Genomic DNA, 46284 nt, shown 5'->3' with positions numbered 1-46284 from the left:
GGGGCGCTCGACTTGCATGTGTTAAGCCTGCCGCCAGCGTTCGTTCTGAGCCAGGATCAAACTCTCAAGTTGAGAATTCAATCTAGACTAATCACTGTATGTTCTGAATCGACGAGAACCAACTTCGCTTCCAACCTAAGCCAGAAGCGGCTGTTCTCATATCAAAACGTGACCGTCTGCGTATCATTCGTAGAAAAGCCCTAAAGCTCTTCCCGCGACGCCGCCGTCCACGTTTCTCTTTCTTCTCATCTTCAATTGTCAAAAAACAGACGACAATCAGCCGTCACAAAAACTCAACACCAAACCATCCGGTCCGGCAATCCATCAGCATCTCAGCCAATTTCTAGAGGTTTTAGTCTGAACCAGAGTGCCGCTCGCCTCGTCGGCGCCGCCCTCTCGTTCGGTGAAGCGGCTTATACGGCCACTCCCTTTTCCCGTCAACAGCCAATTGTCAAAAAACTGTCGTTTTTGATAAGTCACGGAAAAAGCAGGGTAAATTCTGACCGCACATTCGCCATGGATCCGGTTCGCCGCAAAGGGCTTCGCCAGCGCCGTAGCAATTGCTGGACTTCAAATGGGAGCCGCAACCCTCGATTTCAATACCGGCCATCCAATCGCGCGAGCGGTGCGCAGCCAGCGAGACACATACCCCGCTGGCCGCTTTTTGCCCGATCCTCAGAACGGATAGTGCTGCTGCGCGTCCTCGATGGTCACCCAGCGCAGCGTGGTGAACTCGGCGATCGCCGCCTTGCCGCCGAAGCGACCATAGCCGCTGCCCTTCACGCCGCCGAACGGCATCTGCGCCTCGTCATGCAGGGTAGGCCCGTTGATGTGGCATATCCCGGTCTCGAGTTGCTCGGCCACTCGCATGGCCCGCTGGATATCGCGGCTGAAGACCGCCGAGGACAGACCGTACTCGCTGTCATTGGCCACGCGGATCGCTTCCTCTTCGCCGGAAACGCGGATCACCGGCTTCACCGGACCGAAGGATTCCTCGGTAAAGACGCGCATGCCGTCTTGGACGGCGTCGATCACGGTCGCCTCAAACACCGAACCGTGGCGCTTGCCGCCTGCCACGACCTTGGCCCCCTTCTCCACCGCATCGGCCACCATGGCCTCCATCCTGGCTGCCGCCTCCGGGCTCACCAGCGAGCCGAGCACCACATGGCCGCGCGGATCGCCGGCCGGCAGTTGCGCCGCACGCGCTGCAAGCTTGGCGACGAAGTCGTCGGCGACCTTCTCGTCAACGATGAACCGCTCGGTCGACATGCAGATCTGCCCCTGGTTCATGAAGGCGCCGAACACCGCCGCATTGACGGCCCCGTCGATATCGGCGTCATCGAGCACGATCAGCGGGGCCTTGCCGCCGAGTTCGAGCAGAGCCGGCTTCAGGTGCCGGCCGCAGAGTTCGCCGATGATCCGCCCGACGCGGGTCGAGCCGGTGAAGTTGACGCGCTTGACTTCCGGCGCGGCAATCAGCGCCTCGACCACCTGCGCCGCATCTTCAGGTGCATTGGTGATGACGTTGACGACGCCGGCAGGAAGGCCGGCCTCGACCATCACCTGGCCGATCATCACATGCAGGCCCGGGCATTGCTCCGAGGCCTTGAGGATGACGGTATTGCCACAGGCAAGCGCCGTGGCGATGGCGCGGGTCCCGAGGATCACCGGCGCGTTCCAGGGCGCGATCCCGACGCAGACGCCGGCTGCCTGGCGCATGCCCATCGACAGCGAACCCGGCTTGTCGGAGGGAATGATCTCGCCGTGGATCTGCGTGGTCATCGCTGCGGCCTCGCGCAGCATGTTGGCGGCCAGCATCACATTGAACCCGGCCCAGGGTGCCGTGCCGCCTGTCTCGGCGGTCAGAAGGGCGATGAAATCCGGCGCCTTGGCGTCCATGACGTCGGCCGCCTTGGAGAGAAGCGCGCGCCGAGCGCCGGGTCCCGTCTTCGACCAGGCAGGAAAGGCGGCCGAGGCCGCCGCAACCGCCGCCTTGACGTCTTCTATACCGGAGGCCGGCGCGGTGCTGGCGACGGCACCGGTAAAGGGATCGTGGCGCACGAAGGTCCGCCCGGAAATCGCGGCGACCGCCTGACCGTTGATGATCTGCTTTATATCCATGATATGGTGCCCTCTTCTTTGTTGATGAAAATGTCTGGCTGAAAACGCCTGTGATCTGGAGTGAAATACGTTCACGCGAACGGATGGTGTTCAACGCAGTCAGGTGGAGGCCCCGGCCGTAACCGCGTATGCGGATCCTCCCAGACCGTTGCGCCGTCGATATGGCAAATGGCGCATGTCGGCCACGTCTTCAAGCCGGAGCAGCCGCCTCCTGGCTCCCTATAGAGAAGTGGCGTGTTACACCGCGAAGAGCAGCGCCCGACCTCCAAACGACCTATGCCGACTGGCCCTGACGGACGCTTGCAGATATATCAGCCTTGCCAAATTGCCGCCGTGCTGACAATTTGCACGCAGAACCCCAGTCATCCGCAAGCGGACCCGCGGCCTTGCGCCGACCCCATTCCATCGGAAGGAACACCCCATGACATTCAACAATCTCATCGCCGGCGAATGGGTCGGCGGCAACGCGACCGAAAACCGCAATCCTTCAGACACCAATGACGTGGTCGGCCTCTATGCGCAGGGCACGCCGGACGACATGCGGGCAGCGATTTCGGCGGCAAAGGCCGCCTTTCCGGCATGGTCGCGCTCCGGCATCCTCGAGCGTCATGCAATCCTGAGGAAGACGAGCGACGAGATTCTTAGCCGCAAGGAAGAACTCGGCACGCTGCTCGCCCGCGAGGAGGGCAAGACCCTGCCCGAGGCGATCGGCGAAACGATCCGCGCCGCCCAGATCTTCGACTTCTTCGCCGGCGAATGCCTGCGGCTCGCCGGCGAGAGCCTGCCGTCGGTCCGTCCGGGCATCGGCGTCGAGATCACGCGCGAGCCGATCGGCCCGATCGGCCTCATCACCCCATGGAACTTCCCGATCGCCATTCCGGCCTGGAAGATCGCTCCGGCCCTTTGCTACGGCAATACGGTCGTCTTGAAGCCGGCCGAACTGGTTCCCGGCTGCGCCTGGGCGCTCGCCGACATCCTGCATCGCGCCGGCCTGCCGAAGGGCGTCTTCAATCTCGTCATGGGCAAGGGCTCGGTCATCGGCCAGGTCATGCTCGACAGCCCGGACCTCGCCGGCATCAGCTTCACCGGCTCGGTCGGAACCGGCAAGCGCGTGGCGCTCGCCTCGATCGAACACGGCCGCAAGTACCAGCTGGAAATGGGCGGCAAGAACCCCTTCGTCATCCTCGACGACGCAGACCTCTCGATTGCCGTCGAAGCCTCGCTCAATTCCTGCTTCTTCTCGACCGGCCAGCGCTGCACCGCATCCTCCCGCCTGATCGTCACCGAGGGCATCCACGACCGCTTCGTCGCCGCGCTGATCGAGCGCCTGAAGACCGTCACCGTGGACAATGCGCTGAAGGCCGGCACCCATATCGGCCCGGTGGTCGACGAGCGCCAGTTGATGCAGGACATCGACTATATTGACATCGGTCGTTCGGAAGGGGCCAAGCTGGCCTTCGGCGGCGAACGCCTCAACCGCGAGACGCCCGGCTTCTATCTGCAGCCGGCGTTGTTTACCGAAGCCACCAACCAGATGCGCATTTCGCGTGAGGAAATCTTCGGCCCGGTCGCCTCGCTCATTCGCGTCAAGGACTATGAGGAAGCCCTCACTGTCGCCAACGACACACCGTTCGGCCTGTCGTCGGGCATTGCCACCACCAGCCTGAAGCACGCGACGCATTTCCGCCGCAACGCGGAAGCCGGCATGGTGATGGTCAACCTTCCGACCGCCGGTGTCGACTTCCATGTGCCGTTCGGCGGGCGCAAGGGCTCGTCCTTCGGTCCGCGGGAACAGGGCCGCTACGCCGCCGAGTTCTTCACCACAGTCAAGACCCAGTACACGCTGGCTTGACGCCGACTGAAGTCCGCCTCCGCTCTCGGGGGAGGCTCACACCTTCAAATGCGACACGGGCCGGCTTGCCGGCCCGTGTCGTTTCATCCCTTGGTGATCAGGATGAGGACGACGAACATCAGCGGCACGGCCGTCAAGGCCGGAATGATGATCGCCGGATAACCAAAGGCGAGGATGGCGAGCAGCCAGACGAGCAGCAGATTGACAATGAAGAGGACCTTAGCCGTGGTCGAGCCGCTGACGGCCTCCTTCAGCATCCAGCCGAACACCGGCACGTGATAGATCATTCGCGCAATCATCGCTTCATCCTTTCCGGGCCCGGCCCATTCTTGATATTTGTCACACCTATCGACCGCCGGCAGCCGCCACAATGCGGCAAAATGACGTTTGCCAAGCCGCGGCCCCGGGCACGGACCGATCTCTCCCGAGGCTTGGCTGGAAAAACGCGCCTCCGGCACCGCTCCAACCAGCAAAGCGAATGGCGCTTCTGGACAGGCACCGCGCATTGATCCTATTAGTTTTGGTGTGATGGTTCCGCCGAACCGAACGGAGAGGCGGACGAAGAGGGAATACGGTGAGGACTACCCATCAGGGGCCGAAACCGTGGCTGCCCCCGCAACTGTAAGCGGCGAGCGACGTCCACAATGCCATTGGCCGGAAACGGCTGATAAGGCGGACCGAGCCAAGACCCGCAAGCCAGGAGACCTGCCATCGCATACGCCGCGAAAGCGGCATCCACTTGAAGAACCGCGCGGTGGGCGCGGACGAAAGGAATGACACATGCATATTGAAGTTGGAATCATCGATCCGGCGCGTATCGCACTCGCCAACGCCGCCGCTCTCGCCCTCGTCGCCGCACAGCTCCCGGCGATCGTCAAGAACCCGCTGGTCGTGCCGAAGGCAATCCTGGCCGCCGTCGGATTCTCGGCCATGATGCAGATCTGGCACCTGCCCGTCGGCCCCTCGGAGCTGCATCTGATCGGCGCCACGACCATCTACATGCTGTTCGGCTTTGCGCCCGCCATGCTCGGCTTTGCCCTTGGCCTCGTGCTGCAGGCCTTCCTGTTCGAGCCGGGCGACATCCCGCATCTCGGCGTCAACGCGCTGTCCCTGATGATTCCGATGGTCGCGGCGCACTACAGCTTCGGCCGCCGCCTGTTCGACGCGAACCTTGGCGACCGCTTCAGCCTCGGCAAGGTCCTGCGCATTGACGCCGTCTACTATGCCGGCGTTTCCGCCATGGTCGGTTTCTGGCTGATGATCTCGAACGACAGCTTTGCCGTCACCGACTGGGCCACCTGGGTCGCCGCCTACTTCCCGGTCTTCGTCGCCGAAGCGGTCATCACCTTCTCGGTGGTCTCGCTGATCAAGGGTCTTCGCGCGAACGGTCTCGTCTCGCGCATGACCGAAGTGAACCGCCTGACCTTCGCCTGATGGCGCCGGAGCCGGTGCCGCATAATTGAAGACATGAAGCGCGTGGCCCGGGTCACGCGCTTTTTTCTTTGAAAAATCGGCCGGCTTGCGATACCGGCCTTACAGAAGCCGCCCGGGCTCGATTTCCGGCCGGCTGGAAACCACGGTCCGGCTGGCACATCCGCCGTTTCGACCCGCTGATCAAAGGGTAACGCCGTTGCGCATTCTCTCCGAAGCACACTTCCCCGAACTGCCGAACTACTATCGCGGCAAAGTGCGCGAGAACTACGATCTGCCCGACGGCAGCCGCATCATCGTCTCGACCGACCGCCTGAGCGCCTTCGACCGGATCCTCACCTGCATTCCCTACAAGGGACAGGTGCTGACCCAGACCGCGCGCTACTGGTTCGAGCAAACCGCGGACATCTGCCCCAACCACGTGATCGCCTATCCGGACCCGAACGTCGTGGTCGGCAAGCGGCTCGACATCCTGCCGGTCGAGATCGTCGTACGCGGCTATCTCGCCGGCACGACCGGAACCTCGGTGCTTACGCTCTACAAGAAGGGCGAGCGCGCCATGTACGGCATCACCCTGCCGGACGGCCTGCGCGACAACCAGGTCCTGCCGCAGCCGATCATCACGCCGACGAGCAAGGCCTTCGATGGCGGCCATGACGAGCCGCTGAGCGCCGAGCAGATCGTATCGGAAGGCCTGCTGACGCAGAAGCAGTGGGATACGGTCTCCGCCTATGCCCTGGCGCTGTTCGCCCGCGGCCAGGAAATCGCAGCGCGGCGCGGCCTGATCCTGGTCGACACCAAATACGAGTTCGGCACCGATGCCGACGGCAACATCCTGCTCGCCGACGAGATCCACACCCCGGACAGCAGCCGCTACTGGATCGCCGACAGCTATCAACAGAGCTTCGAGAAGGGCGAGCGTCCGGCAAGCTTCGACAAGGATTTCGTCCGGTCCTGGGTCGCCGAGCGCTGCGACCCCTACAAAGATGAGATCCCGGAAATCCCGGTCGAACTGGTCGAGGAAACCTCCAAGGTCTATATAAAGGCCTACGAGACCATCACCGGGCTTCAGTTTGTGCCGGATGACGGTTGCGAGACCCCGCGCGATCGCGTCCGCATGAACCTTGCCCCATATTTCCCAGGGAGTTGAGCCCCGTGCCAACCGCGCGTGAAACGGCAAGACCGGCCAATGCCGAGGCCACCTGCGGCGGCACCGCCGCTTTACCGGCGCGCCGCACCCGCCGGCCGGCCGAGGAAACGCGCGAGGACATCCTCAACACCGCTGAGCATCTTTTCCGCACCCGCGGTTATGGCAGCGTCGCGATCGCCGACATTGCTACGGCACTCGGCATGTCGCCGGCGAATGTGTTCAAGCACTTCCATACCAAGACCAGCCTGGTCGACGCCATCTCCTCGCGCCACATCGAAAACATGATCGCCCGCCTGGGCTACCTCGATACGGAGAAAAGGGCGCCCGGACGTCTGCTGGATTTCGTCAAGCAGCTGATGGAAAGCCACCTCGGCGACCTCGAAAGAAACCCTCACCTGTTCGAAATGGTCCTGCTGACCGCCAAAGACGACCTCCAGTGTGGCCATCGCTATCGCGACATGCTCGTGGACGAGCTGTCGTCCATTGTCGAAGATGGCATCGCCGAGGGCGTATACACAGTCACGGACAGCCGCAAGGCGGCAAATTCGGCCTTCCTGGCCCTTGCCTGCGTTCTGCATCCCGTCATGATCGCGAACGAAAAGGCTGACATATTGGCAACACGCTGCGAAGATGTTGTCTCGCTCATCAATGCTGCATTGCAAAGCCCCCTTGCAAAGTGACGATCGTTTGAATACGTCACTTGGCAATTGATACCAGTCCTTATTCCATTGCCCGCGCGTGTGCTCGGTCGGCCGGTTAACAAAAGTTAATTTCCATGACGGGCCGTCATGCTTTAGCGCTACACTGCCCTGCCTCAATGATGACCCGGAAAACACCATGAAAAGACACCTCAAGCTGACCACGGCCCTTTTGGCTCTTTCCGCTGCACTGGCAGGCTGCAACGATGCAGCCACCGACGGCAAGGCACCCGCCGCGGCCGGCGCCGAACGGCCGCCGTCACCCGTCAGCGTCGTCATCATGAAGAAGGCGGAACAGCCTCTCACCACCCTGCTTCCGGGGCGCGCCGCAGCCTTCCAGGTCGCCGAGATCCGCCCGCGCGTCAGCGGCATCATCAAGGAAATCGCCTTCAGGGAAGGCGGCGAGGTGAAGGCAGGCGACCTGCTTTACAAGATCGAGGACGACACCTACCGCGCCCAGGTGGCGCAGGCGGAAGCCAGCCTCTCCAAGGCCGAGGCCGGGGTTCCGAGCGCCGAGGCAAATCTTGCGCGCTACGAGCGGCTGGTCGGCAGCGGTGCGACCCAGATCGAGTTCGAGAACGCCAAGGTCACGCTGCTCCAGGCAAAGGCCGACGTGGCGGAAGCCAAGGCGTCGCTGAACTCCGCGCAGATCAACCTCGACCTCACCAGCATCGAAGCACCGTTCGACGGCGTCACCAGCACTTCGAATTTCTCGATCGGCAATGTCGTGACGGCCAACCAGACGGATGCACTGACCACGCTGCGCCGCCTCGATCCGATCTATATCGAACTGACGGAATCGAGCGCCAACCTGCTGCGCCTGAAGCAATCGATCGCCGCCGGCCGGCTGGACGAGGGCGGCAACGACGACACGGCCGACATCCACCTGACGCTGGAAGACGGCATTGAATACCCGCATGTCGGCAAGCTCGACATGTCGGATATGGCGGTCAGCGAGACGACCGGCACTTATTCGATCCGGGCCGTGTTCGACAACCCGGACGACATGATCCTGCCGGGCATGTATGTCCGCGCCACCGTCACCGTCGGCAAGGAGAACGGCTATCTGATCCCGCAGCGCGCCGCCATGCGCGACGCCCGCGGGGAACTGACCGCCAAGTTCGTCAATGCGCAGAACGTCGTCGAGACCCGCTCCTTCGCCGAAAGCGCTGTTTCGGGCAATAACTGGCTGGTCACCGAAGGCATCAACGACGGCGACAAGCTGATCGTCGACGGCTTCCAGTGGATCGGCGACGGCGCTCCGGTAGCCCCGGTGGAAGCCACTGTCGATGCCAAGGGCCTGGTCGTCGAAACGCCCAAGGCGCCGGAAGCAACCCCGGCCGCAAAGCCGTGATTTTGCGGTTCAGCAGGCAGTATACAGGCGCTAAGGGGTAACCAATGGCCAAGTTTTTTATTCGCCGTCCAATCTTTGCATGGGTGATCGCGATCGTGATCATGCTGGGCGGGGCGCTGGCGATCTCGTCGCTCTCCATTTCGCAATATCCGGAGATCGCGCCGACCACCGTGCGCATTTCCGCAAGCTATAACGGCGCCAGCGCCGAGACCGTCGAAAAGTCGGTCACATCGATCATCGAGGACGGCATGACCGGCCTCGACGACCTGACCTACATGACGTCGTCGTCCAGCACCGGCCAGGCGTCGGTCACGTTGACCTTCGGCAACAATATCGAGCCGGACATTGCCCAGGTGCAGGTGCAGAACAAGCTGCAGCTGGTTCAGTCGCAGCTGCCCGACGTCGTGCAGTCGGCCGGCATCTCGGTGACCCGGTCCACCTCGAGCATCCTGCTCGTCGGCGCGCTGGTATCGACGGATTCGGAACGCAGCCCCGTAGAGCTCGGCGACATCTTCTCGACGAAGATCGAGGACCAGATCAAGCGCCTGGAAGGCGTCGGCAGCATCGAGGTCTTCGGCACGGGCTACGCCATGCGGGTGTGGCTCGATCCCTTCAAGCTCAACAAGTTCCAGTTGACCCCGACCGACGTAACCACCGCCATCCAGGCCCAGAACACCCAGGTGTCCGTCGGCTCGATCGGCGGGCAGCCGGTGGCCGCGGGACAGCAGATCAACGTCACCGTGACGGCCCAGAGCCAGCTCAGGAGCGTTTCGGATTTCGAATCCATCATCCTCAAGGTCGAGACCGATGGTGCGACGGTTCGTCTGAGCGACGTCGCCCGCATTGAAATCGGCCAGGAAAGCTATTCCACCAACACCCGCGCCAACCGCAAGCCCGCAACCGGCTTCGCGGTGAACCTCGCAACCGGCGCAAATGCGCTGGATACGGCTGACCGGGTCAAGGTCGCGCTTTCGGCCATCGCTCCGACGCTGCCCGAAAACGTCATCATCACCTATCCTTACGACACCACCCCCTTCGTGCAGCTGTCGATCGAGAAGGTGGTCCACACGCTGATCGAAGCCATCGTGCTGGTCTTCTTCGTGCTGCTGATCTTCCTGCAGAACCTGCGCGCCACCTTCATTCCGATGATCGCCGTTCCCGTCGTGCTGCTCGGAACCTTCGGCATCCTCGCGGTGACCGGCTACTCGATCAACACCCTCACCATGTTCGCCATGGTTCTCGCCATCGGCCTGCTCGTCGACGACGCCATCGTCGTGGTCGAGAACGTCGAGCGAATCATGTCGGAGGAAGGCCTCTCGCCGCTCGAGGCGACAGAGAAGTCGATGGGCGAGATCACCGGCGCCATCGTCGGCATCGCGCTGGTCCTCACGGCCGTGTTCATTCCGATGGCCTTCTTCGGCGGCTCGACCGGGATCATCTATCGCCAGTTCTCGATCACCATCGTGTCGGCAATGCTGCTCTCCGCGGTGGTCGCCATCGTGCTCACTCCGGCGCTCTGCGCCACGATGCTGAAACCGATCGACCACACCAAGGAGCGTCGCGGACCGGGCGCCTGGTTCAACCGCAATTTCGACCGGACGACGGGCGGCTATGTCTTGAGCATCGGCTATCTTCTGAAGCGTCCGCTGCGCGTCATGCTGATGTTCGTCATCGTTCTTGGCGGCTGCGCCTGGATCTTCTCGCGCTTGCCGAGCTCCTTCCTGCCCCAGGAAGACCAGGGCGTGCTGATGACTATCGTCCAGCTGCCGAACGGCGCGACCACGGCCCGCACCGAGGAAGTCATCCACAAGATCGAGGATTACTATCTCGAGAAGGAAAAGGACGCCATTCAGGACGTCTTCGCCGTGTCCGGTTTCAGCTTCGTCGGCCAGGGCCAGAACTACGCGCTGGTCTTCGCCAAGCTCAAGGACTTCGAGGAGCGCACGACGCCGGAACTCGCCGCCTCTGCCATCGTCCAGCGCGCCATGGGCTACTTCTTTACCCTGCGCGACGCCATGGCCTTCCCGCTCCAGCCGCCGGCCATTCCGGGTCTGGGCACGTCCAGCGGCTTCTCCATGTACCTCGTTGACAGCGGCAACACCGGCACGGATGCGCTGACGGCAGCATCGAAGAAGCTCATCGGCATGGGCAGCGCCAACGCAAAGATCAGCTCGCTCAGGTCCAACAGCCCGGACGCAGAAAGCCAGCTGAAGATCCTGCTCGACCAGGAAAAGATGGGTGCCATGGGGCTCGATCTCGCATCGGTCAACTCCATGCTCTCGACGATCTTTGCCGGCCGCGATGTCAACGACTTCACGCTCAACAACGAACTGAAACCCGTCTACGTACAGGGCGACGCACCATATCGCATGCAGCCAGACGACCTCGGTCACTGGTATGCCCGCAATACGGCTGGCGAAATGGTGCCCTTCTCCGCCTTCAGCCAGGTGTCCTGGGTCGGTGGTCCGCCCACTCTGGCGCGCTTCAACGGCATCGGCGCCATTTCGCTGGATGGCGCCGCAGGCCCCGGGGTCAGCTCCGGCGACTCGATGGACGAGATGGAACGGCTGACGGCAAGCCTCGACGGCGGCTATTCCGTCGCATGGCAGGGCATCTCCTATCAGGAGCGCCTGTCGGGTTCGCAGGCTCCCCTGCTCTACGGCCTCTCCGTGCTGATCGTCTTTCTCTGCCTGGCTGCGCTCTATGAGAGCTGGTCGATCCCGTTCTCGGTCATCATGGCGGTACCGGTCGGCGTGCTTGGTGCGCTTGCCGCCGCCTATTTCTTCGACCAGGCGAACGACGTCTACTTCAAGGTCGGCCTGCTGACCACGATCGGCCTCGCCGCGAAAAACGCCATCCTGATCGTGGAATTCGCCAGAGACCGCATGGATCGCGGCGTGGGCCTGATGGATGCGACGCTGGAAGCAGCACGCCTGCGCCTGCGGCCGATCGTCATGACCTCGCTCGCCTTCATCCTCGGCGTCGTTCCCTTGGCGATTGCCACCGGCGCCGGCTCGGCGGCACAGAACTCGATCGGCATTGGCGTGCTTGGCGGTATGCTGGCAGCGACCTTGCTCGGTATTTTCTTCGTTCCGTCCTTCTTTGTGATTGTGCGCAAGCTTACAACCCGTGCAAAAGCGAAAGAGGCCCTGTCATGACATTCAACGACTTGGTAGGTTAACAAATTATCTGCGCCGCGATCGACGAATCACGGCGCAGTTGAGGCACGGGGCGCGCGGCGACAGGTCATGAGGACCTTGAACCTTGCGTTCGACACCCTGAATGCAATCTAGGATAAGACGATGGTATCCATTCGCGTAGCCGCCCCCCTCGTATTGCTGCTGCTGTCCGGCTGTGTAACCGGCCCGGACCACACGCAGCCACAGACCCCGCTGCCGGAAAAATTCGCCGAAGGCGGTAAGAAGAGCAATGGCGAAGTCGCCATGGCTGCCTGGTGGACCGCATTCAACGACAAGCGCCTCAACGGCCTGGTCGAGCAGGGCCTCGACCAGAACCTCGACGTCCTGCAGGCGCTTGAGCGCATCACGGCTGCGGAAGCCAATGTCGTCGTTGCCGGCGCTGGCGCGCTTCCCTCGCTGGGTGTTTCCGCCGACGAGTCTCTCGGCAAGTCCAAGGGCACCGGCGACTACAGCGCCCGAACCACGGACACGACCTCCACGGCGAGTGGCGGCGTGAGCGTTTCCTGGCTCCTCGACCTCTTCGGCCAGTATCGCCGCGCCAAGGAAGGCGCAACGGCCTCGCTCGATGCGGCCTATGCCAGCGCCGATGTCGCCAAGCTCTCCTATCTTTCTGACCTGGTGACCTCCTACATCAATGCGCGCTACTATCAGGAGCGCATCGCGATCGCCCGCAAGAATCTCGCTTCGCGGCGCGAGACCCTGGACCTCACCAAGCTGCAGCTCGAAGCCGGTGCGGCTTCGCGCCTCGACGTGGTGCAGTCCGAAGGTCTGGTCAACTCGACGCTCGCCGACCTGCCGGGCCTCGAAACGAGCTTCCGCCAGTCGGCCCACCACATCGCCACGCTGCTCGGTCTGCCGGCCTCGTCGCTGATCGCCGACTTGCAGAAGGGCGCGCCTCAGCCCCTCGCACGGCGCAGCATCAATGCTGGCGTTCCCGCCGACCTCATCCGCAACCGCCCGGACATTCGCAAGGCCGAGCGCGAACTCGCGGCAGCCGTCGCCGAGATCGGTGTTGCCGAGGCGCAGCTCTATCCGTCGATCACGCTGGGTGGTTCGATCTCGCCCTCGTGGATCTCGACCAAGTCGCTCGCCGGCAGCCTGACCTCCTGGTCGTTCGGCCCGAGCCTGACCCTGCCGATCCTCGATGGCGGCCGACTGAAGGCCAATGTCGACATCGCCGAGTCCTCGGCCCGTGGCGCGTATCTCGCCTGGAAGGCTTCCGTCCTCAACGCTGTCGAAGAGGTCGAGAATGCCTTGGCGGCAGTCAACCGCGACAGCCAGACGGTCAGCGCGCTGACCGCGACCGTCCGCTCCTACGAGGAAGCCCTTTCGCTCTCGACGGCGAGCTACAAGGACGGCGCATCCTCGCTGCTCGACGTGCTCGACGCCCAGCGTTCGGTCTCCACGGCCCAGGCAAGCCTCGCCCAGGCCGTCCAGCAGATGGCTGCCGACTACGTCGCGCTCAACGTCGCCATCGGCGGCGGCTATGCCTTCGACAAGAAGGCCGGCCTGTAACCGCGACCGATCTGAGAGACACAAAAACCCGGCGACCGGAGACGGTCGCCGGGTTTTTCTTTTCCAGCTGACAGACCGCGAAGGGTGCGATCACCCAGCCCGATCAGAACGTGGCGGGTGTGTTGATCCACAGCAGCACCGTCTCGCCGTCGAAGCTGTTGTGCCAGGAATGCGGTCTGCGGCTTTCGAAATAGAAGCTGTCGCCGGCATGCAGCTCGAAGAAACGGTCGCCATCGAGAATGATCTCCAGGCTGCCCGACAGCACATGGATGAACTCTTCGCCTTCGTGCTGGTAGGCCCCTTCGCTGGAAGCACCCGGTGCCAGCTGGAAGCGGTTGCACTCCATCTGGTTGCGGCCTTCGGCCAGCACCTGGACCTTCACCCCGGAGGTGGTGGTCGGCCAGGTCGGCCATTTGCCGTCGCGGATCAGTGATTCCCCGCCCTGCCCCTGCTCCTGACCGCTGAGCGACGCGAGCGTCGTGCCGAGAAAGGCCGCAACGCCATGCAGCGCGGTGAAGGAAAGGCCCTGCGAGGTCCGCTCGAAGGTGGAGAGCTGCGACACCGAGGCGCCGGTCGCCTGGGCGACAGCATCAAGCGTCTTGCCTGCATCTCGCCGCAGGCGGCGGATCTTGAGTCCGACCGGTATTTCCGCCGGCTCGGAACCACCGTCGGCTTCGCCCTCGGGAAAGCCTGCCTCGTCTGCCGCATCCTCGTCACGAAGGCTTTGACGGATCGCTGCCGGATTGAGTCCCTTCTCGCTGCGCAGCCAGGCAATCGTCTTCAGTCGCTCGACGAGCGCACGATCATAAAGCCGCTGGCCGGATGGTGTCCGGATCGGCTCGATCAGATCCTGGGTCTCCCACAGCCTGAGCGTGGAGGGGGAAACACCCGCCATCCGGGCGGCTTCGGCAATCTTGAAACGGATATCATCCATGCGGATCGAACCCTGTCAGCGCGATGTCATTGCCATGCGTGATAATTGCGACAAACCATATTGCAAGTCTACAGAAAAAATGTAGGAAATATTGCAGCCTTGCGATCGCACACGAATGGCCGACGCCGAGGGTCAACCGCTCACCAGAGGAAATTTCGAAATGAAGAACTCCGAAATCGCAGTTCGCAAGAACGACGCCATCTCGCGCGGCGTCGGCATGACCACTCAGATCTATGCCGCCAAGGCCGAAAACGCCGAGGTCTGGGATGTCGAGGGTCGTCGCTACATCGACTTCGCCGGCGGTATCGCGGTTCTCAACACCGGCCATCGTCACCCGAAGGTCATCGAGGCGGTGAAGAAGCAGCTCGATTGTTTCACCCATACCTGCCACCAGGTCCTGCCCTACGAAAACTATGTCGCGCTGGCCGAGCGCCTGAACAAGCTGGTTCCGATCGCCGGCCCGAAGAAGACAATTTTCGCCACGACCGGCGCCGAAGCCGTCGAGAACGCCGTCAAGATCGCCCGTTGCGCGACCGGCCGTTCGGCCGTCATCGCCTTTACCGGCGCCTTCCACGGCCGCACCTTCATGGGCATGGCTTTGACCGGCAAGGTCGTTCCCTACAAGGTCGGGTTCGGCCAGATGATGGGCGACGTCTTCCACGTGCCCTTCCCGATCGAACTGCACGGCATCAGCGTTGAGGAATCGCTCGACGTTCTCGACAAGCTGTTCAAGGCCGACGTCGACCCGAAGCGCGTCGCCGCGATCATTCTCGAGCCGGTTCAGGGCGAAGGCGGCTTCTACGAAGTGCCGCGCGCGCTGATGAAGGCCGTTCGCCAGATCTGCGACGAGCACGGCATCCTGCTGATCGCCGACGAAGTCCAGACCGGCTTTGCCCGTACCGGCAAGCTGTTCGGCATGGAAAACTACGACGTCCAGCCTGACCTGATGACCATGGCGAAGAGCCTCGCCGGCGGTTTCCCGCTGTCCGCCGTCACCGGCCGCGCCGAGCTGATGGATGCCCCCGGCCCCGGCGGCCTCGGCGGCACCTATGCCGGTAACCCGCTGGCGATCGCCGCGTCCCATGCCGTGCTCGACGTCATCGAGGAAGAAAAGCTCTGCGATCGCGCCAACCAGCTGGGCGGCCGTCTGAAGCAGCGCCTCGAAGCCCTGCGCGCCGACATTCCGCAGATCTCCGACATCCGCGGCCCAGGCTTCATGGTCGCCGTGGAGTTTGGTCAGGCCGGTTCGACCAAGCCGGATGCCGACCTCACCAACGCCATCCGCCTGAGGGCGCTGGAAAAGGGTCTTATCCTTCTGACCTGCGGCGTCTATGGTAACGTCATCCGTTTCCTGTCGCCGATCACCATCCAGGACGAGGTCTTCAACGAAGCGCTCGACATCATCGAAGCCTCGATCCGCGAAGTTGTGGGAGAAAAGAAGTAATGACCATTTCCAACATCCTGGCCTCGAAGCTGAAGGATGCCTCCCTCGCCACCGACAAGGCTCTTGTCGGCGACGAGTGGGTTTCGGCAGCCGCCAGCGGCAAGACCTTTGAAGTGACCAACCCGGCGACCGGCGACGTGATCGCCGTCCTTCCGGATCTCGGCAAGGCGGAGGTCGCCCGCGCGATCGCCGTCGCCGACAAGGCGCAGAAGACCTGGGCAAAGAAGACCGGCAAGGAACGCGCCGGTATTTTGCGCAAGCTCTTCGATCTGATGGTCGCCAATGCCGACGACCTGGCCACCATCCTGACGATGGAGATGGGCAAGCCCTGGCCGGAAGCGCGTGGGGAAATCCTGTACGGCGCTTCTTACGTCGAATGGTTCGGCGAGGAAGCCAAGCGGGTCTATGGCGACACCATCCCGGGTCACCAGGCCGACAAGCGGATCATGGTCATCCGCCAGCCGGTCGGCGTGGTCGGCGCCATCACGCCGTGGAACTTCCCCAACGCCATGCTGGCCCGCAAGATGGCCCCCGCCGTCGCTGTCGGCTGCGCCATGGTGTCGAAGCCCGCCGCCCAGACCCCGCTTTCGGCGCTGGCACTTGCCATCCTCGCCGAACGCGCCGGCCTGCCGCTCGGCGTCTTCTCCGTCGTCACCTCGACCGATGCCGCCATGGTCGGGAAGGAGTTCTGCGAGAACGACAAGGTTCGCAAGCTGACCTTCACCGGCTCGACCAATGTCGGTCGCATCCTGATGCGCCAGGGTGCCGACCAGATCATGAAGCTCGGCCTTGAACTCGGCGGCAACGCCCCGTTCATCGTCTTCGACGATGCGGACCTCGACGCCGCTGTCGAAGGCGCGATGATCTCCAAGTACCGCAATGCCGGCCAGACCTGCGTCTGCGCAAACCGTCTCTACATCCAGTCCGGCGTCTATGACGCCTTCGCCGCCAAGCTCGCCGAGCGCGTCGGCAAGATGAAGGTGGGTGACGGCTTTGCCGAAGGCGTGACGACCGGCCCGCTGATCGACACCAATGCCCTGAAGAAGGTCGAGGAGCACGTTGCCGACGCCGTCTCCAAGGGCGCCAAGGTGGCTCTCGGCGGCAAGCCGGCCGATCAGGGCGGCCTGTTCTTCCAGCCGACGATCCTCACCGGCGTCACCTCCGACATGAAGGTCGCCGTTGAAGAAACCTTCGGCCCGGTCGCGCCGCTCTTCAAGTTCGAGACCGAAGAGGAAGTCATCGAGCTCGCCAACAACACCGAGTTCGGCCTTGCCTCCTACTTCTACTCGAAGGACGTGGCCAAGATCTTCCGCGTCGCCGAAGCGCTCGAATATGGCATGGTCGGCATCAACACCGGCCTGATCTCCACCGAGGTCGCTCCGTTCGGCGGCATCAAGCAGTCCGGCCTCGGCCGCGAGGGCTCGAAGTACGGCATCGATGACTATACCGAGCTGAAATACATGTGCCTGGGCGGCATCGAATAAGCCTCAGACATTCAGAGCGATCCATCCCCGGCGCGAGCGCCGGGGATTTGTTTTGCCCTGTTGCGCAACTGAAAAGGCCCGGCGCCAATGGCGGCCGGGCCTTTTCACGAGATGGAAATGGACGCGAAAATCAGTTCTTCGCACGCTCGACGTAGGAATTGTCTTCGGTCGCGATGACGACGCGCGTGCCGGCTTCGACATGCGGCGGAACCAGCGTGCGCAGGCCGTTCGACAGGATGGCCGGCTTGTAGGAAGACGACGCCGTCTGGCCCTTGGTGACCGGTTCCGTCTCGACGATCTCGAGCGTCACGTGACGCGGCAGCTGGATGGCAAGCGCGATGCCTTCATGCATGGACAGGATGCAGGTCATGCCTTCCTGCAGATAGGCCTTCTGGTCACCCATGGTCTCGGTATCGACCACGACCTGGTCGTAGGATTCCGGGTTCATGAAGTGGAAGCCTTCGCCGTCCTCATAGAGGAACTGGAAGTTCACGTCTTCGACGAAGGCGCGCTCGACCTGCTCGGTGGTGCGCCAGCGTTCCGACACTTTCACGCCGTCGACAATGCGGCGCATGTTCACCTGGGTGACAGGCGTACCCTTGCCGGGATGGAAGTTTTCGGCGGTGAGAACGACATAGAGCTTGCCGTCCACATCGATAACGTTGCCCTTGCGAACCGAAGAGGCGATGACCTTGACCATTGGAATTCCTTGTAACTGCGAGGGTCCCGTCGTAAAGGACGACCCGCCGTCCCTGCTGACGTCTTTTTTGAAATTTTCCTGGGCGCAACTAACCCAAAATCGGCCAAATAGCCAGCCCGCGTTGCAACAAGGACCGAGAAAGCCGGAATGAACGATCGCCGCCGCTCTTCTGCCGCCTGGTGGACGCCTTCGGCCCATGCCGACCGGCGCCCTTTCCTGCTCGGCCGCAATGCCATCCAGTCGGCATTCCGTGGCTATTTCGCCGATCGCGACTTCATCGAGGTGGATACGGCGACCCTGCAGGTTTCACCCGGCAACGAGGCCCATCTGCACGCCTTTGCCACCGAAGCGATCGGCAATGACGGCGTAGCGTCTCCGCTCTACCTGCACACTTCGCCCGAATTCGCCTGCAAGAAGTTGTTGGCGGCAGGGGAGCCCCGCATATCCTGCTTTGCCCACGTCTACCGCAATCGCGAGCGCGGGCCGCTGCACCACCCCGAATTCACCATGCTCGAATGGTACCGGGTCGGAGAAGGCTACGAGGTCCTGATGCAGGACTGCAAAGCCCTTCTCGCCCTGTCCGCTGAAACGACGAAGACGCGCAGCTTCGCCTATCGCGGCCGGACCTGCGATCCCTTCCTGGAGCCGGAACGCCTGTCGGTGGCCGAAGCCTTCGAGCGCCATGCCGCGATCGACCTGCTGGCCTCGGTGGAGGCCGACGGTTCCACCGATCGGGACCATCTGGCAGCCGAACTGGGCAAGGCCGGCATGCGGGTCGCCGATGACGACACCTGGGCGGACCTGTTCAGCCGCGTCATCGTCGAGAAGGTCGAACCGCATCTCGGCTTCGGTCGTGTCACGATCCTCGACGAATACCCTGTCTGCGAGGCGGCGCTGGCACGCCCCTCCGCCAGGGACCGGCGCGTTGCGGAGCGGTTCGAGCTCTATGCATGCGGCGTCGAACTCGCCAATGCCTTCGGTGAACTGACCGACGCCGGCGAACAGCGCCGTCGCTTCGAGGCCGAGATGGCGGAAAAACAGCGCGTCTATGGCGAGACCTATCCGCTCGACGAGGATTTCCTCGGCGCCCTTTCGATCATGCCGGACGCCTCAGGCATCGCCCTTGGCTTCGACCGGCTGGTCATGCTGGCAACGGGTGCCCTGCGAATCGATCAGGTGATGTGGGCACCGGTGGCGGAGACGTCGTTGTGAGCACCATGGGCCTCCGCAATGTCGAAGACCTGATCGCCGCCGGCCTTGTCACGCCGGATGAACGTGTTGCGCTCGAGCGCGTGGCTTCGAAATATGCGATCGGCCTCACCCCGACCGTGGAGTCTCTAATCGACAGGTCGGACCCGGCCGACCCGATCGCCCTGCAGTATCTGCCGACGGCGGCGGAACTGATCGAAACGCCCGACGAACGGGCCGATCCGATCGGCGATCACGTCCACAGCCCGGTCGAGGGCATCGTTCACCGTTATCCCGACCGCGTACTGCTGAAGGTCGTGCATGTCTGCCCGGTCTATTGCCGTTTCTGCTTCCGCCGCGAAATGGTCGGGCCGCAGGGCGACGGCAACCTGCCGCCGGCAGAGCTGGAAACGGCCCTCGCCTATATTCGTTCCCATACCGAAATCTGGGAAGTCATCCTGACGGGCGGCGATCCGCTGATCCTGTCGCCCCGCCGCCTGCGGGAGATCATGACAGCGCTGGCGACGATCCCGCATGTGAAGATCGTGCGCATCCACAGCCGCGTCCCCGCCGTCGATCCGGCGCGGATCAATGGCGAGCTGATCGATGCCCTCAAGGCCAGCGGCAAGACGACATATGTCGCGCTGCACGCCAACCATCCGCGCGAAATGTCTAAAACCGTCCGGGATGCCTGCACCCGGCTCGTCGATGCCGGCATCGCCATGGTCAGCCAGAGCGTGCTCTTGAAGGGCATCAATGACGATCCGGACGTGCTCGCCGAACTGATGCGCGCCTTCGTCGAGGCAAGGGTTAAGCCATATTACCTGCATCACCCGGACATGGCGCCGGGAACTGGCCATTTCCGCCTGTCGATCGCCGAGGGCCAGGCGATCATGCAGGCCTTGCGCAGCAAGGTCTCCGGCCTCTGCATTCCCACCTATATCCTCGATCTGCCGGGCGGCCACGGAAAGGTGTCCATAGGCGACGGCATGCTGAGCGAAATCGAGCCTGGACGCTATGCTGTCACGGATCGCAATGGCGATATTCACCACTACCCCTAAACCCGAAAATTTTCCCGATTTCGCGCTTTTTGCCGCGCCGCGGAACTCATATGCCCTTCGTTCCGGCATCCGTTGACAATCATCAGCGTCGCTCAGTTTTCCTTAACTACGGCATTTAGCGGAATCTTATGCTTTCGCGCATAAGAAATTACCCAACATTTTGGAAGAATAGCATCCGGGAAGGGTAAGTAGATGAACGAAACAATTCGGACTTTGCTGGCGAAACTCGGTGGCCTGCCCGTCTCCGTCGACACCGTCGCCGACGACGCCGATCTCTATGCGGCTGGCCTCTCCTCGTTCGCCTCGGTGCAACTGATGCTCGGTCTCGAGGAAGCCTTCGACATCGAGTTCCCGGACCACCTGCTGAATCGCAAGTCGTTCGCCAGCATTGGCGCGATCGAAGCCACCGTCAAATCCATTCTCGAGGATAGAAAGGTCGCCTGATGGACCTCTCCACTAAACCCCAGGAAGCGCACCTGAAGGCCCGCGCCATTCGGGTCGCCACGGTCGCTGCGGCCTATGCCGACGACGTCGACAAGGTGGGACGTTTTCCCCGCGAAGCGATCGAGGAAATGAAGGCCGTCAAACTGATGGGCATCATGATCCCCGAGGAACTGGGCGGCGAAGGCCTGTCCACCTCCGAGATCGCGGAGGTCTGCACCATAATCGGCCAGGCCTGCGCTTCGAGCGCGATGATCTTCGCCATGCACCAGATCAAGGTCTCGAGCCTCGTGTCGCACGGGCATGAAGCCGAGTGGCACCGCGAATTCATGCGCCGGGTGGCAGCGGAACAGCTGCTCCTCGGCTCGGCGACGACCGAAGCCGGCATCGGCGGCAACATGCGCAACAGCATCTGCGCGATCGAAGTGAAGGAAGGCCGCTGCACCCTGGAGAAGGACGCGACCGTCATCTCCTACGGCATCGACTGCGACGCCATCCTGATCACCTCGCGCAGCCACAAGGACGCGGCCTCGTCCGACCAGGTGATGACCGTCTTCCTCAAAGACCAGTACACGCTCGAGCACACCCAGACCTGGGACACGCTCGGCATGCGCGGCACTTGTTCCGACGGCTTCATCTTCAAGGGCGAAGCACCGGCCGAACAGATCCTTCCGCAACCCTTCGCCGAGATCGCCGCCCAGTCCATGCTGGCGAGTGCCCACCTGCTGTGGAGCTCGCTCTGGTACGGCATCGCGGTCGATGCCTTCGCGCGTGCCCAGAACTTCGTGCGCGCCGCTGCCCGCAAGGCACCCGGCACACAGCCGCCCGGCCTCGTTCAGCTTGCCGAGATGTCGAGCCAGCTGCAGGCGATCCGTGCCAATATCGTCAACGGCCTCCAGTCCTTCGAGGCGGCCCGCAAGGATCAGGACCGCCTTTCGTCGATGGGCTTCGCCGTGGCGATGAACAACGTGAAGATCGCATCCTCGGAAATGATCCTGCCGGTCATCAACCAGGCCATGCGGATCTGCGGCATTCTCGGTTACAAGAACGGGACGCCCTACAGTCTCGGCCGGCATCTCCGCGATGCCCATTCCGCGCAGCTCATGATCTCGAACGATCGCATCCTGGCGAACACCTCGAACATGCTGCTGGTTCATAAACAGGAAACAGGTTTGCTGGGGTGAAGCCAATGGATATGCAGACGAGCTTTCTGGACCGCCTCTTCGAGAGCGGCCTGCTGATCGAGACCGGCGTCGACGGCCTTTATGGACGCGGTGGCCGCTTCGAGGATGTGATTGCCGCCTTCGAGCGGCTGATCGACCGCTACGGCGCGGCCGACGGTGCCGAAGCGATTCGTTTCCCGCCGGGCATGAACCGCGCCTATTTTGAAAAAAGCGGCTACATGAAGAGCTTCCCGCAGCTGGCCGGCACCGTGCACAGCTTCTGCGGCAACGAACTCGACCATGTCAGCCTGCTGAAATGCATGGACGCAGACGAGGACTGGACGGCCGAGCAGAAGGCGACCGACATCGTGTTGACGCCGGCGGCTTGTTATCCGCTCTATCCGACGATCGCCAAGCGCGGCAACCTGCCGGAAAAGGGCGGGCTCTACGACCTGCAGTCCTACTGCTTCCGTCATGAGCCTTCCAACGACCCGGCCCGCCAGCAACTGTTCCGCATGCGCGAATATGTCTGTATGGGCAGCCAGGACCACGTTACCGACTTCCGCCAGATATGGATGGATCGCGGCGTGAAGATCATGGCCGAGGTCGGCCTGCCGGTCGAGATCGACGTCGCCAACGACCCGTTCTTCGGCCGCGCCGGCAAGATGCTCGCCAACAACCAGCGCGACCAGAACCTCAAGTTCGAGCTGTTGATCCCGATCACCTCGGTCTCCAATCCGACGGCCTGCATGAGCTTCAACTATCATCAGGACGCCTTCGGGTCGAAATGGGGTCTGAACCTCGCCGATGGTTCGGTGGCACACACCGCCTGCGTCGGCTTCGGCCTGGAACGCATCGCGCTCGCGCTCTTCCATCACCACGGGCTCGACGTCGACCAGTGGCCTGCATCGGTTCGCGCCGCACTCTGGGGCTGATCCGGTGACGCCTGCGGTCTTTCCCGGACTGGATCCGGCCACCTACAAGCCCCATGCGCTGCATGCGAGCGAACGCATGTGGCCGGAAACCAACTGCTATGTCGACCTGTGGATCGAGGTGCTGGCGACGCTCGGCCTCGCGCCCGAAGCCATGCTCGGCTTCACGCTGACCCAGGACTTCGAGGGCGACCAGCTGACCTTCTTCAAGGTGCCGCTGGAAGACCTCGAAGATCTGTACGGTATCCGCGTCACGGAACTGGCGATCTTCGACACCGTCGAGGCCCATGTCGCCCAGCAGATCGCGCGTGGCCGGCTATGCCTCGTCGAGATGGACAGCTATTTCTTGCCGGACACCCGCGGCGTCGGCTATCGCCAGGAGCATGGAAAGACGACGGTCGCCATCAACCGCCTCGACCTTGAAGGCCGGACGATGGACTACTTCCACAATGGCGGCTTCTTCCGCGTCGAAGGAGAAGACTTCGACGGGCTTTTGCAGCACCATTTGCCGGAAGGCGCCCTGCCCTTCCTGCCCTACACCGAGTTCGCCAAATTTCCAGCCACAAGGCCCTCGGGCGAGCACCAGCGCGAAACCGCCCGGCGCCTGCTGAAGCGGCATTTTGCCCGCCGTCCCGACGCCAATCCGATTGCCGCCTTTGCCGAAGTCTTCCCGACCCAGGTCGAGGCGATCGCGGAACGGCCCTTCGGTTATTTCCACACATATGCCTTCAACACGCTGCGCCAGTTCGGCGCCAACTTCGAGCTTCTCGCCAGCCATCTGGCCTGGCTTTCGCCGTCGCAATTCGAAGAAGCCGCCGCGCACGCCCTGAAGATCTCGGAGACGGCCAAGACCGTTCAGTTCCAGCTGGCCCGTGCGGTGACGCGGAAAAAGTTCGATCCGTTGCGATCCGCTCTGGACCCGGCGGCCGAGGCTTGGGACAAGCTCGTCGGAGAACTTGGCAAAAACCTCGCCTGAGGAGGCATGATGACGGGCCTGACCACTTACCTCGCAGCGGACGAACGCCCGCTGGAGCACGGCTGGACGCTGCTCGTCACCGAAGCGGGTCGTTATGCCGGCCCGAACGAGGTCCATCGCCCCGCCGCCCGCATCTCGGCACCGGTTCCCGGCACGGTGGCTTCTGCGCTGGCAGCCGCCGGCCTCTTCGACCGGGAAAGACCGCAGCCGCTGCACGACAAGGACGCCTGGTATTTCCGCTCGCTCGAAGGCGAAGCGGAAGGCCCGGCGATCCTGCGTTTCGCCGGCCTTGCGACCATTGCCGAAATCTACGTCAACGGCGAGCTGCGCCTCACCTCGGACAGCATGTTCGAGGCCCATGATCTGGATCTCGTCCTCACCGGCCGCGACGAGATCGCCATCTGCTTTAGAGCCCTTGCACCCCATCTCGACAAGCGCGGGCCCCGGGCACGTTGGCGCCCCCAGATGATGGACCACCAGGGCCTGCGGCTGATCCGCACGACGCCGCTCGGCCACATGCCCGGCTGGTGCCCCGAAATCCATCCCGTCGGGCCTTATCGGCCGATCAGCCTGATACGCCGATCCAGCCACGCGATTTCCGATCTTGCCGTCCGCGCCGGCCTCGACACGGACGGCACCGGTCGGCTTTCCGTTTCCTTCGTACTGGAGGGAGAGGTCAAGGGCCTCAGCCTGTCCTGCGCCGGTCGCGAAACCCGGCTTCAGCTCAACGACGACGGCAGATGGACCGCCGAGCTCGCCCTTCCCGCCATCGAGCCCTGGTGGCCGCGCACCCACGGCGAACCAAAACTCTACGATGCGCGTCTGACGCTCGACGGCCGGCCGCATTCGCTCGGCCTCGTCGGCTTCCGCCGCATCGAGATCGACCGGGGACCGGATGGACGCGGCTTCGGCCTCGTCGTCAACGGTGAAGCGGTCTTCTGTCGCGGCGCGGTCTGGACCAATGCCGATATCCTGCGCCTGCCCGGCACAGCGGAAGACTATGCGCCCTGGCTGACGCTCGCCGCCGAGGCCGGCATGAACATGATCCGCATCGGCGGCACGATGACTTATGAGAGCGCGGATTTCTTCCGCCTCTGCGACCAGTTGGGGCTTCTCGTCTGGCAGGACCTGATGTTCGCCAATTTCGACTACCCGACCGCGGACGAGGTCTTTGCCGCGAAGGTCGATCGTGAGGTCCGCCAGTTTCTAGACGCAATCCAGGGCTCCCCCTCCCTCGCCATTCTGTGCGGCGGCAGCGAAGTCTATCAACAGGGCGCCATGCTGGGCCTGCCAGAGCGCATCTGGAAGACGTCGTTCTACGATGAGACCCTGCCGTCGCTCGCGGCCGAAACCCGCCCGGACGTGCCCTTTGTGGCAAACTCTCCCTCTGGGGGCGCCATGCCGTTTTCGCCCAATGAAGGCGTCACTCACTATTACGGCGTCGGCGCCTATTGCCGGCCATTGGAGGATGCGCGCCGGGCTGAGGTTCGCTTTGCCGCCGAGAGCCTGGCCTTTGCCCATGTGCCGCAGCAGGCGACGCTCGATGCCCACCTGCCTGTCGCCCCGGTCCACGACCCGCGCTGGAAGACCCGCGTCCCCCGCGACCGCGGCGCATCCTGGGACTTCGAGGACATCCGCGATCATTATCTCCAGGACCTCTACGCGCTCGACCCGTGCCGGCTAAGGCGGGAAGATCCGACCCGTTACCTCGATCTGTCGCGCGCCGTCACCGGCGAAGTCGTGGCCGAGACCTATGCCGAATGGCGCAGCACAGCTTCGACTTGCAACGGAGCGCTCGTCTGGACGCTGCAGGATCTGGCGCCCGGTCCTGGCTGGGGCGTGATCGATTCGACCGGCGAACCGAAACCGGTCTGGTATGCGCTGAAACGCGCCTTCCGGCCCGTGCAGGTCAACCTCACCGACGAGGGCACCAACGGTCTAGACGTCCATGTGCTGAACGAGACGGCCGGCAACCTCGAGCTTGTTCTGGAACTGGCCTGTCTCCGCGACGGCAGCCAGCCCGTCGTCAGCGGGCGGCGTTCGTTGACCGTGCCGGCACGAGCCGCGCTTCGCCTTCCGGCGACCGACCTGTTCGGCGCCTTCTTCGATACGACCTATGCTTTTCGCTTCGGCCCCCCGTCCCATGACGTGACAGTCGCCCGACTGACAGATGCCGAAACCGGCCGCCTTGTCGCCGAGGCCTGGCATTTTCCGCTCGGCCGGGACGAGGCCATGCACGATGCCGCTATCGAGGCTCGCGTCGAAGAGGTGGATGGCCGCTGGGTTCTGCTGCTGTCGACGCCGACCTTCGCACAGTCGGTGCATGTCGAAGTCGAGGGCTATCGCTCCGAGGACGACTGGTTCCATTTGGCGCCGGGTACGGTGCGCCGCATCGCTTTGTCCCCGCGAGACGACACTGCGGCGGGCCTGAAGCCGACCGGGACCATCACCCAACTGGGTTCGCGCCGCCGCATCGCCTTCTGAAACGTCTTCCCCCGGCTCATTCGCCCGGCGGAAAGCGCCGGGCCATGTCGATCAAGGCATTGAGGTAGGCACGCCGCGCCGGCGCCGGGGTAAAGTTGTGGTCGGCTTCCGGGACGATGGACAGTCGGGCGTTGGGATAGCGCCGCAGGCCCTGCCCCTTTGGACTGAAATGCTCGGCAAAGTGCTCGAAACCGACATCGTTCTCGCTGTAAAGCAGATAGAGCGGCATCTTGCGCTCGGCGAGCGACTGGAAGGATTTGCGGACCTCCGCATATTCGCCGCCGCTCCCCGGCAGCATCTGGAGAATCGGCGTGGCCTTGCGCGCGACACGACGCCAGAACGCCCGACCCATGTTGCCGATCGCCCGCTTTACGTCGACGCGCCCCTGCAGAAGCCGGCGAAACGTCTCCGGCTGGAACAGCTTCTCGCGGTAGACGTCAAGCGAGCGCGGCATGTAGCGAAGGGATTCGTCGATGTCGCGACCCGGCTGCCAATGGAAGACGAAGGGATTGACGGCAACGGCACCGGAGATGCGTTGGTCGGCGACTGCGCTCTTGAAGGTCAGGTATCCGCCGCTGCAGCGGCCGGACAGCACCACCGGTGTAAGGTCGCGCCGTGCCAGGAAGTCCAGCGCCGCCCGAACGTCGTCGATCTGGCTGTCCTGGTAGAGCACCTGGTCGGGCACGCCGGGCACTGGCGGGCTATCGCCGATATTGGCGCCGTCGAAGCGCAGGCTCGCGACGCCGGCGGCCGCAAGGTTGCGCGCCATGATCACGCTGGAACGTCCCCAGCCGGCATGGCGGTCATAGGCCGTGCCGAGGATCAACACGGTCGCACCGCTGCGGGGGCCGAGCGGTTCGCACAACATGCCGTAAAGGCGTCCACCGTCACCGAAGTTGACAGGCGTCTCGCGGAAGTCCGAACCGAGTAGGCTTGGCTCGGACGGTTGCCGTTCAACGGGCATCGGCGCGTCGGCGGGCAGCTCCGCCGCGACAGACCCGATCCAGTCGAGCACGACCTTGCGGATATCGTCCGGCATGGTGGAGATGGCCGGGTTTGAAATGAATTCGTCGTAGCCGGTATAGTCGGCCTCGCGCACATCGACGCCCATCGCCGTCAGCTGTGCGGAAAACTCCGTATCCGCCGGACGGTCGGCACGCTTGACCACCAATGCCCGGGGCGCGGGACGATGCGTCAGAGCCGTGGAATTGAGCTTGCGAAAATCGGCCGCGATCTCATCGGGCATTCTCAGCCCGGCGATCCCGACGCCGTCGCGCAGTCGATGCTCCTCGGGAATGCCGAGGCCTTCGTCCACCATGCGCGCCCAGATCTGCATCTCCCGCAGGAAGGCCCGACCCGACGTGACAGGGGCAAGGCAGGCGATTGCCGCGAGCCCCTCGATGCGCTCGGCAACGCGGACGGCAAGAGCGGACCCCAGACCCTGGCTGACCACGATGATGTTCAGGCAACCCGACTGCCTGCGCAATTGCTGCGCCGCCTCGACCACACAGTCCTCCCAAATCGAAAGCCCGCCCGCATAGTCGTCGCGATCCAGCGCGTCACCGGTGCCGGGATAGTCGAAGCGCAGGCTCGCAATGCCTTGGTCCGCCAGAGAATCGGCCACGACCCGCCAGAACTTGCGCATGCACATTTCCTCGAGCCCCCAAGGGCTGACGAAAAGTACGCCGGTCGCCGTGGCCTTCCCCCCAGCCGGCATGAACAAGCCGACCGTGTCGCAGAATGTGACCGGCCGCGCCGCCGCAAAGGTAGCGAACGGTGCAGATGGCCGGATCTCGGATTTTGTCAGTCGAGTTTCCATGGTTCCCCCAGTGCGCGAGCGCGTCAGCTGTCCCCTTCGAACGATGCAGGTTTTACAAGCAGAAATCCGAGCAGCCGGTTGCCGGCAGCGGCGGCGCGCGCCGGAAGGCGCGCGATCAGATCCTCGATCGGTGCGTGGTCTTCCACGGGAATTGCCGCCAGCAGTCGCAAGGCGACGAAATAGACCACCGCGCCGCATACGATCGACACGATCAGGCCCAGCACGCCGCCGATCAGATGCAGAACAGCATAGGCGGCGAGCCCGCACAACAGGGCGGCGGCGGCGACCTTGCCGACGGTGCGGTACATGCGCGAGAGCGAACCCTCGAACTGCATTCCACGCATCATGAGAACGGCCATCACCAGGAAGACGAAGAAGCGAACTACGGCCGCTCCCTCACCACCGAATGAGGGCACGACCAGCAGTGAGCCCGTCACCATGATAACGGCACCAAACAGGCCGATCATCAGCCGGTCCTTGATGCGGTCGAGGGAGAAAAGATATTGCGTGCAGATCATGCCGAGAACGAACACCGGCGCCACCAGCGCGAGAATGACCAGCATCGGGCCGCTGGGCGCAAACGCCTCTCCGAACACGACGGTGACGAGTGTCGGGGCGATGGCCGCGAGTCCGAAGCTCAGCGGCAAGGTGATGTAGCCGATGCTCCGTACCACACCTTCGAACACGGCGATCGGAAGCCGGTCGGTGTCGTGCAGCTTCAGTTTTTCCGAATAGTAGGGAACGAGGCTGCCGGTCAGCTGGACGGGCAATTGCAGGGCGAGGTTGGCCAGCGACAGCGCGGCCGCATAATAGCCGACCATTTCGACGCCGTGCGAGCGCTCCAGGAAGAACAACTCGATGCGGTTCAGGAAGATCGAGTCGACGATGTATTGCACCGACAGAATGAGCGAGGAACTGACGAGATAGCGCGGGGCGATGCCGCAGGCATTGGTGCGGCTCTTCAGGATGCCGAGCGAATAGAAGAACTGCGGCACGAAGCCGAGGATGTAGCCGCAGATCGCTCCGGGAATACCGAAGACCAGCGCGCCGGCCAGAACGCCGGCGAACTGGAGGATGCCGGCAATCACCGACATGCGGAAGAAGGCGGCGACATCCTGCTCGCCCAGCATCACATTCTTGGTGAAGGAGCCGATCGACTGGACGAAGATGAGGATGCCGGTCAGCAGAACGACGAGCGGGGCCGTTTGCGCCCAGTGCTCCTGCTCGGCCACCCAGAAGGCGAGGAAATAGAGAATGGTGACGACCACCGTCGCCAGCACGACCGGGCGAAGAAGATAGGCGGCAAAGCCGCGCCGCGCCGCATCGTCATGTCCCTGTACCTTCAGCTGCGGCAGAAGCCGAAGCAGGATGACGCCGGTTCCCAGCTCCGAAATCAGCGCCGCGGTGACCGCAAGCCAGAGCGAGAAGGCAATGATGCCGTTGGCCTCGGGGCCGAGCAGGCGGGCGGTGATGATCGAGCAGACGAAACCGATCAGCAGCAGGGCGAGGCCGGCTGCGGCATTCAAAGCTGAATTGGCGACGATGCGCTTGACCATCAAGGATACTCTGTTTGAACGCGGGTAACCCAAGCCATTAAGCCAACGAGTGCCGTTGCCTGTCCGTATGGGACAAGCCTTAAGGTTTCATTCGCACGCATGCCCGTGCGTCCTGCGCCCGTGCCACCGCCGGTCATTTCACGTCCTTGTGATCGAAAAGCAGTTGCACCGCCTCCTGCCAGCTGCGGATCGATGCGGTCTCGATCATTGTCCGGTCGAAGGTCTGGGCATGCCGGAACGACGAAACAATCGACGCGTCGTCGCCCGGATCATAGGCACAGACATGGTCGCGCCCGCCGGCCGCGAAAGTGGGGGCCACGATCGGCAGGCGGCAGTAGCTGTACTGGATCATCTTTAGGCTGGACTGACTGAGATAGTCGGCACCGTCGCTGCGCCTGTAGGGGGCAAGTCCGATATCGGCAGATTTTATGAAGGGCACGATGGTCTCGAAAGCCACTTCGCCATGCACCACGATGTTGGCGCGCCGCTCCGACGGCAGCGCCTTTTTCCCGAAAAGGTGGAAGGTCCAGTCCGGATAGGCGGCGGCCAGAATGTCGATGACCCGCGCGTCGAACAGCATGTCGCCGACGCTGACGGCATTGCGGGGCGCGGCATAGGGGCTTTCCGTCGCCCTGTCGAAACTGTCCTTGGCGATCCCGTGCGGCAGATAGAGGAGCGGCGCGTCGTCGGAGAAGTCGGCGCGCATCGCTTCGGCCATGATGTGGATCAGGTCATAGTCATCGATACCCTCGGCGAGAGCCGCCTCGACGCAAGGGTGAACCCGGATCGTCTTCAGGCGATCGGCCGCATGATAGATGATGCGGGCTGCCGGAGCCGCCTGCCGGATTCTGCGGGTAAGCAGGGGTGGCGGTCCGCTTTCAATCAGGATGTGGGTATAGCTCGCCATCCTATCCATGACCGCCTTCGGCAACAACCGGTCGTAGAGCCGGAAGAGCGGCGCGCTCAGGGCGTTGAGCAGCGGCAGCTTGAGGTTCATCGGGTGGAAGGGCGCATACCAGAGAAACTCCTCGACCCCCTCGCCCACAAGGTTCCAGCGGTTGAGCGGCCGCTGCCGGGCATAGGCGAAGCGCCCGTCCTTGAGAAAGCGGCTGAGAAAGCTGAGACGGCAAGCGAGGAAATCCACGTGATCGCCGCCGGCGCGCAGCGCATCGGCCATGAAATGCAGGTCGACTTTGCGGGGTGCCTCGGCAAAATGGTGTCCGGTGACGATCAGCACCCGGCGCTTCGAACCGGCGATCGTCATGCGGACAGGCTCCGCGGCTGAGGCGCTTTCCCCTTGCCGAGCGCCTGGCGATAGACGTCAATGTAGCGGTCGGCAACGCTCTCCCAGGCATGGACGGATGCTGCCGCCATCATCTCGGTGCGCTTGCCCAGCGGATCGGCCAGCAGTGCCTGATAGGTCTGCTCGATGTGTGCGGCGCTGTCTTCCGGCCGCGAGAAATCGGCAAGCGAAATGCCCGGATGCTGCCCCGCAAGCACCTGATACGCATCGTTCGGATGAAGCACCGGCACCAGTCCGGCGCTCATCGCCTCGACGGCGACCAGGCCGAAGCCTTCATATTCGGAAGCGGAAGCAAACAGCGAGGCCTGCGCGATCAGGCGGCACACCGCGTCATTGTCGACACCGATATGCAGCGTGACATGATCGGCCAATCCACGCCGGGCAATCTCGCTGCGCAAATCTTCTTCGCTAAGATCGGACGGAGAGCCGACGACGTCGAGATGCCATTCGGACGAGAGTGCCGTCAGGACCTGCATGGCGTCGAACAGGCGATCAAGCCGCTTGTTCACCGAAAAACGGCCGATCGTGATGATCCGGCGCTGAGGGGTGGTCGAGGAGAGAGCGGCGAACTTTGCCGTATCGACGCCATTTTCGACCAAAACCGCCCGCTGGGCGGCAATCTGCGAGAACAGTGCCATGTCCGAACGGCTGCAGCACAACAGCGCGCGATAGGCGAGCGCCGACAGGCGCGTCACCGAGCGGAACCAGATCCGCTTGATCGCCGCATATTTCGGTGTGTGGAAGAAGCCGCCATGCGTCGTCGCCACCATCGGCTTGCCGTGAAACGGCCGCGTCCAGGCCAGCGCGTCGAAGAAGAAATCAATGCCGTGAACGTGGATGAGATCGGCATCGCCGATATGGCGAAAGACACCCGGCGCCAGCGGATAGCGGGTCGAACCCTTCCACGGGATGCGCACGACCTCGACGCCATCGATGACCTCGTGCTCCGGCAGAACACGATCGCGGGACTGGAACAGGCGGTCGAGCGTGACGACGCGAACGCGAAAGCCGCGCCGCATGAGCAGCCGGCTGAGATTGGCGACGACATCTTCGAGGCCGCCGCGGCCAGGGGCATACTGGCGCACCACCTGGACGATCAGCGGGCCATCGCCGGCTTTCCGGTCGGCAACCGTATCCGGTCGATCGAAGTTCTTCATTCTTCACCTGCAGGCGTCGTTCATCGGCGCGGGTAAGACCCAATTGAGACGGTCCATAGATCAGCGCAAACTCTTAAAATCGGGTTTGTCCGGCGGTTTTCGCCGATATCTTGCAGCGTCAAGGTTAACGACCTTGGATACACTTGTTCAGAACTCGTTAACCACGATCTGCGAAGGTCGTTTCGATGGGAACTGTCCGACCGGCCCTTGCCCAACGGCCCAAACACAGTCCGACGGCAGTCTTCCATTCACGCGGACACCTCGCATTCACCGTGAGCTTTCCGGACGATTGACGCATCAGAGAAACATGGCCGGCCAGCGGTTCTGGGCAGGAAAATGGACATCGACATTTTTCAACTACCGGCAATCTTGAAGCGACGGATCCACTACGTCGTGATCGCCGTCGCCCTGTGCGTGGCGATCGCGTCGGTCTATGTCCTGCAGTTGAAGCCCACGTTTTCGTCGACCGCGGAGATGCTGCTCGACCCGCTCGGGCTTGCCGCCGAGAGCGCGGACGGCAAGGGCAACGGCAATTCGGCCCAGCAGGACCAATCCAATCTCGACAGCCAGATCTACGTCATGCAGTCGCGAGGCGTAATGAGCGACGTGGCGCGCAAGCTCGATCTCATCGAAGATCCCTTCTTTGCGCCGAAGAAATCGACTTCGGCCAAGCCGGTCAGCGACGCCGATCGTGTCATCGCGGTAGCGGAAGCCATGAAAACCCACGTGACCATCGAGCGCGCGGGTCAATCGCTGGTCTTCACCATCTCCGCCGAACATCCGGATGCCGGCAAGGCCGCCGACATTGCCAATGGGGTGGCCAATGTCTACCTGCAGCAGTTGGATCAGGCGCGCGGCGATGCAGCGCGCCGGGCGAGCAATTCCTTCCAGGTTCAGGCGAGCGAGCTTCGCGACCGCGTTCTCAAGGCGGAGTTGGCGGTCGAAAAATTCAAGTCCGAGAACGGTCTCGTCAGCACCGGCGAGCAGGGCCTGGTCATCGACCAGCAGGTGCAGGGCATCAACGACCAGCTGATCGCAGCGCGCGGTACCGAGGAACAGCAGCAGACGATCTATGAGCAGGCCAAGAACCTGACCATGAGCGCCATCGAAGCCGGCGCCATCCCGGAAGTGCTGCAGTCAACCTCGATCGGCCTGCTGCGGGACCGCTATGCGGAACTGCTCGACAAACGCACCCAGCTCGCGACCAATCTCGGCGCCAACCATCCCCAGCTCAGGGCCATCAATTCCCAGGTCGCCAACATGCAGCAGTCGATCGAGGCGGAGCTTGCCCGCGTGCGCCAGTCGATGCGGGTCAACTACGAGCGCGCCGCCGCCAACACCAAGGCGCTGACCGATCGGCTGCAGAACCTGACCAAGACGAGCTTCGACAGCAGCGCGGCGCAGATCAAGATGCGCCAGCTCGAAAGCGAAGCCGACGCGGTCCGCGCCATCTACAAGACGTTCCTCAGCCGGGCGGAAGAACTTGCCCAGCAGCAGTCCGTGAACATGAATAATTCGCGCGTGATCACCGCGGCCGTGCCGATGCCCAAGTCGTCGCTCAAGCTGAAGCTGATGATCCTGGTCGCGGCAGGCCTGTTCGGAACCGTGCTCGGCAGCGGGCTTGCGGTGCTCAGGGAGCTTCTTTCGGGCGTCCGCAAGCCGGAGCAGTCGGCACTCGAGCGGGCAGGCCTTCCCGTCATCTCCCGCATCGCCACGGGATCTCCGGTCGTGGAAGAACCGCCCTCACGCCTGCGCTCGCTGTTCGCCTTCGGCCGCAAGCCTGCTCCGGCTGCCCCGGCGCCGCAGGGCGACGGCATAAGGCAAGCCGCCCGCGCCTTGCGCGACGCGACGGCCGGACAACAACCGGCGACGGTCCTGTTCATTTCCGCCGGACACGTCCCGCAGGCAAGCGGCATCGTCGCCGACATCGTTCATGCGCTGATCGACGCGGGCCTCGGAATTCTCTATGCACCGGGCGCCATCGCGGAGACCCGGACCCGCCTGCGTTCGGGGTCGTCGCCAAGCCTCGCGGCCGCCCTTGCCCGGGACGAGACCATCGCCGCAGCCCCGCTGTCCGATCTTCTGAAGTATGAGAGTTTTCCGGCAATGGCTCAGCCTTCGCGCCCGGGTCGACCCACGCTGTCGCGCTATGTGGACAAGGCCCGCCAATCGGACACCGACCTGATCGTCATCAATGCCTGCCACACGGCCGCCGCCGAGCACCTGCCGCTACTGATCCAGAGCGCCGATGCCATCATCGTCGTGGTCGAACCGGCAACCGTCACGGCCGCCGACATGGACGCAACGCTGGACACGGTCGGCTACGCGCGCGATCTGGTCCTCGGCACAATTCTGGTCGAGACGCCGTGATGCAGGGCGGTGGTGACCTCCGATTCAGGGGACACGCGGCCATGAAACCGACGAGCGCGCATTCCGCGGCCGATATCAGTCCCGCTCCCTGCGATGGCGCCGTCGACCGGGTTCCAAGCGCGGCCCTCGATACCCTGCGCCGCCAGCTCGCCACCATCGCCGTGCTTGGCGGCCTGACGTTCAACGCCTTCCTCTGCTTTCTCAACACCAATGTGATGGGGATCCGGGAAAGCCACGTCATGCTGTTCGAGATGGCACTGATCGGCTGCGCCTATCTCGCAGCGCTCAGCCGCCGCATCGACCTCTATCTCGTTTCGGCATTCTTCCTGAGCTACATGCTGCTGCTCTTCGCCCTGCGCGGCGAGATCGACCTCAAGGCCGTGCGCGACGTCCTGATACCGATCGGCTTCTATTTCATGGGCACCCAGGTTTGCGACATCAAGCTCGCCGACCGCCTGGTGACCATCTCGATCGCCGTCGTTCTCGCTTTCGGCCTGTTCGAATATTTCCTCACCGAGCTCTATCTCGATTTCTTCAACGTGCTCGGCTATTTCATCGCCCGCGGTTCGCTGACGCTTGAAGATACGTTCGGTGCCACCCGCGGCCTGTTCATCAGCGGCCTGCGCCCGGAACCGCGCACGTTGCTGTCCTTCCTCGGCCAGCACCGCGTATCCTCGGTCTTCCTGGAACCTGTCTCCGCCGGCAATTTCGGCGCGATTGTCTTTGCCTGGGCGCTTTTTCGCACCAACATGCGCTATCGCTTTGCCGTCATGGCCGCGGCGATCGCCACGGTGGTGCTGGCCGATGCCCGCTTTGGCTTCTACACCTGCATCCTGATGGCGCTGATGCTGCCCTTCTACCGGCTGGTGGCAAAGCCGGTCTGGATGGCGCTGCCCTTTCTGCTGCTGGCCCTCATCGCTGTCTACGGGCTGGCCACCGGCACCGACGGCGGCGCCAACGACATCGCCGGGCGCTTCAAGGTGACCGCCGCGATCCTGACGCGCCTCGACCTGCCGGTCGTGCTCGGCATCGCCACCACCGACGAGTTCACCGCCGACTCCGGCCTGGCCTACACCTTGACCAAGTTCGGTCTGTTCGGCTTCGTCGCGCTATGGGCCGCGCTGGTCTTCGCCCCGTTCAAGGACGCGAAGGCCTGGTCCTTCCATTCCATGGTGCTGATCTATCTCCTGTTGCTGATGATCATCAGCAACTCGTTCTTTTCGATCAAGACGGCGGCACTGCTATGGTTCGTCCTCGGCACGGCCCATTGGGTCGACTGGTCGACGCTAACCTCGCGACCGGCCGCCTCCGCCAACCCGGAACCGATCCGCAGGAGCCGCTCAGGGCCTCTCGAGCGCAGGACATGAAGAGCCGGACGCGGAAAAATCCTTGAGCGCCGGCGAAAGCCCCTTGATCTGTGCCCGGTCGCCCTCCTCAGTCGGCTGGATGTTGAGCGCTTCGCTTTCCGGCCACCAGTCACCCGCCACCCAATAGGCCCAGCCGACCCACAGTTCGCGGCTCCCCTCGACCACGGCGACCATGTCGGCGAGCGCCGCAACGCAGGCGGCGTCCTTCGGCACGCCGAACTCGCCGAGGTAACCCCGCTTGCCATTGGCGCGCAGCCAGCGGGAAAACGTCTCGATCGCCGCCACGCCGTCCGCAGCGCGGCTACAGTTCTCCTTGGTTCCGGAGAAGTCATCGTCGAAATACTGGTGCACCTCGTAGGCAAAATTGTCGACGGGATCGACGACGCCGAGCATCACGTCGCCGTTCGGCGTGCCGTAGCCACCGCCTTCCCAGCTGTGGGCTCCCGTCCAGGCCGTGCCCGGAACGAGGACGAGATTGTCGGCGCGCTCGCCGCGGATCCGCGCCAGAGCGGCATTGGCCGCATCGAGCCATTGTTCGGCCGGCATATCATGCGGCTCGTTCATCAGGCCGAAGGTTATGTCCGGCTGATTGGCGAACTGGCGCGCCAGACGGCCCCAGAAATCGGCAAAGTCGTCGCTGCTGACCGTATCCGATCCAATCACCCCGTCGTGGTAACGCGCATAGTTATGCGGATCGAGGACAACCCGCAGCCCGGCCGCCCTCAGCTTTTCGACGCTCTCTTTCAGCCGGCCCAGTTCGCCTGGCTCGAGCTCGCCGCGCAGTTGGGGCTGAAGACGCTCCCACAGGAACGGCAGTCGAACCGAGGTGAAGCCCTTCTTGGCAAAATACTCGATCGTCTGATCGGAGGGGAAAGTATAGTCCGTGCCCGCGACACCGCCCTGCTTGCCGAACTCGGCGCCCGACAGGTTGATGCCGCGAAAGCACGGCTCGGCAGCCTGTGCCGGCCCTGCCAGGAGGCCGAGGAGGGCAAGCATTGTCCCGACACGCTTTGTGCGTTCGGATGAGGGCTCGAAGAGGCAGGAAGACTGAAACATGCGAGCCATGGTAACCTTTCGCGTTCGGTGCCCACAGGTTAATGACTGCCGCGCCGCCCGGTCAACCGATCCGATCGCGCCGCCCATTCATCGCGCTCTTTGGTGACGACGGGGATACGCAGATGAAAGGCGCAATGGGAACGGAGTTTTCCGGCCCTGTCCCTAAGCTTGATGCCAATGGGTGAAGCGAGCATCGCCAATGCGCACCGAAACGCCGATCTTTCCGGCGCGTCGTGACTGCGATAAGACAGCGGCGTCACCCCCCGGGACGAGGAAAAGGTTGAGACTATGACGAGCTATGTACTGACGGTATCCTGCAAATCCACCAGGGGCATCGTGGCTGCCATTTCCGGCTATCTGGCCGAGCAGAGTTGCAACATTGTCGACAGTTCCCAGTTCGACGATCTCGACACCGGCAAATTCTTCATGCGCGTCAGCTTCATTTCCGAAGGCGGCATCAAGCTCGACAAGCTGGTCGAGGGTTTCAAGCCGATTTCGGACAAGTTCGGCATGATCAGCGAGATCCATGACGCCGCGCATCGCGTGAAGGTGCTGCTGATGGTGTCGCGCTTCGGCCACTGCCTGAACGACCTGCTCTACCGCTGGAAGATCGGCGCCCTGCCGATCGAGATCGTCGGCGTGGTTTCGAACCACTTCGATTACCAGAAGGTGGTCGTGAACCACGACATTCCCTTCTACCACATCAAGGTGACCAAGGATAACAAGCCGCAGGCGGAAGCGCAGCTTCTCGGTCTGGTCGAACAGACCGGCACCGAACTGATCGTGCTGGCCCGCTACATGCAGGTCCTCTCCGACAATCTGTGCAAGAAGATGTCGGGCAAGATCATCAACATCCACCACTCCTTCCTGCCGAGCTTCAAGGGCGCAAACCCCTACAAGCAGGCTTTCGAGCGCGGCGTGAAGCTGATCGGCGCCACCGCCCACTATGTCACGGCGGACCTCGACGAAGGCCCGATCGTCGAGCAGGACGTCGCCCGCATCACCCATGCCCAGAGCGCCGACGACTATGTCTCGATCGGACGCGACGTGGAAAGCCAGGTGCTGGCGCGGGCGATCCACGCCCATATCCATCATCGCACCTTCATCAACGGCAACCGGACCGTCGTCTTCCCGGCGAGCCCCGGCTCCTACGCTTCCGAACGCATGGGCTGAACATGCCTGAAAGCGCCCGCCTTACCCGGCGGGCGCTTCGGTGCGCGGGATGGACGGCTGTCATACCTTTGATAAGGTCGGCAATATGATTCTCGAGGGAGAACACCCATGCCCGACTCCGCCTTGCTCAAGCGCACAGAACTGCCCCGTCCGAACGTGTCGGCAGAGCAGGCGGCTGGCATTCTCAGGAACTATTACGGCCTGGAGGGTGACCTCAAGGAACTCGGCAGCCAGCAGGACCGCAATTACCGCATCGACACCGGCGAGGCGTTCTACGTCCTGAAGATCTGCCACGCCGAATACGCGACGATCGAGCTAGCCGCCCAGAATGCCGCCATGCGTCACCTGGCCACCCTTGCAGACATCCCCCGTATCCCCGAACCCATCCTGGCCGAGGGCGGTGAAGACATCCTCGTCCTGACGATCGATGACGAAGACTATCAGGTGCGGCTGCTCACCTATCTCGACGGCGAACCGCTGACGCAGCGCAAGTATTTGGCGCCGCAGGTCGTGGCGGAACTGGGGGGGCTGACCGCCCGCATCGCGCTCGGTCTCAAGGATTTTTCCCATCCGGGGCTGGACCGTGAACTGCAGTGGGACCTTCGCCGGGCCGGACCTGTCGCGCTGCACCTGCTGAAGGCCGTGACGGACCATGCGCGGCGCGACCGGATCGCCAAGGCCATGGTGACGGCGGTCAAGCGCATCCAGCCGCTCGCCGGAAAGCTTCGGGTTCAGGCGATCCACCACGACATCACCGACGACAACGTGGTCGCGCGGCCCGACAGGGAAGGCCGCATGATGCCGGACGGCGTCATCGATTTCGGCGATGTCATCACCGGCTGGCTGGTCGCCGACCTCGCCGTCACCTGCACCGCGCTCCTGCATCATGCCGATGGCGACCCGTTTTTCATTCTGCCCGCGGTCCGCGCCTTCCAGGAACACTACCCGCTCAACGAGGCGGAACTGAAGGCACTCTGGCCGCTAATCGTGGCGCGCGCCGGTGTGCTCGTCGCCAGCACCGAACAGCAACTGGCCATCGATCCGAACAACGACTATGTCCTGGGCAACGCCGCCCATGAACGGGAAATGTTCGAGGTTGCGACCTCGGTTCCTTTCGCTCTGATGGAAACCGCAATCCTGGACGCGGTCGGCCACGGTGCCCCGGCGTTCGATACGGGCGTACTCGCACGACTTCTCCCCGAGATCACACCCGAAATGGTGCGCCTCACCGATCTTTCGGTGATGAGCGACGCGCTTGTCGAGGACAACTGGTCCGACCCGCAGATAGACTGGAAGCTTCTGGCCCGCGCCGCCGCCGAGACGGGGGTCTCCTCGACGCGCTATGGCGAATACCGGCTTTCCTACACCCGGACACTGTCCGAGCGTGCACCAGCCACTTTCGCGCTGCATGTCGACGTCTGCCTGCCGGCGACAACCACGGCCGTCGCACCGTTTTCGGCCCGCGTCGTCAAGGACGGGCATCACCTCATCCTCTCGACGCCGGAAATCTCGCTGCATCTGGACGGCATTGATTGCCCGCTGGAAGAAGGCGCAGAGATCGAGGCCGGCACGCCGATCGGGACCATTGCCGGCGTGGCCGGTGCGGTCGGCGGCCTGCGGCTTCAGCTCTGCCGGGATCCGGACCTCGTGCCGCCCCTCTTCGCCCGGCCGTCTCATGCCACGGTCTGGGGCTGGCTCTGCCCCTCGCCCGCCACGCTGATCGGCGCGGATCTCGACGCGCCCGCACCGCAGAGTGCCGCCCTGCTCGCCAAGCGCAAGAAGAGCTTCGCCAAACCGCAGAAGAACTATTACGCCGACCCGCCGCAGATCGAGCGTGGCTGGAAGGAGCACATGTTCTCCGTCACTGGCCGGTCCTACCTCGACATGGTCAACAACGTCTCCATCGTCGGCCATGGCCACCCTCGGCTGGCGCGTGCCGCCGGGCACCAATGGTCGCTGCTCAACACCAATTCGCGTTTCCACTACGCCGCCGTCGCGGAATTTTCCGATCGCCTCGCATCGCTAGCGCCCGAAGGGCTCGATACGGTCTTTCTCGTCAACAGCGGCTCGGAAGCCGTCGACCTTGCCCTTCGCCTGGCCTGGGCAAAGAGCGGATCGCACAACATCGTCAGCCTGCTCGAGGCCTATCACGGCTGGACCGTGGCGAGCGACGCCGTCTCCACCTCGATCGCCGACAACCCGCGCGCGCTCGAAACCCGCCCCGGATGGGTCCACCCGGTGACCGCGCCCAATACCTATCGCGGCCCCTTCCGCGGCGCCGCATCGACCGCGGATTATGTGGCAAGCGTCGCCAAGGCACTGGACGCGATCGAGGAAGCGGGCGAAAGCCTTGGCGGATTCATCTGCGAGAGCGTCTACGGCAATGCCGGCGGCATTCCGCTGCCGCCCGGCTACCTCGACGAGGTTTACGGCATGATCCGCGCGCGCGGCGGCGTCTGCATCGCCGACGAGGTGCAGGTCGGTTACGGACGCCTCGGCCATTTCTTCTGGGGTTTCGAAGAGCAGGGCGTGGTGCCGGACATCATCACCGTTGCCAAGGGCATGGGCAATGGCCAGCCGCTCGGCGCGGTCATTACCCGCCGAGAGATCGCCGACGCGCTGGAGAACGAGGGTTACTTCTTCTCCTCGGCCGGCGGCAGCCCGGTCAGTTGCGTGGTCGGCATGACGGTGCTCGACATCATGCGCGACGAAGGCTTGCAGGAGAATGCCCGGGAAACGGGCGACTATCTGAAATCCCGGCTCGAAGCCCTCGGCCAGCGCTTCCCGCTGGTCGGCGCGGTCCATGGCATGGGGCTCTATCTCGGCCTCGAATTCGTCCGCGACCGCGAGACGCTGGAGCCTGCCACCGAGGAGACGGCGGCAATCTGCGACCGGCTGCTTGATCTCGGCGTCATCATGCAACCGACAGGCGACCATCTTAACGTTTTGAAAATAAAGCCACCGCTCTGCCTGTCCCGGGACAGCGCCGACTTCTTCGCCGCCATGCTGGAAAAGGTGCTTTCCGATGGCTGGTGAGCCAGAATGGGCTACGGCAAGGTGCTTAATTCAACATAACGCCGGACGTTCAACTTTTCAGATGTTGTAAACGCTTCACAAATGGCAAACCGAAGCTCCACACAAGTCGCCTTCACAGCTGTTCCGGGGAGTGTCTATGCTCCTCCCAGACAGCATCCTGGTTGAAGGAAACGAAATGCCGAGCCTGCCCGATACGATCTCCACCCCTTGGATAATGTGGGGCATCGCGCTGTTCCTGCTGAAGCACCTCGCCGCCGATTTCGTCCTGCAGACGCGGTGGATCGCCGTCGGCAAGCAGCACCGCAAGGCCTGGCTCCTGCCGCTGACCCTGCACGCCGGACTGCACGGGGCGATGACGGGCCTGATCTTTTCCGTCGTCGCGCCGTCTCTTGCCTGGATCGGTCTCGTCGACTTCCTCGTACATTTCGCCATCGACCGGGCGAAGGCGGTTCTCCAGTCCCGGCTCGGCCTCGACGCCGCCAAGACCGGCTTCTGGTGGCTGCTCGGCACGGACCAGACGCTTCATCACCTGACCCATCTCGGTTTTGCCGCCGTTCTGGCCGCGAGCCGAACGCTCTGACGGACGCTATCAGCCGGCTTCGCCGGACCCGGACCGCTCCTGCGCCGCTTCCTCAAGGATCCATTTGCGAAACGCAACAAGCGGTGGATAGGCGGCCCGCTCACGGGTGAAGGCCAGATAGTAGCGCCCTTCGCTCTCGACCTCTCGATCGATCGCCGGGACGAGATCGCCCCGCGCCAGTTCCTCGCGAAACAGGAAGATCGGCAAAAGGGCCACACCGAGCCCGCCGATCGCGGCCTGAGAGGCTGCGGCGAACTGGTCAAACAGCATGCCGTGAATGGACTCAAACACCACGCCATTGGCAGTCAGCCACTTTTCCCAGGCATCCGGCCGGGTTGTCAGATGCAGCAGCGGCACATCGAGGATGTCGGCCGGCCTTTCGAGCCTGTGCGCCGCCTTGAACGCCGGGCTGCAGGCGGGAACCGTCGTCTCGCCCATCAGCAGGGCGAGCTCCGCGCCGGGCCACACCGGTTCGCCGAAATGGATCGCCGCGTCGATGGAATCCAGCCGGAAATCGAAGGGCGACAGGCGGGTGATGAGATTGATGGTAATGCCCGGATTGTCCGCGAGAAAACGGGCCAGCCGTGGTGCGAGCCATTGTGCCCCGAAGGTCGGAAGAACGGCGAGGTTCAGCGTGCCGCCATGCGGATTGGCCCGCAGATTGAGCGAGGCGCTGGAAATGCGCCTCAGCGCTTCCCGGATTTCCCGGGCATAACCGTCGCCGGCCACGGTGAGGCGGATGGTCTGGCGTTCCCGCAGGAAAAGCTCGACGCCCAGCTGGTCCTCCAGAGCCTTGATCTGGCGGCTCACTGCGCTCTGCGTCAGGTCGAGTTCGCGCGCCGCAGCCGTTATGCTGCCGGTTCGAGCCGCGGCCTCGAAGGCGGCGAGCAGTGAAAGCGACGGAAGGAAGCGCCGGGCCGGGAGCATGTTATACCTCGACGGAATGAACTCTTGAGAAATTATCGTTGGAACGGGTTAGATTCGTCTTCTAGATTTCGCAAGACTTTACGTTTCGGAATGATGCGAGCGAAGGACGCCTTTGGCGCTGCCGTAGCGCAAAAGCCAGCCGCGATCGCCCGTCACCGCAAACGACACGTCTTTTCGGCCGTCTCCCGCGACCACCCTGAAGGAAAGCCCTATGCTGAACGATCCCCGCTCCCACGGCCTGTGGGAAAAGACCGCCCCGGCCGCACCCGTGACGCCGCCGCTTTCGGGCCCGGTCGAGGCTGACGTCGTCATCGTCGGCGGCGGCTATACCGGCATTTCCGCAGCGCTGCACCTTGCCGAGGCCGGAACCAAGGTGGTCCTGCTCGAAGCGACCGAGATCGGTTTCGGCGGAGCCGGACGCAATGTCGGCCTGATCAACGGCGGCATGTGGGTCATGCCGTCGGAGATTCCCGGGGTGCTCGGTCCGGTCTATGGCGAGCGCGTTCTCGACCTGCTCGGCAATGCGCCGCTCCTGGTGCGGGCCCTCATCGAAAAGCATGAGATCGCCTGCGAGCTGGAGAAGAACGGCACGCTGCACTGCGCCGTGGGAAAAGCCGGCCTCGAGGAAATCAAGGAACGTTGCAGCCAGTGGGCAGCGCGGGGTGCCGATGTGCGTATCCTGTCGGCCGAGGAGACGGCGAAGCGGATCGGCACGTCGGCCTATGCCGGAGCGCTGCTCGACATGCGCGCCGGAACGCTCCAGCCGCTGGCCTATGTTCGGGGGCTCGCCAAGGCAGCGATCGCTGCCGGTGCGAAGATCCATACCGGCAGCGCCGCCGTCTCGACGGAACGCAATGGCAGCCGCTGGGTGGTGAAGACGGCAAACGGTTCGGTGTCGGCCGACTGGATCATCGTCGCCTCCGAATACTATTCGACCGGCCCGTGGGAAGCGGTGCGCAACGAACAGGTGCTGCTCCCCTATTTCAACTTCGCCACCAAGCCGCTCTCCGCCGAACAGCTGAAGAAAATCCTGCCGGACCGCGAGGGCTGCTGGGACACGAAGGAAGTGCTTTCCTCCTTCCGCATGGACCGGGCGGGCCGGCTGGTCTTCGGCAGCTGCGGCGCCCTTCGCAACACGGGCCTTCCGGTCCACCGTTCCTGGGCCAAGCGAGCGCTGAAGAAGCTCTTCCCCGATCTCGACAATGTCGAATTCGAAACCGAATGGTATGGCCGCATCGGCATGACCGACGACGCCATCCCGCGTTTCCACAAGTTCGCGCCGAATGTCGTGGGCTTTTCCGGCTATAACGGCCGCGGCATTGCGCCGGGGACGGTTTTCGGTAAGACACTGGCTCGCCATATCCTCGGCGAACTCTCGGAAGCGGATCTGCCGCTGCCGGTCAGAGACGTCGTTGAAGCTCCGCTTCGCAACCTGAAGGGCGCCTACTACGAGGCTGGCGCCCAGATCGCCCATTTCACCGGGGCGCGCTTCTGAAGAAGACGCACTCGAAGACAACCGATAACGGACAATCCGAAATCACTGGAAGGAACACCATGACCCTTGCCAACCTGAACTTCACGGCCGAAGTGGCCGCCATCATGGGCCGCCTCGGCGTGCCCGCCGCCAGCCTCGCCGGTGGCACGCTGTCCGTCCGCTCGCCGATCAACGGCGAGAAGATCGCCGCCGTTGCCGAGATCAATGCCGCCGACACCAAGACCGCCATCGGCGCCGCCCATCAGGCTTTCCTCGAATGGCGCCTCGTCCCGGCGCCCAAGCGTGGCGAACTGATCCGCCTGCTCGGCGAAGAACTGCGCACCGCCAAGGCCGACCTCGGCCGTCTGGTCTCCATCGAAGTCGGCAAGATCACCTCGGAAGGTCTCGGCGAAGTCCAGGAAATGATCGACATCTGCGATTTCGCCGTCGGCCTGTCGCGTCAGCTCTACGGCCTGACGATCGCCACCGAACGCGCCGAGCACCGCATGATGGAAACCTGGCATCCGCTCGGCGTCACCGGCATCATCTCGGCCTTCAACTTCCCGGTCGCCGTCTGGGCCTGGAACTCGGCGCTGGCGCTGGTCTGCGGCAACTCCACCATCTGGAAGCCGTCGGAAAAGACCCCGCTCACCGCCATCGCCACCCAGGCGATCTTCGAAAAGGCCGTCAGCCGCTACGTCGCCGATGGCGGCAAGGCGCCTGCCAACCTGTCGACCCTGCTGATCGGCGGCCGCGACATCGGCGAAGTCCTCGTCGACCATCCGAAGGTTCCGCTGATCTCCGCAACCGGCTCGACCGCCATGGGCCGCACCGTCGGCCCGCGCGTCGCCACCCGTTTCGGCCGCTCGATCCTCGAGCTCGGCGGTAACAATGCGGCGATCGTCGGCCCGACCGCCGACCTCGACCTGACGCTGCGCGGCGTCGCCTTCGCTGCCATGGGCACCGCCGGACAGCGCTGCACCTCGCTGCGTCGCCTCTTCGTCCATGAAAGCGTCTACGACACGCTCGTTCCGCGCCTGATCAAGGCCTACGGTTCCGTTACCATCGGCAATCCGTTGGAAGCCGGCAACCTGATCGGCCCGCTGATCGACAAGGGTGCCTTCGACCGCATGCAGCATGCCCTGGATGCCGCCAAGGCGGCCGGCGGCAAGGTTGCCGGTGGCGAACGGGTGAACGCAGGCGATGCTGCGGAAGCCTTCTACGTTCGTCCCGCGCTCGTCGAAATGCCGGCCCAGACCGGCCCGGTCGTCGAGGAGACCTTCGCGCCGATCCTCTACGTGATGAAGTACAAGGACTTCGACGAAGCGCTGGCGCTGAACAACGACGTTCCCCAGGGCCTGTCGTCGTCGATCTTCACCAACGACCTGCGCGAGGCGGAAGCCTTCGTGTCGGACCGCGGCTCGGATTGCGGGATCGCCAACGTCAACATCGGCCCGTCCGGTGCTGAAATCGGCGGCGCCTTCGGTGGCGAAAAGGAAACCGGTGGCGGTCGCGAATCCGGCTCCGACGCCTGGAAGGCCTATATGCGCCGCGCCACCAACACGGTGAACTTCGGCAAGACCCTGCCGCTCGCCCAGGGCGTGAAGTTCGACGTGGGCTGATCAACGATCAGCCGATCCAATTGAAGGCCACGCGGTTCAAAGGGACAGCGTGGCCTTTCCTTTTTGAATTTTGCATGAAATTTCAAGCGCCTCAGACCAAGGTTTGACGGGTCGCACTGGCCTTCGCTTGCGGAATCGGCCAAGGTGCCGCGTGTGATCTGGCGGCATTTCGAGGCGAGCGAATGGACATTCACGATCAGTCGGCGGCGATCGCCTTTCTGAGCGCCCCGGAGACCTACGGCGAAACGGGCGCGGTGAAGATCATCGAAACCCACATCTCGCTGGTCTTCCTGATCGATGGCCGCGCCTACAAGCTCAAGCGTGCGGTCAAACTGCCCTATGTCGATTTCTCGACCTATGATCTGCGCCTGCACTTCTGCCGGCGCGAGGTCGAGCTCAACAGCCGCGCCACACCCGACCTCTATCTCGGCATCCGCCGCATCACCCGCGAGGCGGACGGGCGATTGGCCTTCGACGGCACGGGCGAGGCGGTGGACGTGGTCGTCGAGATGAACCGGTTTGCCCAGCACGACCTGTTCGACCGCATGGCAACGGAAGGCAGGTTGAATGCGCCCCTGATGCGCCAGACTGCGGCCATGATCGCAGCGGTCCACACCTCCGCCCCGGTTGTTCACGCCGGCAGCGGCTCGGCCAACATGGCTGGCGTGCTCGGCATCAACGAAGCGGGTTTCGCGACCAGCCATGTGTTTGCAGAG

General features: G+C 63.5%; 34 protein-coding genes, 1 rRNA gene and 1 riboswitch (1 of these 36 cut by a window edge). Of the genes, 24 read left to right on the top strand and 11 right to left on the bottom strand.

The window, feature by feature from the left end:
* Both L867_RS0117310 and L867_RS0117305 read right to left on the bottom strand, forming a co-directional pair.
* Positions 1-72, bottom strand: a 16S ribosomal RNA gene (locus L867_RS0117310); the annotation flags it as partial.
* A 603-nt stretch (positions 73-675) separates the two neighbouring features.
* Positions 676-2121, bottom strand: a complete 1446-nt coding sequence (locus L867_RS0117305; protein WP_028738048.1) for an aldehyde dehydrogenase — start codon at positions 2119-2121, stop codon at positions 676-678.
* Positions 2122-2542: 421 nt separating this feature from the next.
* Here L867_RS0117305 and L867_RS0117300 point away from each other — a divergent pair, with 421 nt between their 5' ends.
* Entirely contained in the window at positions 2543-3973 is a 1431-nt protein-coding gene (locus L867_RS0117300; RefSeq protein WP_028738047.1) for an aldehyde dehydrogenase family protein, read from the top strand.
* 83 nt (positions 3974-4056) lie between these two features.
* On the opposite strand, the gene L867_RS0117295 is transcribed toward L867_RS0117300, so the two are convergent.
* Positions 4057-4272 carry a hypothetical protein gene (locus L867_RS0117295; protein WP_037173697.1) on the bottom strand — a complete coding sequence of 72 codons (216 nt, stop codon included), beginning with the start codon at positions 4270-4272 and terminating at the stop codon, positions 4057-4059.
* Between the two features lie 213 nt (positions 4273-4485).
* A riboswitch (cobalamin riboswitch) is annotated at positions 4486-4700 on the top strand.
* 53 nt (positions 4701-4753) lie between these two features.
* Here L867_RS0117295 and L867_RS0117290 point away from each other — a divergent pair.
* The 6 genes from L867_RS0117290 (at position 4754) to L867_RS0117265 (ending at position 13321) form a co-directional block, all read left to right on the top strand.
* Positions 4754-5407, top strand: coding sequence for an energy-coupling factor ABC transporter permease (locus L867_RS0117290; protein ID WP_028738045.1), 654 nt, complete (start codon positions 4754-4756; stop codon positions 5405-5407).
* A 196-nt stretch (positions 5408-5603) separates the two neighbouring features.
* The gene (locus tag L867_RS0117285; protein WP_028738044.1) at positions 5604-6554 is read left to right on the top strand and encodes a phosphoribosylaminoimidazolesuccinocarboxamide synthase; all 951 of its coding nucleotides are present in this window, start codon (positions 5604-5606) and stop codon (positions 6552-6554) included.
* Between the two features lie 119 nt (positions 6555-6673).
* Positions 6674-7234: a TetR family transcriptional regulator gene (locus tag L867_RS0117280; protein WP_051439059.1), complete on the top strand. Its 561-nt coding sequence runs from the start codon at positions 6674-6676 to the stop codon at positions 7232-7234.
* Positions 7235-7391: 157 nt separating this feature from the next.
* On the top strand, positions 7392-8606 hold the full coding sequence (locus tag L867_RS0117275) for an efflux RND transporter periplasmic adaptor subunit (protein ID WP_028738042.1): 1215 nt from the start codon (positions 7392-7394) through the stop codon (positions 8604-8606).
* Positions 8607-8650: 44 nt separating this feature from the next.
* Entirely contained in the window at positions 8651-11764 is a 3114-nt protein-coding gene (locus tag L867_RS0117270) for an efflux RND transporter permease subunit (protein ID WP_028738041.1), read from the top strand.
* A 144-nt stretch (positions 11765-11908) separates the two neighbouring features.
* Positions 11909-13321, top strand: coding sequence for an efflux transporter outer membrane subunit (locus L867_RS0117265; protein ID WP_028738040.1), 1413 nt, complete (start codon positions 11909-11911; stop codon positions 13319-13321).
* Between the two features lie 103 nt (positions 13322-13424).
* Here L867_RS0117265 and L867_RS0117260 read toward each other — a convergent pair whose 3' ends face one another.
* The gene (locus tag L867_RS0117260; RefSeq protein ID WP_028738039.1) at positions 13425-14255 is read right to left on the bottom strand and encodes a MerR family transcriptional regulator; all 831 of its coding nucleotides are present in this window, start codon (positions 14253-14255) and stop codon (positions 13425-13427) included.
* A 160-nt stretch (positions 14256-14415) separates the two neighbouring features.
* Here L867_RS0117260 and L867_RS0117255 point away from each other — a divergent pair, with 160 nt between their 5' ends.
* Together L867_RS0117255 and L867_RS0117250 are read left to right on the top strand one after the other, a co-directional pair.
* The gene (locus L867_RS0117255) at positions 14416-15699 is read left to right on the top strand and encodes a 4-aminobutyrate--2-oxoglutarate transaminase (RefSeq protein ID WP_028738038.1); all 1284 of its coding nucleotides are present in this window, start codon (positions 14416-14418) and stop codon (positions 15697-15699) included.
* Positions 15699-17183, top strand: a complete 1485-nt coding sequence (locus tag L867_RS0117250; protein WP_028738037.1) for an NAD-dependent succinate-semialdehyde dehydrogenase — start codon at positions 15699-15701, stop codon at positions 17181-17183. The genes L867_RS0117255 and L867_RS0117250 overlap by 1 nt, the downstream gene beginning before the upstream one ends.
* A gap of 130 nt (positions 17184-17313) precedes the next feature.
* Here the strand turns inward: L867_RS0117250 and efp are convergent, their stop codons facing one another.
* Positions 17314-17883 carry an elongation factor P gene (gene efp / locus L867_RS0117245; protein WP_028738036.1) on the bottom strand — a complete coding sequence of 190 codons (570 nt, stop codon included), beginning with the start codon at positions 17881-17883 and terminating at the stop codon, positions 17314-17316.
* Positions 17884-18030: 147 nt separating this feature from the next.
* Between efp and epmA the strand changes: the two genes are divergently transcribed.
* From epmA to L867_RS0117210, 7 genes are all read left to right on the top strand, one after another.
* Entirely contained in the window at positions 18031-19095 is a 1065-nt protein-coding gene (epmA, locus tag L867_RS0117240) for an EF-P lysine aminoacylase EpmA (RefSeq protein WP_028738035.1), read from the top strand.
* Positions 19096-19100: 5 nt separating this feature from the next.
* Positions 19101-20132 carry a lysine-2,3-aminomutase-like protein gene (locus tag L867_RS0117235; protein WP_181141539.1) on the top strand — a complete coding sequence of 344 codons (1032 nt, stop codon included), beginning with the start codon at positions 19101-19103 and terminating at the stop codon, positions 20130-20132.
* Between the two features lie 192 nt (positions 20133-20324).
* A complete protein-coding gene (locus L867_RS0117230; RefSeq protein ID WP_028738033.1) occupies positions 20325-20576 on the top strand; it encodes an acyl carrier protein in 252 nt (83 codons plus the stop codon).
* Positions 20576-21757 carry an acyl-CoA dehydrogenase family protein gene (locus L867_RS0117225; protein WP_028738032.1) on the top strand — a complete coding sequence of 394 codons (1182 nt, stop codon included), beginning with the start codon at positions 20576-20578 and terminating at the stop codon, positions 21755-21757. The genes L867_RS0117230 and L867_RS0117225 overlap by 1 nt, the downstream gene beginning before the upstream one ends.
* Positions 21758-21762: 5 nt before the next feature.
* Entirely contained in the window at positions 21763-22671 is a 909-nt protein-coding gene (locus tag L867_RS0117220) for an amino acid--[acyl-carrier-protein] ligase (RefSeq protein ID WP_028738031.1), read from the top strand.
* Positions 22672-22675: 4 nt separating this feature from the next.
* Positions 22676-23644 (top strand): DUF1839 family protein, encoded by a 969-nt coding sequence (locus tag L867_RS0117215; RefSeq protein WP_028738030.1) that lies wholly within the window; start codon positions 22676-22678, stop codon positions 23642-23644.
* A 9-nt stretch (positions 23645-23653) separates the two neighbouring features.
* A complete protein-coding gene (locus L867_RS0117210; protein ID WP_028738029.1) occupies positions 23654-26128 on the top strand; it encodes a glycoside hydrolase family 2 protein in 2475 nt (824 codons plus the stop codon).
* Positions 26129-26144: 16 nt separating this feature from the next.
* Here the strand turns inward: L867_RS0117210 and L867_RS0117205 are convergent, their stop codons facing one another.
* From L867_RS0117205 to L867_RS0117190, 4 genes are all read right to left on the bottom strand, one after another.
* Positions 26145-27773: an alpha/beta fold hydrolase gene (locus tag L867_RS0117205; RefSeq protein WP_232363957.1), complete on the bottom strand. Its 1629-nt coding sequence runs from the start codon at positions 27771-27773 to the stop codon at positions 26145-26147.
* A gap of 197 nt (positions 27774-27970) precedes the next feature.
* Positions 27971-29503 (bottom strand): lipopolysaccharide biosynthesis protein, encoded by a 1533-nt coding sequence (locus L867_RS0117200; RefSeq protein WP_028738027.1) that lies wholly within the window; start codon positions 29501-29503, stop codon positions 27971-27973.
* A 133-nt stretch (positions 29504-29636) separates the two neighbouring features.
* The gene (locus tag L867_RS25600; protein WP_051439054.1) at positions 29637-30767 is read right to left on the bottom strand and encodes a GumK N-terminal domain-containing glycosyltransferase; all 1131 of its coding nucleotides are present in this window, start codon (positions 30765-30767) and stop codon (positions 29637-29639) included.
* Positions 30764-31963 (bottom strand): glycosyltransferase family 4 protein, encoded by a 1200-nt coding sequence (locus tag L867_RS0117190; protein WP_028738026.1) that lies wholly within the window; start codon positions 31961-31963, stop codon positions 30764-30766. The genes L867_RS25600 and L867_RS0117190 overlap by 4 nt, the downstream gene beginning before the upstream one ends.
* A 336-nt stretch (positions 31964-32299) precedes the next feature.
* Here L867_RS0117190 and L867_RS0117185 point away from each other — a divergent pair, with 336 nt between their 5' ends.
* Complete coding sequence (locus tag L867_RS0117185; protein ID WP_028738025.1) at positions 32300-34333, top strand: GumC family protein; 2034 nt, start codon at positions 32300-32302, stop codon at positions 34331-34333.
* Between the two features lie 41 nt (positions 34334-34374).
* Entirely contained in the window at positions 34375-35700 is a 1326-nt protein-coding gene (locus tag L867_RS25595) for a hypothetical protein (RefSeq protein WP_051439053.1), read from the top strand.
* Here L867_RS25595 and L867_RS0117175 read toward each other — a convergent pair.
* Positions 35674-36696, bottom strand: coding sequence for a glycoside hydrolase family 5 protein (locus L867_RS0117175; RefSeq protein WP_051439052.1), 1023 nt, complete (start codon positions 36694-36696; stop codon positions 35674-35676). The genes L867_RS25595 and L867_RS0117175 overlap by 27 nt on opposite strands.
* A gap of 348 nt (positions 36697-37044) precedes the next feature.
* Here L867_RS0117175 and purU point away from each other — a divergent pair, with 348 nt between their 5' ends.
* The 3 genes from purU (at position 37045) to L867_RS0117160 (ending at position 41545) form a co-directional block, all read left to right on the top strand.
* Positions 37045-37929, top strand: a complete 885-nt coding sequence (gene purU, locus L867_RS0117170; protein ID WP_028738023.1) for a formyltetrahydrofolate deformylase — start codon at positions 37045-37047, stop codon at positions 37927-37929.
* Positions 37930-38037: 108 nt separating this feature from the next.
* The gene (locus L867_RS0117165) at positions 38038-40965 is read left to right on the top strand and encodes an aminotransferase (protein ID WP_028738022.1); all 2928 of its coding nucleotides are present in this window, start codon (positions 38038-38040) and stop codon (positions 40963-40965) included.
* A 175-nt stretch (positions 40966-41140) separates the two neighbouring features.
* A complete protein-coding gene (locus tag L867_RS0117160; protein ID WP_028738021.1) occupies positions 41141-41545 on the top strand; it encodes a DUF3307 domain-containing protein in 405 nt (134 codons plus the stop codon).
* Positions 41546-41554: 9 nt separating this feature from the next.
* Here L867_RS0117160 and L867_RS0117155 read toward each other — a convergent pair whose 3' ends face one another.
* Entirely contained in the window at positions 41555-42472 is a 918-nt protein-coding gene (locus L867_RS0117155) for a LysR family transcriptional regulator (RefSeq protein ID WP_028738020.1), read from the bottom strand.
* 211 nt (positions 42473-42683) lie between these two features.
* On the opposite strand from L867_RS0117155, the gene L867_RS0117150 reads away from it, so the two are divergent.
* The 3 genes from L867_RS0117150 to L867_RS0117140 all read left to right on the top strand — a co-directional run.
* On the top strand, positions 42684-43967 hold the full coding sequence (locus L867_RS0117150) for an NAD(P)/FAD-dependent oxidoreductase (protein ID WP_028738019.1): 1284 nt from the start codon (positions 42684-42686) through the stop codon (positions 43965-43967).
* A 59-nt stretch (positions 43968-44026) separates the two neighbouring features.
* Entirely contained in the window at positions 44027-45568 is a 1542-nt protein-coding gene (amaB, locus tag L867_RS0117145; RefSeq protein WP_028738018.1) for an L-piperidine-6-carboxylate dehydrogenase, read from the top strand.
* Between the two features lie 182 nt (positions 45569-45750).
* Positions 45751-46284: the 5' portion of a bifunctional aminoglycoside phosphotransferase/ATP-binding protein gene (locus L867_RS0117140; RefSeq protein WP_028738017.1), read on the top strand. The gene runs 987 nt beyond the window's last position; 534 of the gene's 1521 nt are visible here — the first part of the coding sequence; its start codon is at positions 45751-45753; its stop codon lies off the right edge, out of view.

This window comes from Paenirhizobium selenitireducens ATCC BAA-1503, assembly GCF_000518785.1.
Lineage (GTDB): Bacteria > Pseudomonadota > Alphaproteobacteria > Rhizobiales > Rhizobiaceae > Allorhizobium > Allorhizobium selenitireducens.
Note: the sequence above shows the minus strand (reverse complement) of the source record. Positions and strands in the feature narration are given on the sequence as shown.

Coding starts and splice junctions, on each gene's coding strand:
- L867_RS0117305 (WP_028738048.1), bottom strand. CDS start 2,121: ATGGATATAAAGCAGATCATCAACGGTCAGGCGGTCGCCGCGATTTCC.
- L867_RS0117300 (WP_028738047.1), top strand. CDS start 2,543: ATGACATTCAACAATCTCATCGCCGGCGAATGGGTCGGCGGCAACGCG.
- L867_RS0117295 (WP_037173697.1), bottom strand. CDS start 4,272: ATGATTGCGCGAATGATCTATCACGTGCCGGTGTTCGGCTGGATGCTG.
- L867_RS0117290 (WP_028738045.1), top strand. CDS start 4,754: ATGCATATTGAAGTTGGAATCATCGATCCGGCGCGTATCGCACTCGCC.
- L867_RS0117275 (WP_028738042.1), top strand. CDS start 7,392: ATGAAAAGACACCTCAAGCTGACCACGGCCCTTTTGGCTCTTTCCGCT.
- L867_RS0117270 (WP_028738041.1), top strand. CDS start 8,651: ATGGCCAAGTTTTTTATTCGCCGTCCAATCTTTGCATGGGTGATCGCG.
- L867_RS0117265 (WP_028738040.1), top strand. CDS start 11,909: ATGGTATCCATTCGCGTAGCCGCCCCCCTCGTATTGCTGCTGCTGTCC.
- L867_RS0117260 (WP_028738039.1), bottom strand. CDS start 14,255: ATGGATGATATCCGTTTCAAGATTGCCGAAGCCGCCCGGATGGCGGGT.
- L867_RS0117255 (WP_028738038.1), top strand. CDS start 14,416: ATGAAGAACTCCGAAATCGCAGTTCGCAAGAACGACGCCATCTCGCGC.
- L867_RS0117250 (WP_028738037.1), top strand. CDS start 15,699: ATGACCATTTCCAACATCCTGGCCTCGAAGCTGAAGGATGCCTCCCTC.
- efp (WP_028738036.1), bottom strand. CDS start 17,883: ATGGTCAAGGTCATCGCCTCTTCGGTTCGCAAGGGCAACGTTATCGAT.
- epmA (WP_028738035.1), top strand. CDS start 18,031: ATGAACGATCGCCGCCGCTCTTCTGCCGCCTGGTGGACGCCTTCGGCC.
- L867_RS0117235 (WP_181141539.1), top strand. CDS start 19,101: ATGGGCCTCCGCAATGTCGAAGACCTGATCGCCGCCGGCCTTGTCACG.
- L867_RS0117230 (WP_028738033.1), top strand. CDS start 20,325: ATGAACGAAACAATTCGGACTTTGCTGGCGAAACTCGGTGGCCTGCCC.
- L867_RS0117225 (WP_028738032.1), top strand. CDS start 20,576: ATGGACCTCTCCACTAAACCCCAGGAAGCGCACCTGAAGGCCCGCGCC.
- L867_RS0117220 (WP_028738031.1), top strand. CDS start 21,763: ATGGATATGCAGACGAGCTTTCTGGACCGCCTCTTCGAGAGCGGCCTG.
- L867_RS0117210 (WP_028738029.1), top strand. CDS start 23,654: ATGACGGGCCTGACCACTTACCTCGCAGCGGACGAACGCCCGCTGGAG.
- L867_RS0117205 (WP_232363957.1), bottom strand. CDS start 27,773: ATGCGCAAGTTCTGGCGGGTCGTGGCCGATTCTCTGGCGGACCAAGGC.
- L867_RS0117200 (WP_028738027.1), bottom strand. CDS start 29,503: ATGGTCAAGCGCATCGTCGCCAATTCAGCTTTGAATGCCGCAGCCGGC.
- L867_RS25600 (WP_051439054.1), bottom strand. CDS start 30,767: ATGACGATCGCCGGTTCGAAGCGCCGGGTGCTGATCGTCACCGGACAC.
- L867_RS0117190 (WP_028738026.1), bottom strand. CDS start 31,963: ATGAAGAACTTCGATCGACCGGATACGGTTGCCGACCGGAAAGCCGGC.
- L867_RS0117185 (WP_028738025.1), top strand. CDS start 32,300: ATGGACATCGACATTTTTCAACTACCGGCAATCTTGAAGCGACGGATC.
- L867_RS25595 (WP_051439053.1), top strand. CDS start 34,375: ATGAAACCGACGAGCGCGCATTCCGCGGCCGATATCAGTCCCGCTCCC.
- L867_RS0117175 (WP_051439052.1), bottom strand. CDS start 36,696: ATGCTTGCCCTCCTCGGCCTCCTGGCAGGGCCGGCACAGGCTGCCGAG.
- purU (WP_028738023.1), top strand. CDS start 37,045: ATGACGAGCTATGTACTGACGGTATCCTGCAAATCCACCAGGGGCATC.
- L867_RS0117165 (WP_028738022.1), top strand. CDS start 38,038: ATGCCCGACTCCGCCTTGCTCAAGCGCACAGAACTGCCCCGTCCGAAC.
- L867_RS0117160 (WP_028738021.1), top strand. CDS start 41,141: ATGCCGAGCCTGCCCGATACGATCTCCACCCCTTGGATAATGTGGGGC.
- L867_RS0117155 (WP_028738020.1), bottom strand. CDS start 42,472: ATGCTCCCGGCCCGGCGCTTCCTTCCGTCGCTTTCACTGCTCGCCGCC.
- L867_RS0117150 (WP_028738019.1), top strand. CDS start 42,684: ATGCTGAACGATCCCCGCTCCCACGGCCTGTGGGAAAAGACCGCCCCG.
- amaB (WP_028738018.1), top strand. CDS start 44,027: ATGACCCTTGCCAACCTGAACTTCACGGCCGAAGTGGCCGCCATCATG.